This window comes from Dysgonomonas sp. GY617, from assembly GCF_015233815.1.
Lineage (GTDB): Bacteria > Bacteroidota > Bacteroidia > Bacteroidales > Dysgonomonadaceae > Dysgonomonas_A.
Window position 1 is genome coordinate 795,291 of sequence record NZ_JADCLR010000001.1, and the last position, 57,671, is coordinate 852,961.

Below are 57,671 nucleotides of genomic sequence, written 5' to 3' on the forward strand. Positions count from 1 at the left end.
AACTGATCAAATTGATATTCAGAATAATGGTTCTTTGATTACATTTAAAACAGCATGGATTAATGGTGGGATTATGAAAAGTATCTATGTGAATAATCTTAATAAGGTTAAATCTATTTTAGTCATGCGGTTCAAATCCTACGCATTCTATGATATTTTTAATCTGCCGCTTCACTTCTTTAGAAATAAATGTGTTGCTTCGCTTGCTGATATTGGTTTTGATACGTTTGTATTAAATAAAATTTATGGAGAACAACAAAATATTCAGAGAATAAGGCAAATAGAATCTTACATTGAGCAAAAAGTCCTTAGCTCTAAAAGCAATGCCTTATTTGATGCAGCCATAGGATATATAAATGAAATGAAGGGACAAACCAGCGTGTTAGATGTAGTTTGTCAAATAGGGGTAAACTATAAATGGTTGGAACGTAGTTTTCTAAATTGTCTGGGCATCTCTCCAAAGGAATACATATTGCTTCAACGGTTTATCTTTGCATATGGCAATCTCATTGAAAGTAAAAATAAAGATCTAACAGAGATTGCCCTTAAGAGTGGTTTCTATGACTACAATCATTTTCTAAAAGAATTTAAATCTTATACAGGAAAAACTCCGCTCGACTATGCATCCAATTCTTGAATTACAATAGGCTTTTCCTAACTAATAATAGTGGAACGAAGAATAAGTTGCAGAAAGAAGCCAGTTATACGAAGATATTGTATAACTAAAGATGCAGTCAGCAGATGGTAGGTTTTATAGTAGAATAACCTGATACTAAATTCGTATATTATTTATTGCAATCATAATTAAGAAATATTGGACACTATCTTTATAAAATTAATATCTTATTTCCATCAGGATCAGTTAATAGTAGTTCTTTTCCACCCCATGGAGCAGTGGTGGGAGGATTAAGTTCAACACCTTTTCGAGTCAAATCTTCATATGTTTTTATATGGTCATCACAATTAAAGACCAAACAAACGGGTCCCTCATTACTTTTCCCCCATTTATTCTCATCCCAAATCCAAAAAACGGGAGCATCTTTGATAAATCCGAATACTACGCCATCGTAGTTTTCATCATCTTCCAAAATAGGGATTTCCAGAACTTTTTTATAAAACGAAACGAGCCTTTTGGGATCTTTTGATGATATATTAATACCTCTAAAACTATTTATCATTTTCGACTTCTATTTTTTTACTCGATAAATTATGAAATAAATTCATTGTAAATATATGTAAATATTTAAGATACTCATTCTGCTTTTTTCATGTTTAAAAGTAGTGATACTTCTAATTTAATTCATCTTAGTTTATTTAGAACTTCTACCCCAATCACTTTCTCTTTTTTCTGTGTGAGTATTACTACTCCTAAAAGGAATAATTAGAAGTATCTGTAATAAAGAAAGTATTCACGTCACGTAGTTAGGTATCTGATTTTTTCATGATCTCGCCATGTTGTTTGTCCAACCATGTATAGCAACGATTGTTAGTTGCTATTTTTAAATAATAAGTTTATGTATCTGTTTATCATTTGTTTATGCTTGTTCCTTAATTGTACATGCTTTATTTATACATGTTTTTGACCTAATTTTTATAGGTAGGAAGATTTCAAAGCTAGTTCTTTGTGCTTGTAAGTAATGGTAAGTATTGAATGCTATATTATCTAATTATAGCTGTCAGTTCTAATCTTATACTTACCTAAGCAATAAATAGGTCCGAGACCTTTGTTAACAAGTACGTTTATTAATTTAATACCAAAAATGAAAAATGAGTATGAGAAACCTTTTCTTAATACTACTCCTATTTTCTTTCTGTAGTTTTATCAAAGCTCAGGATATAGATATAAAAGGAGTTGTAAAATCTGCAACAGACAATGAGCCTTTAATCGGGGTCAGTGTGAAAGTGAAGAATGCAAGTATTGGTACTACCACAGATTTGGATGGTCAATTTACATTGAAAGCCAGTCCTGATACTATTCTAGAATTTACTTATATCGGATTTAAAACACAGAACGTTTCTGTAAACGGTAAACGCGATATCAATGTCTTAATGGCTGATGACTCGAAGATTCTTGATGAAGTAGTAGCAGTTGGATATCGTACTGAACGTAAAGCCGACCTAACGGGAGCTGTATCAGTTGTAAAAGTAAATGATATGATGTCTGAGCCCGAAAACAATCCTATAAGAGCATTGCAGGGTAGGGTTGCCGGTATGGAAGTTACGGCAGATGGAAATCCAAGTGGATCGGCTACTGTACGTATTCGTGGTATAGGAACCTTGAATAATAATGATCCATTGTATATCATTGATGGAATTCCATCTCAGGCAGGTATGCACGAGTTGAATTCTAATGATATAGAAAGTATTCAGGTGCTTCGTGATGCTTCTGCAGCTAGTATTTATGGATCGAGAGCTGCAAATGGAGTAATCATTATAACTACAAAGAGAGGAAAAGCCGGAGTTCTCAAAATTGACTTCGATGCTTTTGTATCTGTAGCTAATTATAATACGAAAATTGATGTTTTGAATTCTCGTGAATATGCACAGGCAATGTGGCAGGCTTCTGTAAATTCGGGAGTTGATCCTAATAGCAATAACTTAGGAATTGTTTATAAAGACGGAATAGGTGCTCAAGGCAATAGGGTCTTGGAAAACGTTTATTTTCCTGAATATTTAGATAAAAACAGAACTTTAAGAACTTCTAATACCGATTGGTTCGATCAGATTACAAAAACGGGTGTAGCACAATCGTATAACTTAGCAGTAAGTAATGGTACCGAAAAAGGAAGTTATTATTTCTCTTTAGGACATTTTGGCAATGATGCATTGATAAAATATACAGACTTTTCTCGATTTTCAGTACGTATGAATAGTGATTACAAACTGTATGGTGATATTCTTACCATTGGAGAAAATTTTACTTTGAACAGAACTTCGGAAGTTGCTCAACCTGATAAAATAATAGAATCGGCCTTGATAGCGGTTCCTTTTATTCCGGTTCGCACAGCAGATGGGTCAGGATGGGGAGGACCTATAACAGGATTACCTGACCGTCAGAACCCTGCTCGTTTGATTCATGATAATCAAGATAACAGATACCGTTATTGGCGTATGTTTGGTAATGCTTATGTGAATCTGCAACCCATAAAGAAACTAAATATCCGTTCGAGTTTCGGTTTAGATTATGGGAACTTCTACAAGAGAAGCCTAACCTATAGTTATCAGTCGGGATACCTCGAAAGTGACAGAACTGCTTCATTGATGGAGCAAGCTCATTGGACTAAATGGACTTGGTCTAATACGGCAACCTATGACTTCGAAATTGGAAAGAATCGTTTCGAAACATTGGTTGGTATGGAAATGTTCAATCAGGAGGATATCAATTTCTCAGCCAAAAGAGAAGGTTTTGCTGTAGAAACTCCTGATTATATGTGGCCTGATTTGGGTACAGGATTAAGTGAGGGTACAGGTATATCTACCGGATATTCGCTAATGTCTTTCTTTGGTAAGGTAAACTATGCTTACGATGATAAATATTTGGCATCGGTAACAGTTCGTAGAGATGGCTCGTCTCGTTTTGGAAAGAATAACAGATGGGGAACATTCCCAGCTTTCAATCTGGGATGGAGAATAAGTCAAGAAGCTTTTATGGCTTCGACCAGCGATTATTTGTCTGACTTGAAATTGCGTTTCGGTTGGGGACAAAATGGTAATCAGGAAATTAATAATACCGCGATATACGATATTTATGTGACCGACTATGGCAAAGGAAATCCTACTTGGGATTCGGTTTGGGGAACAGCCTATGATTTGAATGGTAAAGGGGCAGGGTTGCTACCATCAGGATTTAAACGCTCTCAGTTATCAAACCCTGATTTGAAATGGGAAACCACAACTCAAACCAATATTGGTCTTGATTTTGGATTCTTCGGTCAGGCTCTTTATGGTTCGGCTGAATACTATTGGAAAAGCACCAAAGATATTTTGTATTCTCCGGGCTATGCGGCAATAAAAGGTGAAGGAGCCAACAAATGGTACAATGGTGCCAGTATGGAAAACAAAGGTTTTGAATTCACAGTTGGATATAGAGGCAAAATTGGTTCAAGTGGGGTTACCTACGATGTTTCAGGAAATATCTCAACCAATAAAAATCAAGTGACTTTTCTTCCCGAATCAGTTAAAAACTCATACGGAGGAAATGGTAAATGGGATAATATTCTAGGACGTCCCTTAGGTTCTTTCTATGGATATGTAGCTGATGGAATCTTCAAAACTCAGGACGAGCTAGATAGACACCCACAGCAAGACGGAAAAGATCTAGGGCGTATTCGTTATCGTGATTTAAATAACGATGGTGTTATAAATGATGACGACCGTACGTGGATAGGTGATCCATTCCCCGATTTTGCATATGGATTGAACTTGAATTTTGCGTATAAGAATTTCGACTTTATTATATTTCTTCAAGGGATACACAATGTGGATGTTATAAATACAGTGAAATATGCAACCGATTTTTGGAGCGTTTCAGACACACGATCTAATAAAGGTACGCGATTGCTTGATGCATGGGATCCTATAACCAATCCTAACTCTAATATTCCCCGCTTATCTTATACAGATACAAATAACGAGGCACGTATGTCTACTTATTTTGTTGAAAATGGTTCTTATCTGAAACTTAGAAATGTACAATTAGGATATACATTGCCTAAACATATTGTTCAGAAAATAAGATTAAGTCATTTGCGTACTTATGTAAGTGCCCAAAATCTATTGACCATTAAAAGTAAAAGCTTTACGGGGGTAGATCCTGAAAATCCTGCATGGGGATATCCTATTCCGATGACATTTACTTTTGGGCTTAATGTTTCATTTTAAATTAGCAGTATACAACAATGAAAAAGATAAAATATATAGCTGTACTTTTTGCAGCAACAATCATATTTTCGAGCTGTGATTTCTTGAATGATGATCCTCAAGGAATATTGAGTGATGAGCAGGTAAAAGGTCCCGATCAGGTTGAAGGCTTGGTTACGGCAGCCTACTCTTCATTAGGGAACGATCATTATGATAAGCCATTCAGTTTGTGGCCTTATGGAAATGTTCGTTCAGACGATGCCTATAAAGGAGGAAATGACGAAAATGATATCAGTGCATTTCATTTCTATGAAATAGCACAAAACATAAAAACAGACTTTGGAGAAGCCGATGGACTTTGGTTTTATTGCTACAAAGCAATTTCGAGAACCAATACAGCATTGAGTGTACTCAAAACGGTTTCAACAAACGATGTTCCATTGAGAGATACACGTATGGGTGAAATGTATTTCCTTAGAGGTCATTTTTATTTTATCCTTAAAACCGTATTCGGGCGTATTCCTTTTGTGGATGAAGATCTGCCGATTGACGAATATGATAAAGTAGACAATAAACTGCCTAATGATGAGCAATGGGCTTGGATTGTTAGTGATTTTCAGAAAGCATATAATCTGCTTCCAGACAAACAAGATCAGGTCGGACGTGCTAATAAAATAGCTGCGGCTGCTTATTTGGCGAAAGCAAATCTATACAAAGCTTACAGACAAGATGATCGAAATAACGTAACTGAAATAAATCGTACCGATCTTGAGGAAGTGCTTAAATATACTGATAAGGTTCTTAATTCGGGATATGGATTAGAGTATGACTTTGCCTATAATTTCTTACCCGGAGCATATCAAAATGGTAAAGAATCATTGTTCGCGGTGCAGTATTCAATTGATGATGGAACTATGTTTGGTAGATTAAATTGGGGTGATGTGCTATCTGTTCCAATGGGTGTAGGTTGTTGCGATTTTCATAAACCAAGCCAAAACTTAGTGAATGCTTATAAAACGGATAAAACGGGATTACCTATGTTCGATTCGTTCGATAATACCAATTATGATTCGAATTCAAATAATGCAGACCCTCGTTTGTTTCACACTGTGGCTATGCCCGGATTTCCTTACAAATACAATAAAGATTTGATTTATGAAGAGGGCTGGAACCGTAATCCTACCGTATATGGTTATTATGCTTCATTAAAAGAAAATGTTGATCCTTCATGCGATTGCTTTGTAAATGTTGCTCCATTTTATGGAAACTCTAAAAACAGAATCATTATTCGTTATGCAGATGCTATTTTAATGAGAGCTGAGGCTTTAATAGAATTGGGACGTCCGAACGAAGCCTTACCTCTTATCAATCAAATAAGAGAAAGAGCACAACGTAGTACTGATATGATTGATTATGCTCCCAAATTGAGTATGTCACTTTATCAACCCGGAGTGAATTGTGCTTGGTCAACTGATTTTGCTCGTCAAGCTTTGCGTTGGGAACGTCGTTTAGAATTTGCTATGGAAGGCAGCCGTTTCTTCGATTTGGTGCGTTGGGGTATTACCGATCAGGTAGTCAACTCATTCTTTAAAACAGAATCGTCAAGACGACCCTTCTTGAAAAGTGGAAACTTTACTAAAAACAAGAACGAATATATTCCTATTCCTCAACAGCAAATAAACTTTGTAAACGGAATATACAAACAAAACTATGGCTGGTAAAGGTAAAGGTTGCAGACCTTCTTATAGCTTTGGCTTGTAAAATAACCCAAGCTAGTTATAACTATGAAAATTAAAATAAGGATACAATGAAAAAAAGAATAAATAAAATATTGCCTTTTATCTTTTCCCTGATTCTTTGTGTGGGGTTCATTACATGCAGCGATGATGATCGGGAGAATTTGGATTTGTCGGGAGGTGTCAGAATATTATCTTTCTCAGTAAATGGGGTAGATGGAACTATAAATGATGAGAGTGGAACGGTGCAAATTTTACTACCCATGGGTACGGATTTGACAAAGTTAACACCTAAAATTACATTATCTGATCGGGCAGTTATAAATCCTGCGGGCAATGAAGCTATGGATTTATCGAAGGCTACAAAATTCAGAGTTACAAACGGTAATCTGTATAAAGATTATATGGTGGTAGCTTCACATATCAAAGGAGAGATGTTGAGTTTCAGTATCGGTAAATACAAAGGTACAATTGATAATGATAAGAGAACAGTTCATGTAAGATATCCTAAAACAGAGGATGTTACTAAATTAGTTCCAGAGTTTACGATTACAAATGGTGCCACAGTAACTCCTGCACAAGGAGCAACGGTTGATTTCACAAAGCCTGTAACTTATACAATATCTTACATGAATGAGACATTCCCTTATGTGGTTACTGTAGAAAAAGTAGACATAAAACCTATTGCATTTTTAGGAGTTGCAAACAGTGCTTCTGCAATAGAAAATATGGATGAAAAAACTGCTTATGACTGGTTTGCTGCTAATGTGGCTGACTTTGAATATGTCTCTTTTAATGATATTAAAAACGGTAAAGATTTAGACGGTTTTGCAGCTATCTGGTGGCATTCCGACGGTAATACACAAGCCTTACCAACGGTGGCTCTAGAGCCAACAATCGTTACAAGCCTTAAAACATATTATCAAAACGGAGGTTCATTCTTCTTTTCTTCATGGGCTGTTCAGTACGTATCGGCACTGGGTATAGCTAAAGACGGAAAAGCTGTAAATAATATGTGGGGCGAAACTAACGATGCGACACCAATAGGTGATGATTGGGGATTATGCTTCACAGGAAATGAATCTCATCCGATATTCGCAGGATTACAAAAACCTATTGGTATAAATAATAAAGTATACCTATTGGGTAAAGGAGTAAAAGCGAGAGGTCATAATGCAATCTGGAATTTCGAATGGGGCGATTATGCAAATAATATTCCTCTATGGACTACTAAGAATGGTGCAATTAATTTAGCTAGTTATCATTGGGATGATCAACTGAAAGGACGTTCTGTAATGTTTGAATATCCTAAAGTAGGTACTTCGGGAATAATAATCTGTATTGGAGTTGAATCCTATGATTGGTATAATGAAGATGGCTCTATCGTAAATCTTTATAAGGGAAATATCGAAACACTGACATCTAATATTTTCAACTATCTATTGAAGTGAGTATTATAAAAACTAAACCAAATAGGTCTGTGACCTTAACCTTTCAAATTTTATAAAACCATGAAACTCAAGAATAAATTTTTAAGTATGTCCTTATGCCTGATTGGCTTGACGGGATGCAATAATAATATGGATTATGTAAGTAACGACCCCAGATCAGCAGAGGCTGGGTCGCCTACTTGCTATAACGTGAATGATTTGCATAGAACCTATTCAACCTTTTTTAAACCTGCTGCAGGATGGGTAGGGGATCCTATGCCATTTTATGAAAATGGAAAATTTCATATATTCTATCTTCATGATGCAAGAGATGGCTCTCCTACTTTTCATCCTTGGTATAAGGCAACTACGGAGAACTTTTCAACATTTACTGATGATGGGGAAATGGTTCCTACGGGAACAATTGAACAACAAGATCGTGCATTGGGTACGGGTAGTGTATTTAAACATAATGGAGTGTATTATGGTTTCTATACTGGACATAACGGAGATCTTGACCCTCGTGAAAAAATAATGTTAGCCACATCTACCGATTTAAATACATGGACAAAAGACCCTTCTTTTCTCTTAGCTGCATCGGATGGCTATGATCGTAATGAATTTCGGGATCCGCTGATCATTAAAGATGAGCCTTCGGGAACTTTTAGAATGTTGATCAGTACACGTGCCGATTATAAAGGTTCATGGAGAGCAGTTATTGCTCAGTACAGTTCTACGGATTTAAGAAATTGGAAACTGATAGAACCCTTTTATGACGATCCTAGTACCTTTATGCTTGAATGTCCAGATGTATTTACAATGGGAGATTACCAATATCTGATTTACTCGAATATTGATGATCGTAAAGTACATTATCAGTTCAGAAAAGGAACAACAGGTGCATGGACTATCCCGACAAATAGTGCGCTAGATGGGATTGCTTTTTATGCGGGAAAAACTGCATCGGATGGAGCAGACCGCTATATAACAGCATGGTGTCCGACAAGAGAAAATCACAGCGATTATACTGGTTTCGATTGGGCAGGTTCATTGATTACTCACAAACTTATTCAATATGCAGATGGAACAATTTCAATGACTTTCCCTCATGGTTTGAATGATAGATTGACCAGCATTCAAAATTTGAACATGACAAGTTCTGTGAATACTCAGATTGAATCTAATTCATTTACATTGAAAGCTTCCGCTGATCAGGCTATCTCAGTTTTTGATAGACAAGAAGGTACTTACAAAATATCTTCAAAGGTGAAGGCTACAGCATCAAATAGCTTTGGTTTCGAATTCGGATCGTGTGGTAATCGCCGAGAAGTATATGCGGTTGTATTCGACTTAGAACAACAACAATTAAGATTAGAAAGAAGAGTATTTGGTGAAGATCCTTTACGTATTGATAATGTAAAACTAAATATACCAGAGAATAAAGAATTTGATGTAACTATAATGGTCGAAAATTCTATTTGTGTGGTATATGTGAATCATCAAACTGCATTTACAAATAGGATCTATAAAATGAGTTGGAATCCTTGGGGTATATTCTCAGATAATGGAGAAGTTACATTTTCGAATCTGAATTTATCAAAATAAAAAAGTAGAACATATACATAGAAATTATGAAAATATATTTTAAATCAATTTTTTGTTTGGGGCTTCTTACTTTAATAGGCTGTTCAACAAAATCAGATATTGTAGTTGAGGATTTCGAGGCTGATTCTTACAAGAACTGGACAGTTGAAGGAGAAGCCTTTGGTACAAGTCCGTCAGAAGGAAGCCTTCCCGGTCAGCAAGAGGTAAAAGGATTCGAAGGAAAACGTTTAGCTAATAGCTATTATGGAGGCGATGATTCAAGAGGAACTCTTATCTCTCCTGAATTTACTGTCGAACGCGATTATATAAATTACCTGATAGGTGGTGGTATGCATGCCGATACTTATATTGAGTTATTGGTTGAAGGAAAAAGTGTATATGTATCGCGATCTATTGTAGAGACTGAGTCTTTACTTTGGATGACATGGGATGTGAAGAACTATAAGGGAAAGAAAGCCGTTATAAAGATTGTAGACAACCAAAGAGGCGGTTGGGGACATATTCTCGTAGATCAAATAGAAATGAGTGACACTCAAAAAAGCAATATTATGGTAGATCATCGCTTATCGTTCAAGATAGACAAAAAATATCTGCTTGTACCAATCGAAGATAAAGGACCTGAATCTCAAATCTATTTAGAAACCAATGGCAAAACGGTGAGCCCTCTTTTGAGCATACGTGTTGCACAAACAAAGATCGATTATTGGGTACCTATAGATGTAGAACAATATAAAGGACAAGATTTGACTTTATTATTTGCTCATGTAAAGAGCGGGGATATAGGATACTCTCAAATAAAGCAATCGGATACTTTCGATTTCGATTACAATGAAAAATACCGTCCACTTTATCATTTTTCACCTCAATATGGATGGACTAACGATCCTAATGGTATGGTTTATCACAATGGTGAATATCATCTGTTTTTTCAACACAATCCATACGGATCAATGTGGGGAAATATGAACTGGGGACATACGGTAAGTAAAGATCTGAAGAAATGGGAATATTTGCCTGTGGCTATAGCTCCCGATTCATTGGGTACGATATTTTCGGGAAGTGCTGTAATTGATAAAAATAATACAGCAGGATTTGGCAAAAATGCAATGGTAGCTATTTATACGTCAGCAGGGCGTATTCAAACTCAAAGTATTGCTTACAGTTTGGATAATGGACGTACATTCACTAAATACGATAAAAATCCTGTATTGTCGGATCTTAACTTTGTAGATTTTCGCGATCCTAAAGTTTTTTGGCATCAAGCAACAAATCAATGGATAATGTCATTGGCAACTACGCAGACTATTACTTTTTACGGGTCGAAAAACCTGAAAGAATGGAGTAAACTCAGTGAGTTTGGCGAAGGTATAGGCGATCATGGCGGGGTGTGGGAATGCCCTGATTTATTTCCGCTTACCTATAATGGGCAAACCAAATGGGTATTATTTGTAAGTATCAATCCCGGAGGACCTAATGGAGGTAGTGCCACACAATACTTTATAGGAAGTTTTGATGGTAAGACATTTAAAGCAGATGATCTCCCTTATCCTATTTGGTTGGATTATGGACGTGATAATTATGCTGGTGTTACATGGGCTGATGCTCCTGACAATAGACGTGTATTTATCGGATGGATGAGTAACTGGGATTATACAAATCACGTACCTACCGTTAATTTCCGCAATGCGATGACAATTCCACGTGAGATAACACTTGTAAATAACGGAAAGCATCTAGTCGTAGCTAATGCTCCGGTAAAGGAGATTACCGAATTGAGAAGAACGACTGAGAAAGTTTCTGATTTTACAGTTGATAAAACATATACAATTGATCGTTTATTGAAAGACAATCAAGGTGCTTATGAGATCGAAATGACAATTAAATCAACTGCTAATTTCAATTTCAAATTGGTAAATAAGAAGGGAGAGAATCTCAAGTTTATTTTTGATTTAGCAAAAGAAAGCTTAGTTGTAGACCGATCGAATAGTGGAATATCTGATTTCAGCAACAATTTTGCATCTGCCGAAATTAAAGCTCCTTTGGTAAAAAAAGATACTTATAGAATAAGGCTACTTATCGATAAGGCCTCATCTGAATTATTTATAAATGACGGTGAACTTGTACAAACAAATACGATGTTCCCATCTGAACCTTATAATTCTTTGGTTTTTGAATCAGAAGGAAATACAGCAGTGGAGAATATTAATATCTATGAATTAAAGTAGGTCGCACACACTAATAATAAAGTAATGAAAGAAAAAAACATATATATTAAGTTACTCCCTCTTATGCTGGCATTCTTTGCCATGGGATTTGTTGATTTAGTCGGAATTGCTACCAACTATGTTAAGGCAGACTTTTCGCTATCCGAAACAGAAGCAAATATATTTCCGTCTATGGTCTTCTTTTGGTTTCTGATATTCTCAGTTCCAACTGGCATGCTTATGAATAAGATAGGGAGACGCAAAACGGTTATTATCAGTTTAGCAGTAACATCGTTGGCTCTATTATTACCTTTTGTGAGCTACTCTTATGCCACTATGCTTGTTTCGTTCTCATTGTTGGGAATTGGTAATACATTGATGCAGGTTTCGCTAAATCCATTATTGTCCAATATAGTCACTGGCGATAAACTGGCAAGTACACTTACCTTTGGTCAGTTTGTAAAGGCGATAGCATCTTTTCTTGCTCCTATTATTGCAGCATGGGCAGCAGCATCGTTAGGCGATTGGAAGTTTTTATTTCCTATCTTTATGGTAGTAGCCATCTTAGCGACTTTACTGTTGAGTATGACATCCATATCGGAAACCGATGAAGAGGGCGAAAGTTCTACTTTTGCTCAATGTTTTGCTTTGTTAGGTAACAAGGTTATACTCTTATCTTTTATTGGGATTATGTGCCATGTAGGAATAGATGTAGGTACTAACGTTACGGCTCCTAAAATATTAATGGCGCGTTTGGGAATGACTCTCGATGCAGCTGGTTATGCGACTAGTGTTTATTTCCTTTTCCGTACTATTGGTTGCTTTACAGGAGCTATTGTATTGGCTCGTTTTTCTGCGAAGAAATTCTTTATGATGAGCGTTGCTTTAATGGTTCTTGCGATTATCGGATTATTTATGTTTCATAACCTTACAATGATCTATATTTGTATAGCACTTATAGGTTTGGGAAATTCGAACATATTCCCTATAATTCTTTCTCAGGCACTTTTGTATATGCCTGATAAGAAGAATGAAGTTTCGGGACTTATGATTATGGGACTTTTCGGAGGAACAGTTTTCCCTCTATTGATGGGTTTAATGACAGATTTACTATCTTCTCAAACAGGAGCCTTATTAATATTGGCTATTGGTATACTTTATTTGGTTTTGATGTCATTCAAGCTGAAAGAAAAAGCGTTATAAATAATACTTTACGATATATAATAAATTAGACATGAAAAATATAGTAGTAGGATTGGGAGAAATCCTTTGGGATGTATTTCCCGAAAGAAAAGTTCTGGGTGGTGCACCTGCCAACTTTGCTTACCATGCTTCTCAATTTGGGTTCAATGGTTATGCTGTAAGCGCAATTGGTGACGACTTGTTAGGTAAGGAAATTCTTACGAGCCTCGAAGAGAAAGGCTTGAATTATTTGTTGGAAAAAACTGACTATCCGACAGGAACTGTTCAAGTAACTTTAAATAAAGCAGGCGTTCCTCAATATGAAATCTGTGAGAATGTAGCTTGGGATAATATCCCTTTCACTGCACGAACCGAAAATCTGGCAAAGAATACTCAAACAGTATGTTTTGGTTCTTTGGCTCAGCGAAACAGTGTATCTCGAGAGACTATCCGTAAGTTTATTACTGCTATGCCCGAAGACAGTTTGAAGATATTCGATATTAATCTGCGTCTCAATTTCTATTCAAAAGAGATTATACACGAATCTTTAGAGATGTCGAATATGATGAAAATAAATGATGAGGAAGTTCTCAAGGTAGCCAATCTGTATGGCTGGAAAGGAGATGAGCAAGAAATCTGCGGCAGACTTCTGGAAGATTACAAATTAGATATACTTGTATTGACAAAAGGTACTGATGGTAGTTTTGTATTTACTCCCCGTCAAACATCTTATCAGCCTACACCAAAAGTGCATGTGGCTGATACCGTAGGCGCAGGCGATTCTTTTACAGCTGCATTTGTTGCCGCTTATCTGCATGGTGAGCGTATTGAAGATGCTCATCAATTGGCAGTTGAAGTTTCAGCTTATGTTTGTTTGCAACATGGTGCCATGCCTAAACTAGCCGATTCTTATTTGGAGTTATTCCGAAAATAACCTTCCTATATATTTAAAAGCACTATAACCGCTGTTGGGTTATAGTGCTTTTTCTTACTTTTGTTCTTCTACCAGAGATACTCCGACCATGAAAAATATAGTAAGTAGTATTAAATATTTATTGTTACATCTTAAAACTATAACTACCTCAGGCTATTTTTTTACCAAAGTAATAAAAAGGTCTGAGACCTTATTAGTTATTTGTATTTTGCTTTCGATTATCCAAACTGCATGCCGATTAGATAAGAAGTCGCAATATGTGGTTGGTGTTTCGCAATGTAGTGACGACTTATGGAGGGAAACTGTTAATGGAGAGATTTTGAGGGAAGCTTCTTTCTTTCAGAACATGCAAGTTCAAATAAAAACGGTAAAAGATGATACCCAGCAACAAATAAAAGATATTGAATCTTTTATTGATGCAGGTGTAGATCTTCTCGTTGTTTCTCCTAATGAGTCCACAGCAATTACTCCCATTATACAGAAAGCTTATAGGTCGGGTATTCCCGTTATTCTTTTAGACCGAAAAATAGATACTGATGATTATACCGCTTATGTAGGTGCTGATAATTATCAGCTTGCCTATGAGCTTGGTTTATATGTTTCCGATGTCTTGAAAGAAAAAGGAAATGTAGTAGTAATGAGAGGATGGAAAGGATCAACAGCAGATGCTGAACGATACAAAGGCTTTATGGATGCTATCGGAAAATATCCTAGTATAAAGATTATAGCTGAAAAACGGGGTGACTTCTTGAAAAATGTAGCAGAACAGCAAATGGAAGAAGTCTTTAAAAACCATGAGTCGATTGACCTGGTTTTTGCGATGAATGATCCTATGGCATTAGGTGTACACAATGCAGCTATGAAATATAGTGGGAAGTCTCCATTTATTGTTGGTATAGACGCACTCTCTGGTGAGGGTGGAGGTATTGAAAGTATTCAAAAGGGGTTGATAGATGCTTCCTTTATTTATCCCACAGGAGGAGATAAGGTCATTGATATTGCCAACCGTATTTTAAACAAAGAATCTTTTGATAAAGAGAATATTCTTTATACAGCAGTTGTAGACAAGAGTAATGTACGTGTGCTACAATTGCAGACTAATCAGATATTCGAGCATCAATTCAAGTTCGATAAAATGAATAGGCTTTTAGATAAGAGTCTGCTCCAATACTCTAATCAACGTACTCTTTTTTATATTTCACTGATTGCTTTATGTCTGATTACGTTACTATTATTTCTAGCCTATAAGGCTTACAAAGCTAAAAGCAGAGCTAATACTCAATTGGAAAAACAAAATGAGGAAATAAAACGTCAGGCAGAAATTCTTACAGAACAAAAAGAACAACTAATATCTCTATCCAAGCAATTGGAAGAGGCTACCCATGCTAAATTGGTTTTCTTTACCAATATTTCTCATGAATTTAAGACACCCTTGTCTCTTATTTTAGGTCCTGTGGAAGCATTACTTGCTACTGATAAATTGACTACAGATCAAAGGGAACTACTCACATTGGTGAAACGTAATAGTAATCGTTTGTTACATCTTATTTCTGAGATAATAGAATTCAGAAGTTACGAGAATGGAAAAATGAAGACTAATTTTAGCCATAATGATTTGAGTATTTTCCTAAATGACTTAACACCACTTTTTTATGATTCTATAAAGAGAAAGCAAATTCAACTGTTAGTTGAGGCAGATGATTCTGACTTTTTGATGTGGTTTGATAAAGAAAAAGTTGAGAAGATATATTTCAATTTGTTATCAAATGCTCTCAAACATTCCAATGCAGGAGGTAGAATAGTTATAACCTTAAGAAAAGAGATTATATCAGATGTTGAATATGCAAAGCTTTCGGTATTTAATAGTGGCTCCTTTATTGCTCAGGAAGAATTGCATAATATATTCGATCGTTTCTATAAACTAGATTCTCGTGATGGTAGTACTGGAATAGGACTAGCTTTGACAAGTACTTTAGTTGATATTCATAGAGGTAAAATATACGTTGAGAGTAAAGATGGTGAGGGCACTACTTTTTATGTGTTACTACCTTTTTCTCAGGAGCATGATTATTCGGACAATAATCAAATCTCGTATGAAAAGGGCTATACCGAAGCTCGATTAGAGTTAGACTCGATGGTTGTAGATGAGGAAGTTTTACCCGAAAACAATTCAAAAGAAGATAAACCACTAGTACTTATTATCGAAGATAATGCAGATATGCGTAGTTTTATGTATCATATTCTCAATCAGGAGTACACCGTAATAGAAGCTGAAGATGGAGCTGAAGGGCTTAAAAAAGCAAAGAAGTATATTCCCGACCTCATTATAAGCGATGTAATGATGCCCGAAAAAGATGGCTTTGAGGTCTGTCATTATTTAAAAGAAAATATTTCTACTAGCCATATACCTGTAATTCTGCTAACCGCTTGCTCGTTGGATGAGCAGAAAGTCATAGGTTTTGAAAGTGGTGCAGATGCTTATATACCCAAACCCTTTAATGCTAATTTGCTAAATATACGGGTCAGGAAGTTGATTGAAAACAGGCAGAAAATGAAAGAAGCTTTTGGAAACAGTCTAATAAATGACTCAAAGAAAACGTCCTTGGCTGAAAGCGAGCAAAACTTCATTGATAGTTTTAGAGATTATGTAGAATCTCATATTTCTGATTCGGAACTGAATTTGGATGATGTAGCTAAAAGTATCGGGTTATCTAAATCTCAATTATATAGAAAAATAAAGTCTTTGACGAATTATTCGCCCAATGAGTTAATTCGTATTATTCGTTTAAAATATGCCAAACATTTGTTGAACTCAAAAGATAAAACGATCTCAGAAGTGGCTTACGAAGCAGGATTTTCATCCCCTTCTTATTTTACTAAATGTTTTAAAGAGTTTTATAACGAAAGCCCCACTAGCTATATTGAGAGAATCAGCAAATAGTGCAATATTTGACTGATGCAGTATTTCTGTATATTTATATCGATTATATGGTAGGGCCGAAAAATAATTAAAACTTCAGAAAAGCACAAAAAGTAGATTGTTATTCAATCTACTTTTCAATAGGTCATTCATCCTTTTTGGATTTTTTTTATGTGAATATATGAAAATAAACTTACTTGCTTTATGTTGGATTCATTACAAAATACCAGCTCTCACTCTACTTAAGGTTTCGGGGCTCATCAAAAGATAGGATGCAATATGGGCTATTGATGCACGTCTAGCTATGGTTGGGTTTTCTTGGCAAAAGCGTTCGTAACGTTCTCGTGAGCTTTCAAATCTCCAAGAATCGGCTTTCCTTTGGGAAACAACTAACTTATATTCTATAATACGTCTATATAGTTTATTAATATCGGAGTATTCATCACATAGAGTTTCCCATTTTGCATAATCTAGAAGATAAACTACCGATGGCTCTATCGCTTCAACCAATAAGCTAGTAGGTTCTTTCAGAATTAAGCTTTCTATACAAGTAGCAACATAGCCTTCAGGTGAGAAATGTTCTGTAATATCTCGTCCATCCTTATAATAAAATTGGCGGATCATCCCTTTTTCAACAATATATAGAAAATGGCAAGTTTGGTCTCTATCTAAGATTATTTCTTCTTTCTGATATTCTTTTCTTTCCATTATTGATGCGAGTTTCTCAACTGATTCATCAGAAAAAACTACATCGTATTTATCTAATATTTTTTTTATTATTTCCATTATTACAAGTCGTATAATCAGTCTCAAAAGTAATAATTTTTCACTGTGCTGATCGAAATTGACGCAGGTCATTTTTGGGTCACTTGTTTACATTTATTTTTGCATCAGATGAAAACTAAATATACTAAAAAAAATAAATGGATATGAATATGAAAATTGAACATTTAGCAATTTGGGTAGATGATATTGAACTTCTTCGTCAATTCTATCTAAAATATTTCGAAGTTACTTGTGGAGAAAAATATATTAACACAATGAGAAACTACACTGCTTACTTCTTGTCGTTTGGCGAAAGTAAGACTCGAATTGAGTTAATGCATATTCCTGATATGCCAGACAGTCCTGAACGTAGAGGTTTTATGAAAGGCTTAGCTCATTTTGCTATTTCGGTTGGTGGTAAAGATGTGGTAAACGCTCTTACCGAACGCTTGAGAGGTGATGGATATGTGATTGCAAGCGAACCGAGAACAACAGGAGACGGCTATTATGAAAGTGTGGTATTAGACCCGGAAGGAAATTACGTAGAAATAGCAGAATAAATTATGAAAGAAATAAAGAATATAGTTTTTGATTTTGGCGGTGTTCTCTTGGATTGGAATCCAAGATATTTTTATAAGAACATTTTTAAAGAAGAGTCTGAATTAAATTTCTTTTTAAATGAGGTTTGCAATCATGAATGGAACGAAAAACAAGATGCAGGAAGATCTTTTAAAGATGGTATTTCAGAATTAATTATCAAGCATCCGCAATATAAAAGGGAAATAGAATTGTTCTATACACATTGGATTGATATGGTTGGCGGAGAAATAGAAGAAAACACTGCTTTAATCAGTGAATTGAAATCAGAATATTTGCTATTTGGATTAACAAATTGGTCTGCAGAAACATTTCCACTTGTCTATGAAAGATACTCTTTCTTTAAAGAATTGGATGCTATCATTGTTTCAGGTGAAGAAAACGTAATTAAACCTAATCCCGAAATATACAGGCGATTACTTTCTAGATGTGAAATAGATTCACAACACTCTCTTTTTATAGATGATAATAAAATAAATATTGAGGCAGCACAAAATCTAGGTTTTCACACTATTCATTTTCAACAAGGCGTGAGTCTAAGGGACGAAATGAAGAAAAAAGGAATAGATTTAATGTAGCTTAAAGTGACATTAATTTGAAAGATGAATTAAAAAATTATAGTTTTACAATATGTATGATTTTTATCATACATATTGTAAAACTTCTAGGCATTTTGTGAAAGGGGATAGAACCCACTTCGCTCGATAATAGAGCCTTGTAGTTAATTGTATTCTTCATCAAGAATCTATAAAATCATAAATAATAATCACAAAATGGAAAATAAAACATCTACACTTCGTCTTATATACCCTCAATGGCAAGGAGGTATAGTTGCTCATTGGATGCCTGATCTGGCTCCCGATGATTCGTCTCGTGGTTATTATTTAGGTGCACAATTATTAAATTTTTTAGCTCCTGTAGGTGATCAACATACTGAAGAAGTTCCAGTTTCATTAGATATAAATGACAGGGAAACAGAAAACGGAATCAGTTCTTACAGAGTTATTTTGAAGCAAACACAAGCGGCTCTGAAAATTGTTGAGAAGAATAATCCGGATAGGATCGTAACACTCGGTGGGGATTGTGCAGTGAGCGTTGTGCCATTTTCTTATCTGGCAGCGAAATATGCTGATGATATTGCTATTATTTGGATAGATGCACATCCTGATGTAACCTTGCCGTATGACGATTATAAGGGCTATCATGCTATGGCATTAACTGCTTGTCTAGGGATGGGAGATGAGAATATTTTGAATGCTCTACCAGGAAAAGTGGACGCTTCCAAAGCATTAATTGTTGGGCTCCGTTCTTGGGATGAAGGTATGCAGGAAAGGCAAAACAAATTAGGTATAAAAGGTTTATCTCCATCGGATGTGGCAGAAAATAGTACTCTGATAATGGACTGGCTAAAAGATAGAAACGTCTCGAAAGTTGTTATTCATTTTGATATGGATGTACTGGATCCTGCGGAGATAATAGCGGCAGTAGGTACTGATCCCAATGGGATGAGAATTGACGAAGTTGTGCGGGTAATTAATGATATAGCTTCTGAATATGATGTTGTAGGTCTTACCATAGCTGAACCGATGCCACGAGTAGCGATTAAAATTAAGAATATGCTGAATCGGTTGCCATTGCTTAGTTAGTAAACAAGATGCATATTATAATCTTAAAGAAATAAACGAAACTATTTATACAGCAAAGAACATAAAAGCTTATCACAATCCGTGATAAGCTTTTATGTTTTAAAGATGCTAACTTTTTTCAACTAGGCTTTTATGTATTTCTCAAAAGCTTTGATAATGTGGTTTATCAGATCTTTCTTTTGATATTAAAAAAGGCAGAAAAGAACCTCTACAAATATTTGTTAATGAATATATATTAGTCTGATCTCTAATTATAGAAGGTCTATAGGTCAATTCTGATCATTTCCATTTTTTATTTAATGAATTATATGCTATAAAACATTTTTTATTTATTTATTGGATTGTGTCTATTAACTATCTGTTTTGCAGTGTATTGTTCGGCTGTTTTCTAAGTGAAATGTTTTTTTGTTTTGCTAAGTTTAAATTTTCCAAAATATTCTTCTATCGCTCAGTCTGAGTATTAATCAAGGATGAAGATTTAGAGTATTTCAGATTTGACTTAATGTCATCATATTTTATATTTTAATATTTATTTTGCTTATTGAACAATAAATAATGTTTACATGTTATCAATAACACGAATATCAAAAAGGTAACATTATGAAATCTGTAATTCTTATATTCTTATATTTTATAATTACTGTAACAGCATTAGGGCAAACTGCTAAAGGTAAGATAACGAACTCTATTGGCAAGCCTATCGAAGGAGTTCAGATTTTTAATGCACGAACGAATGAGCACACTCATAGCAATGAATTCGGAGTGTTTACCTTAGATAAAACAAATCAAAATGATATTCTATCAATTGGAGGATTAGGATACAAAACCCTCGAAATAAAAGCAAACTTATCGGAGACAGAAACTGTGGTTCTGGATGAAGATGTTCTTCGTTTAGAAGAAGTGGTTATACATCCCAAACTTGCAGGATTAAATTTCATAACAGCTATCGATCTCAAAGTAATTCAGGTAAACTCTTCGCAAGAATTATTACGAAAAGTTCCCGGATTATTTATTGGACAACATGCTGGAGGAGGTAAAGCAGAACAGCTATTCTTACGTGGTTTCGATCTCGATCATGGAACGGATATAGCTATATCTGTAGATGGGATGCCCGTTAATATGGTATCTCATGCGCATGGACAAGGTTATGCAGACCTACATTTTTTAATACCTGAAACTGTAGATAAAATAGATTTCGGAAAAGGGCCTTATTATGCAGATAAAGGAGATTTTGCAACAGCCGGTTATGTTGCTTTTAAAACGAAAGAAAAACTCGACAAAAGTAGTGTAGGTGTAGAACTCGGTATGTTTAATACCAAACGGATTATTGGTATGTTTAATATCCTAGACCAGGATAAAGCTAATCAAGATGCTTATATTGCAACTGAATATCTGCTAACTGATGGTCCTTTTGATGCCCCTCAAAACTTCAAAAGAATAAATCTTTTCGGAAAATATACTTCGCGATTCAACGATAATAGCAAGTTTTCTTTAACCGTATCTCACTTCACCAGTAAATGGGATGCTTCGGGTCAAATACCCCTACGTCTTGTTAATGACGGTACTATTTCGTGGTTTGGAGCGGTAGACGATACTGAAGGAGGAAACACTTCGCGTACAAATGTAAATGCGGCTTATTTTAGAGCAATTGATGACAATACTTACTTCAAAGCGAATACATTTTATAGCAAATATAAATTTGAATTATACTCTAATTTTACTTTCTTTCTGGAAGATCCTATAAATGGAGATCAGATCAGACAAAAAGAAAACCGAGACATTTTTGGACTTAATACAGAATGGGGTAAGACTCTCGATCTGGGAGACGTAAAAACATCTATACAAGGGGGCGTTGGTTTTCGAGCTGATGCCACTAAGGGCTCAGAACTATCAAGAACCAAAGAGCGCTACATTACTCTTTCTAATGTAATGCTTGGCGACATAGATCAATCGAATATATTTGCCTATGCAAATGCTCAGTTTGAATTAGGAAAATTGACGATAGCACCTGCCCTTCGGATAGATCAATTCCAATTCAATTATCAAGACAGATTGGATACTGTTTATAAAAACAAAGGCGTTCAGAAAACATTAGTATCTCCTAAGTTAAATTTCATATACAGTGAAAGCGATAACCTACAATTTTATCTTAAATCGGGACTAGGATTTCATTCTAACGATACCCGTGTAGTTGTGGCTGATAAGGATAAAAAAACGGTTCCCCGAGTTTTCGGATCCGATTTGGGAAGTATCTGGAAACCTCTTCCACGTCTAATAGTCAATAGTGCATTCTGGTATTTGTATTCAGAACAGGAGTTTGTGTATGTTGGTGATGCCGGAATTATAGAACCTAGTGGAAAAAGCCGAAGAATGGGTGCTGATCTCGGAATACGGTATCAATTGAACAACTGGTTATTTTTTGACGTGGATGCCAATTATGCCTTTGCTCGTAGTATTGACGAACCCAAGGGAGAAAATTATATACCACTAGCTCCCGATTTTACAAGTACAGCAGGATTGGGTTTAAACAATTGGAATGGTTTTTCGGGAAGTTTAAGGTTCCGTTTCATGAATAATCGTCCTGCAAACGAAGATAAATCAATAATGGCAGATGGTTTTGCCATCTTTGATGTCAATCTCAATTATCAGTATAAAGGGTTACTTGTTGGAATGAGTATAGAAAATCTGTTTGATACAAAATGGAAAGAAACTCAATTTGCAACAGAATCGAGATTACAGAATGAAACCACAAGTGTAGAGGAAATACATTTTACACCCGGTACTCCTTTCTTTTTGAGAACACGTATTGCATATAGTTTTTAATACAACTGATACACAAATCAAAGCTAATATCTAGATAAAGAATAGCAATTTAGCATACTGTATATAAAATATTGCCGTATTCCATTTTTCAACAATGAAAAGAATACGGCAATATTTATATTCTATCAAAAGAATAACCTTCAGTAATAGTTAAGCCTTTATCTAATTTTCCGGAAGTGATATCGTAGATATAGACTGCAGGGGATTGACTCTTTGGATTTACTCCAATATAAGCTTTTTTACCCAGTACAATTGATCTTTAAGAGAAAGTCCCCTCATTATAAGTTAAGTCCAATATTGTCAGTTTATCCGTATTTAAATCCAGAACAGCGTAAAAATACAAAAGAAATACACTCAGATAAAAAATGCCTTCCTTCGAAAATGGGGAGATTTTTTACTTGTAATGTTCTTTAGCTCTATTCCAAGAAAGCTTTAAACTATATTTTTTGGCAAGTCTTCTGACTTACTTCCTCTTTAAACGTCCTTCCCATTCTTTATAGAACAGTGGCTTGAGTATTGTTTAAAGATTTTGTCGAAGCTTACAGCAACGGGTCTGTTCAAGATTTACACCTGATTTCCTTTTAATTATTAATCCGAAGATGTGGATGTATAACACCAAAACTGACGCAAGGGTATAAGATATATTTATACTAGATAATAATTATTTATATTGTGATTTATGAGTAATATTATTCTATAGTATAGGTAAACTTTAGATTTTCTAGTTTACGCATGGTTTATATAAGATATTGCGTAAAATAATAGATAGGGTAGAGGTTAGAATAAAAAATAGACAGGGCATGCCTATAGAAACTTAGGCTAAAAGAGGGTAAAATGGTCTTATGTTTTGGCATAAACCCTCAACCAATATATAGGGAATTAGTTATTTCGTAATATTCTTTCTACTAATAACATCCGATAGAGAATACTTGTATTTAGTTCCCAACAGATTGAGGTATTCTTTGCAGAAATTATCATAAATACCTTTAGCAATACCTTTTTTTCCCGAATTAAAGAAAATTGAACACTTTAAATAAAGAGCCTCTTCATTTATATAATCATGTAAAAAAAGAATATCAGCAATTTTCAATTTAAGTTCGTCACTTAATTTCTCATATCCATCGCTAGAAAGGCTTGTTAATGTATCAATCGTTAGATTCGAAAAGTCGCTCTTAAAATTATCAATCCAATCAGCTTCAGTATTAGGAAGAAATACCCCTTTGAGCAAAAGTTCTACTAATTTATTTATTTCTGAGGGAGCCAAAGATTTATTCTCTTTGATTAAAGAGAATAATTTCATGGTTTCTATGTAATCACACCTAATATTCTCTCCAAGCGAGATAGACCAAAAACCATTCTGATTTGTTATTGTACACTCGCCAACATTCTCCAATACTGTTCTAAGCTTACTTAAATAAACATTTCTGTTATTTTTGGCAGATTCATCGTTCTTGTCGAACCACAGTAGTTGAATAAGCTTGTTGCCCGATATTCCTTTACTCTCTTTTACTGTATGTAAAATGAGAAGAATGAGCAAATACTTTAGCATTGGTGTAAATTGTCCGGTTATATTATGTCCATCTTTATCGGTAACAGAAAAACCACCGAGAAAGCAGATTGATTGCTTCGAGAAGTCATAATAGCTTGTTTCAATCTCTCTTTTTATATTATCGGTTTTATTAACTTCGAGTGTATTCGGTAATTTAGTGTTGTTTATTTTGCTGGAAGGTCTTTTTCTATATTGAAAATATATTAATAGTATTAATCCCACTAATCCTAATACGATTAGAGTAATAAGTTTAAAAGAAAAAGAAAATGTATGATCAGAAGACTGTTCATTTACTACCGAGTCAGTTATAGCTGCTGGGGGATAACTTAGAGAGTATATACTCACTTCTGCCGATCCATCTGTCTTTATTTTATTTACTAACGCATAAAATTTCTTCAGCTTTGGAGAGAAATATAAGTTAGTGTATAAATAATGAGCGTTAAGGTCTTCTTGTATAGGATGAGAAACAGAGGTATATCCTATTTTGTCTTTCTCTATTCTTAATAAAGTACCTCCGTCTTTAGTGGCAAAAATATAGAAACAGTTCTCTTTTTCATCGAAAATCATATTTTCGCTAGGTAAAAAATCTATATTTTCAGACTTATTTTCCCATAGCTTATTTGTTTGCTCTGTTAATAGGTTTACAGAATAGAAGTCGTAATAATTCTTAGGAGATAATTCTTGTCTACCCGATTTATTTCCTCTTCCTCCAAATATATACAATGTATTACCTATAATAGCAGTAGATGCCGAATGCCGTGGTGGAATGTCTAATAAGTTACTTTTTGTGATTGAACCATGATTTAAATGTAGACGAATTAATTCGTTGTTATACTTGTAAAAACCGTATCCGCCAAAAGATACAATAGTAGAGTCTGCCTCTGAATAGGATGTTGAATTATTCCAATATCCATGGTCTAATTTGGATTCTATATGGCTGTCCCATGATGAATTTGCAAATGAAAAGCGAGAGATCGTATTTTCATCTAAATTATAAGAAAACAATAAATCTTGTTCAGGATTATAAAACACTTGGTTGGGAGCATTAGCGGCAATCACTCCGCTTTTTACAGCAGTTGTGGTTTCGTTTCTTCGTTCAGGATCAAAAGTTATAATATCCTTAGAATCGGGATCTATAATATATATCAAGTTTTCATTGGGGTTAAAGCAAAACAATGAGTTTGCTTTTATCTGTTTCGAATATATTTTTTCCCATGAGGCATACATATCGGTAATCCAGCGAGGATTGGTTGTTATGGCTGGTACATTAGCCACCGAATCGAAGCTTTTTAAGCCATCATGTTCGCGAAGCTTCCAGTTACGAATTAATTCTTTTTTATCAAAAATATTTATGTCTCGTATGTTCACGGATGCAATATCATAAAGAGAATATCCTGTAAGAGGACAGAGACCAAATGAGATTAAAGCATTTTTGGTTTCCGTCAGAGAATGTGGTACAGATAATTTTGTATTATTATATACTATTGAAATCTCATTTTTTTCGGATGATAATGTTATACTACAAGGAATCCATTGATCACAGACTATTTCTTCCGAAATCATAAAGACCGATTCATTGATAACGAGCATAGGATATCGTTTGTCTTTATCCCCCACAGTAAACATAAGGTCTATATTCTCCTTTTTGTCAGTAATAATTCTGAATACAACACCAAAGGCATTGTCTTTACGAATATTGATAAAGAAAGACATTGTTGTTTCTTTACCTAATTTCAATGGTTGATTATTCTCTAAAACTAGAGATGTCTTATCCTGGTCATTATAGGGGAAAGCCTTAATGAATAAGCCATAATCAATATTGTCAGAAGAGATTATATTACATAATCCTGAAATGAAAATAAGAGATACAATAAAAAACAGTTTTTTCATCAGATTATATGTGGTCTTACAGAGATTTTTGAACGAGTGTAATTAAGGTGTAACAAAAGCTAACAAATGTAAAGATAGAGTATTTCTTTTCTTCAGCACAATAAAAGAATATTCGAATTGGTTATTCTGAGGCAATTTTAAGGAAAATAGATGGGATTTTTCCCTATTAATGGAATTTTAATATGTTTATTAATTGCAGATCTTATGAGTTTTTAATGTGTTGATCTTTATTTTGTGTTAATATTTTATTTAAATCTATTTACATGAAAATTACGAAATTCACGTTATTAATTGTTGCTCTATTTATTGTCCACTTTGTTAAAGGGCAAGATTATTCTTTTCGAGATACTACGTTGCCGATGGAGGATAGAGTAACCGACCTTATTTCACGTCTTACCTTGGAAGAGAAAGTATATCAGATGCTAAATGATGCTCCTGCAATTGAGAGATTGGGTATACCATCTTATAATTGGTGGAACGAATGTTTACATGGAATAGGACGTACAGAATACAAAGTTACAGTTTTTCCTCAGGCTATAGGTTTAGCTGCGACTTGGGATCCAGTATTGTTACAACTAGTATCGTCCGCAATATCTGATGAGGGACGTGCTATTTACAACGATGCTTCATCAAAGGGTAATTATACTATCTATCATGGTTTAACCTATTGGACACCTAATATTAATATTTTTCGTGATCCTCGCTGGGGTAGAGGACAAGAAACATACGGAGAAGACCCTTATCTGACTGGGGTTATGGGTAAGTCTTTTGTGAGAGGCTTGCAAGGAGATGATAATAAATATCTAAAGGCAGCCGCTTGTGCTAAGCATTATGCTGTACATAGTGGACCCGAAAATAATCGGCATACTTTTAATACTTTTGTCACCCCATACGATTTGTGGGATACTTATTTACCTGCTTTTAGAGATTTGATTGTAGATGCAAAAGTTGCAGGAGTTATGTGTGCATATAATGCTTTTGGTGGACAACCTTGTTGTGGAAACGATTTACTTATGCAGCAAATATTAAGAAATACATGGGGATTTGATGGATATGTAACTTCGGACTGTGGTGCTATTGATGATTTTTATCGTCATCATAAAACACATCCCGATTCGAAGTTTGCGGCAGCTGATGCCGTGTTTCACGGAACTGATATAGACTGTGGAGAGCAGGCGTACAGGGGTTTGATAGAAGCTGTGAAGATGGGACTAATTAGCGAAGATCAGATTGATATATCATTGAAACGTTTATTTACAATAAGATTCAGATTAGGTTTGTTTGATTCTGTTGAGGATGTGAAGTATTCACAAATACCCCTATCTGTTCTGGAATCTCAGGAGCACAAAAAAATAGCTTTGGATATAACCCGAAAATCTATTGTCTTATTAAAAAACGAGAAAAACTTCCTGCCTTTAGATAAAGGACTCAAGAAAGTAGCTGTTATAGGACCTAATGCCGATAATGAAGAATCTGTTTTAGGAAACTATAATGGATTTCCCTCTGAAATAAGTACCCCATTTAAAGCAATCAAGAAAAAACTGAAAAATGCAGAGGTGATTTATCAAAAAGGGATTGATTTTGTTATGCCATCCGTAGACAGTAAAAAAGAGATTAGTGATTTAGTGCAGCTCTTAAAAAAAATGGATGTTGTAATCTTTGTAGGGGGTATATCTCCACAATTGGAAGGAGAGGAAATGCCAGTAGATGTTCCTGGGTTTACAGGAGGAGATAGAACCAGTATAAAGCTTCCTCAAATACAGACCGATTTGATGCAAGCCTTACATGAGGCAGATATTCCTACCGTATTTGTAATGATGACAGGAAGTGCTATTGCTACTGAATGGGAATCAGAACATGTGCCTGCTATACTAAACGCTTGGTATGGAGGACAGGATTCGGGAACAGCAATTGCAGATGTTCTTTTTGGAGATTATAATCCTTCGGGAAAACTACCCGTTACTTTCTATGCTAAGGATAGTGATCTTCCTCCTTTTGGATCATACGAAATGAAAAATCGTACTTATAGATATTTTGATGGACAAGTTTTATATCCTTTTGGTTACGGTCTTAGCTATACCTCCTTTGAATACTCTCCAATACAAATGCCTCAGAGAATTAAAGCAGGCGAAGAAGTAGAGGTAACTGTTAGTGTGAAAAATACGGGTAAAAGAGATGGCGATGAGGTTGTACAACTTTATATGTCTTATCCTGAAGCAAAAGAGGTAAAGCCGTTATATGCACTGAAGGGATTTGTGAGAATTTCGCTGAAAGCTGGAGAGAGTCAAAATGTAGTATTTAAATTAAACCCTCGGGAGATAGCGCTGACTAATGCTGAAGGTATATTAAAGATTGAAACAGGTAAAAGAAAGCTATATATTGGAGCTTCGTCCCCTGCGAAAACAACAGCAGAGCAACTGCCTTTGGTTCAAAAAGAATTCGAAATTATAGGCAATGAATACATTGTTCAATAATTAATATTGCCGAATAAATTAATACAATCAGAAATTCCCATAATCTTCAAATTATGGGAATTTTAATGCTCTGGTTAATGGCTTTTTTATATTTCTGTTAATACCTCTGATCTACATTTGCCATCGTTAACTAAAAATAAAATCATGCAAAACAACAAAGAACACCCCCTTGCCAATTATGATTAATTGGAACATTCTTTCAACAGGAATTAATTAAAAACAATACTCATGAAAATTTAATGAAGTTTTAACCATGAAAATCACAGAAAAAGATTTCAATTTAAGAAAAGAAAAATGTTACCTGCATACTATTAAGCGGTACAGCATTCTTCTACTTATGTCTTTACTTATACCTGCCTTGGCATTTTCGCAAACGAAGATGTTTCAAGGTGTAGTGAAAGATTCGCAAGATGAACCTATAATAGGGGCATCAGTAATTGTTGTTGGTTCTAAAACAGGTACGGTTACTGATCTTGATGGGAAATTTAGTATTCAGGTTTCACCTCAAAGTCGGATTTCTATATCCTATATTGGCTATTTGAGGCAAGAAATTAGTGTCGGGAATAATTTCAATCAGACTATTGTTCTGAAAGAAGATAATACCCAATTGGATGATGTTGTCGTTGTAGGTTATGGAACACAAAAGAAAGCCACCCTAACAGGAGCAGTTTCGTCCATTGATAGTAGGGAGCTAACCTTAACCCGAAATGAGAATGTGGTTAATATGCTTGCCGGAAAGATACCCGGTGTACGTATTTCACAACTTAGTGCTCAGCCCGGAGAGTTTGATACAAAAATAGATATTCGGGGTATGGGAGAGCCACTTATTGTAGTGGATGGAATCCCTCGAGACAAGGACTATTTCTCACGTATGGATCCTTCCGAAATAGCAAGTGTGTCGGTATTAAAAGATGCTTCCGCTTCTATTTATGGGGTACGTTCTTCTAACGGAGTTTTACTTATCACAACCAAAATGGGAACATCTAATCCTGACGGTAAGTTTGACATTTCTTATTCGATAAACCGAGGATGGCAACAATTTTTATATGTTCCTAATACGGTAAATGCTATTGACTATATGAGGTTGAAGAACGAACAAATTCGTCGCAATTTTGATTCGAACTATATGAATCAACAACCTCTTCAGTTTTCAGATGCAGATATTCAACCCTATCTGGATGGTACAAAAAAGACATCAAATTATGTAGATGCAGCATTCAACAAAACGTCACCACAAGTTCAACATAATTTGAATGTCAACGGGGGAAATGGAAAAATCAATTATTTCCTGAATCTAGGATATATGGATATAGAAGGAGCTTACAAAAGTGGCGATTTGAACTACAACCGTTGGAACTTTAGATCTAATGTAGATGCAAAAATCTCAGACCGATTGAAAGTTCAAGTAAACCTGAGCGGTTTTATGGACGAAAAAAATCAACCTCGTACTGATATCTGGGCTATTTATAAACAAGCATGGAGACAAAAACCTACCGTGCCGATCTATGTAAATGACAATCCTCTCTATCCGAATTTCGATATGATTGATAATGAGAATCCAGTGGCAGTAATAGACGCTAATCTTACGGGATATAGAAAAGATGTAGGGAGAACATTTAATGGTATAATGGCTTTAACTTACGATGTGCCCGGAGTTAAAGGACTTACTGCAAAAGGTCTTTATAGTTATGACTTTAAGCACACCGATAAAACTGATTACAAAAAAGCTTATTATTTGTATAGCTATACTCCTGCTGAATATGGACAGAATGGTGAGATTATAAAGGCAGAATCATATAATCCTCATTTGAGAAATTCACCCACTACAGTTCGTAGAGAGTCATTTCCTGATTATAAAACTTTGATGCAATTATCGTTAAATTATAGTCGCAGTTTTAATGATGCCCATAATGTTAGCGGCTTATTTTTATACGAAGAAGAATACGCTAGTTGGGATAGTTTCTATGCCCAAAGAGAAATTTTAGTTGCATCTCAATACCTGTCTGCCGGAGAAGACCTTAGACAATTAGCAGGTATGTATGGAATTGGAGAACGTGCGTCTCGTGCATGGGTTGGTAAATTTAATTACGATTATAAAGGAAAATATTTAGCTGAATTCAGTTTCCGTAACGATGCTTCTTCAAAGTTCCCGAAAGATTCCCGTTGGGGATTCTTCCCTGCTGGATCTCTTGGATGGAGACTTAGCGAGGAGAATTTTATCAAAGAGAATAGTTCGCTATCCTTTATAAATAACATTAAACTGAGAGCTTCTTATGGTAAATTGGGAGACGACCGCTCGGCGGGAGATTATCCACCTATTTATGTAGGATATAACTTAGAACCCAACGATCGAGGATGGATATATAATGGTGTATTGGTAGGAGGTGTTATACCAACTGCAATACCTAATATAAATTTGACATGGTATACATCTAAGACTCGTAATTTTGGTTTAGACTTCGATTTATGGAATGGCTTGCTAGGTGGTACTGCCGAATACTTTCAGCGTGATCGTGAGGGATTGTTGGATAATGCAGGTACCGTAATTCCGGGAACAGTAGGAGCTGTTTTACCTCAGGAAAATTTAAAAACAGACCGTACATTTGGAGTAGAGCTTGCACTTACGCACCGAAACAAAATAAGAGACTTTTCTTACTTTGTAAACGGACAAATATCTACTACACGCAATCAATACAGATTTAATAATGAATCTAAAGCCGGCAACTCTTATGATAACTGGAGAAATAGAAACACCAATCGTTATGCAGACATATGGTGGGGTAAAGGTTACGGAGGACAATTTACTAATTACAATCAGATCTATAATCACTCAACATTAACAAGTAGCGGTACTGTTCCCGGAGACTATTATTATGAAGATTGGAATGGTGACGGTGTAATAAATGGAAATGACGATTATCCTATAGCAACTTACAATTTGCCATTGATTAACTATGGTATAATATTGGGAGGAGAATGGAAAGGCATAGAATTAAGTTTTATTTTTCAGGGAACTGCTAACGTATATACCCAATATACAGAAGTACTTGCATCTCCCCTTCAATTTGATGGAGGAGCGCTAACTCAATTCCTTGACAGATGGCATCCCGAAGACCGCAATGCCGATATATTTGATCCATCGACCAAATGGGTTTCAGGATATTATCCAACAACAGGCTCTTCAACAGGCGAAGGTAAAGTTACTATCCGCGATGCTTCTTATTTAAGACTTAAGACTGTTGAAGTTGGATATAGTTTTCCTCAAAAAACAATAGGAAGATTTGGCATCAAAGGACTTCGTGTTTATTTCAACGGCTATAACCTCCTTACATTCACAGGTCTTAAATATACTGATCCTGAGCATCCAGGCTCGGCAGGAGGAGCCTCTTCTAGCGAAATTGATGTTTATAAATATCCGGTTAATAAAACCTATAATATAGGAGCATCTATTAAATTCTAAAATACTAGGAAAATGAAAAAAATTAAATATATATTCTTATCTGCTCTAACGCTATTTGTTGCCATATCGTGCAACGACATGGATTTGGAACCTAAAGGATTATTAGATAAAAATGCCTTATTTGGAACTGAAGCTGGGCTTCAAAAATATTTAACAGGTATTTATAGTTATCTGCCTATTGAGGATTTTGTATATCATCCTGAAAAAGGATTCCGATGGGATAACTATTGGGAAAATTCGATGACGTTAGCTACGATGAGTGGTGAAATGACAGGTCAATTTTGGGGTATCGCAGGAGCACAAGGTTTTGGTTACTGGCCTTATGATCGTATACGCGAAATTAATGAGTTGATCAGAGACTTTCCGGCTTTTGAATCTCAATATACAGCCGAAACATACAATGCTATACTTGGTGAAGCTCGTTGTTTAAGAGCATTTTATTATTTTGCATTGGTGAAACGTTATGGTGGTATACCCATTATAAAAGAAGTTCAAGACCCTCTTGCAAATGTCGAAACATTACAAGTACCTCGTGATAAAGAGGAGGATGTCTATAAATTTATTCAAGAAGATTTAGATTTTGCAATAAAAAATCTACCCGCTAAAAGCGATAGAGGAAGAGTTAATAAGTACGTAGCCGCCGCCCTTATGTCAAGATCTATGTTATATGCGGGTTCAATAGCTAAATATGGATCAGATGTCGGATTTACAGGTGAAGCAGTTGACAAAGGATTAGTAGGCATACCGAAAACTGATGCCGAATGGTTTTTCCAACAATCGTATGATGCATCTAAAATTGTTGAAGAGGGAGGATACGATTTATATAAAATGAATTCCGACAAAGTTCAGAACTATGTTGACTTGTTTCTTGACTTGAATAGCAAAGAGGACATTTTTGTTAAGGAATATAGTACCACAGCTCCTCACAATAACAGATTGAAACATAGTTATGATGCAACTCATCTTCCAAATCCAGACTTTTCGAGTGATAACGAAGCTGCAGCTTATCCTATTCTTGATATTGTTGAATTATTTGAAAAACTGCCTATTGTAAATGAAGATAATACTCCGCGACGTTTCAAAAGTTTTCAGGAACTATATGAAAACCTAGAGCCAAGAATGCAAGCAACATTCTATTTTCCTGGAATGGAACTTAGAGGAAAGAAGTTTGATATTCAACGTGGATTATACTTAAACTATGATGGAACAGTATCTGATGCACAAGAAGGTTCGACAGGAGCTCCCATCAACAGTGAATCAAACAGAATACTAGGAGGTCCTAAAAATTCGCAGTATGACTATGCCGGAACTAAATTTAACATTACAGGTCAACATGGTATGTGGAAAGATGGACACGCTAATAATACCCGTACAGGCTTCTTTATTCGCAAGTATATTAATTATAAAATGCAAACCTCGGAAGTGAAACTATATAACAGCTCACAACCCTGGAAGGTATTCCGCTATGCTGAAATATTACTCAATCGTGCCGAGGCAGCCTATGAACTGGGTTTAATAAAAGGTAATAATGCATTAAAACAAGAAGCATTCACATATATAGCAGCAATACGAGATCGTGCAGGGGCTAAACCATATCCTTACAATCCTGCTCCGACAGATTTAAGTTCTAAATATGGGTATTCACTTGATTCAAATTTGCAATTTATTCGTGAAGAACGCGAGCGTGAGCTTTGCTACGAAAATCACCACTGGTGGGATATCCGCCGTTGGAGAGTTGCCGATGTTGAACTACGTCAATTTGTGCCTAAATCTTTAATGCCCTATTTGGTATTAGATGAAATTAAATATGAAGGTGGAAAAAGGATCAATTCTTACATATTCCTACGTGAAAGAGAACCTTGGAATAAGACATTCAACTTCGAGAAAAAATGGTATTACGAACCAATACCGGGAGGTGAGTTCAATAAGAATCCAAATCTTTATCCACAAAATCCTATTTACTAACAGACTAAAATTTTCACAATGAAAAAGATATTATATGGCTTAACCGGATGTCTATTATTATTTGGTGCTGCATGTACCGATATTGATAATTACGACGGGCCTAATGCTAGCTTAAGTGGCAAAATTATAGACTCAACTACAGGCGAACCTTTTATTACGGGTCAGGGAGAAATATCTATAAGACTTTGGGAAACAAGTTGGGGTGAGAAGCCATCACCTCAGGATCTCGTTGTTAAACAAGATGGCACATATGTAAACACAAAACTGTTTAAGGCAACATATAGTGTTCTGCCCTACAGTGGACCCTTTTGGCCGGTAGCTGATACAATTAAGAGTTTCAAATTGAATGGATCTAATACTTTAGACTTTGAACTTACTCCTTACCTTAAGATTATTGATGTGAAATGGAATCTGGATAAGGATAACAAGTTGCAAATGTCTTGTAAATTACAAGCTCCTATAACAGAGAGCTTACCAACCGTTCTGGAAGTGAGACCTTTTCTTAGCTTAACACAATACTGTGGAGCAGGCAACCGGATTCAAGAATATTTTAAAGACGAGTACCGCGTAAATATTAATAAGAATTGGTGGGACGGTGTTGGGGATATGAAAACCGGAATCAGTAACGAGACCTATACAGTATCGGGACTACAACTAAAACCAGGTAGAACATATTATGTTAGAATGGGTGCTAAAGTAAAAGACAACTTCGAACAGTTTAATTATTCTGAAGTAATTAAGGTAGAAGTGCCTTAACCAGTTCAGATACGGATGTTCAAAAAATAGAGATAATTATCATCCTGAATACAACCAAAGGATATTTTATTCAAACAACATTTTGTTTGTTATTCAGGATGATGATTTTACACCCAGAATGATTTATTTCTAATGATGCTTAATTTGAGCATTACAGAACTCTCTACGTAATTTTTAATCTATCTAAACCAATCAGTATGAAAATTAATAGAGTCTATTTTCTATTACTTATTTTGATTTTTTCAGCTTGTTCAGCTAATAATAAAGGAATCGTAGGACAATTACAACCTGTTGATTATGTTAACCCCTATATAGGCAACATTAGTCACTTGTTAGTACCTACTTATCCAACAATACATCTGCCTAACAGTATGCTCAGAGTTTATCCTGAGCGTGCCGACTATACAGGAGATGTTCTTAATGGGCTACCCCTTATTATAACCAGTCACAGAGGTAGTTCAGCTTTTAATCTGAGTCCTTATCAAGGCGATAAGAAAAACATATCACCAGTTATCTCGTACAGTTACGATAACGAGAAGTTGACTCCCTATTTTTATGAAGTAGATTTAGACGATCAACAAACGCATATCCAATATGCACCCTCACATCAATCGGCAATATATAAAATTGATTATAAGCAAGATAATTCTCCTGTTTATCTGATCTTGAACTCAAAAAATGGAGCTATAAAAGCAGAAGGAAATATTGTACAAGGATATCAGAATCTAGAAAATAATACAAAAGTATATCTATATCTTGAAATAGAGCAAACTCCGCTTCAATCCGGATTATGGGTAAATAATGCTATTAATGAAAGTCAGAAGCAAGCAAAAGGTAACAATGCCAATGTTATACTCTATTTTGGAGACAAGGCTCAAACGTTAAACCTGCGTTATGGAATCTCTTTTATTAGCGAAGAGCAAGCTAGAAAGAATCTGGAGAGAGAACAAAAGGACTATGATGTAAAACAATTGGCAGACAAAGGTCGTGCTATTTGGAATGACATGTTAGGCAAGATTGAGGTTGAAGGAGATAAGAAAACAGATAAGGAAGTATTCTATACTTCGCTCTATCGGTGTTACGAACGTCCCGTTTGCATTAGCGAAGATGGCAGGTATTATAGTGCATTTGATAATAGTGTGCATGAAGATGGAGGTAATCCCTTTTATACAGATGACTGGATATGGGATACTTACCGTGCAACACACCCCTTGCGTGTACTAATCAATGCAAAAGAAGAAGTAGACATTATCAACTCATATCTGGCTATGGCCAAACAAATGGGTACTAACTGGATGCCTACTTTCCCTGAAATAACAGGAGACTCAAGACGAATGAATTCAAACCATGCTGTAGCTACCGTTATTGACGCATATGCAAAAGGACTCCGAGGTTTCGATCTGGAACAAGCATACGGAGCATGCAAAAAAGGAATAGAAGAAAAAACACTGATTCCCTGGTCGGGAGCACCCTCTGGATGGATTGACGATTTCTACAAAAAGAACGGCTACATACCTGCTTTAGCAGTAGGCGAAAAGGAAACCGTTGCCAATGTAAACCCATTCGAAAAACGACAACCAATAGCCGTAACCTTAGGCACATCTTATGATCAGTGGTGTCTGTCGCAAATAGCGAGGGAACTGGGTAAAACAGAGGAGGCTGATTATTATTTAAAATGTTCGTATAACTATCGAAACGTATACAATGCCGAAACGGGTTTCTTTCACCCGAAAGACAAAAACGGAAAATTTATAGAACCGTTCGATTATCGTTATTCGGGAGGAATGGGAGCACGCGAATATTATGGTGAAAATAATGGTTGGGTATATCGTTGGGATGTACCTCACAACATAGCAGATTTAATAAGTTTGATGGGAGGTAACGAGCAATTTATAAATAATTTGAATCAAACATTTGTAGAGCCACTTGGCAAAAGCAAATTTGAATTTTATGCTCAATTGCCAGATCATACAGGTAATGTTGGACAATTTTCGATGGCAAATGAGCCCAGTCTTCATATACCATACCTATACAACTATGCAGGACAACCATGGAAAACTCAAAAACGTATCCGTACTTTACTTAAACAATGGTTTCGTAGCGATTTGATGGGAGTTCCCGGAGATGAGGATGGCGGCGGTATGTCGGCATTTGTATGTTTTTCGATGTTGGGCTTCTATCCGGTTACACCCGGTATACCTGTGTATAACATTGGTAGTCCACTATTTAAATCGGCTAAAATGACCATGAGTAATGGAAAGGTATTCGAAGTCGAAGCTATAAACTGTTCTGACAACAATAAATATATTCAGTCGGCAACATTAAATGGTAAAGAGTGGAACAAACCTTGGTTTAGCCATTCGGATATAGAAAATGGAGCTAAACTAGTTCTGGTAATGGGCAATACTGCAAATAGAGCATGGGGAGCAAACGATGTTCCACCATCGGCAAAGTAATAGTATGGATTGAATAATTTATTAATAATGAAGAAGATAATTGCATTTTTGCTTTGTGCTCTAAATATAGTAGCAATAGCTGCCTTTCCTGCTGGCAAGACAGACAAGATATTGAATAATGAGCTGCCGAAAGATGTTCTCAGCCAGTTGAATAAATACAATCTGATATGGAATACAACAAGTATTAATGGTTCTATGAAATCTATGCCATTAGGTAATGGAGATATAACAGCTAATGTATGGGTCGAAAAAGATGGAGATTTAATGCTATATATTGGGAAATCTGATACATGGAGTGAGGCAACTCGTCTATTGAAAGTAGGTAGAGTCAGAATAAATTTTTCTCCTAATCCATTTATCGGCAATACCAGTTTTCAGCAAACTCTTAATTTACATAAAGGTGAGATTAATATTAAAGTTGGAGAAAAAGGAAATACTACAGATATTAATCTCTGGATAGATGCCAATCAATCTGTAGTACGAATTGAGACAAAATCGGATAAAAATATCTTGATTAACTGCACTACCGAATTGATGCGTCCTCAACCTTTTACCCTCACTTCGGGAGATCATCCTTTAGCATCCAGTTTCAGAGGTGTTATAGATGGAGATATAAGACCATCTGAATCGGCTGATGTATTAGTCAAAAAATCAGATAGGATACAATGGTATCATCGTAATGAGAGTTCTTTTTTTGAAACAATCCTGACAAAACAAAATGTAGCCGAACTTATAGGTAAATATCCCGACCCATATCTGCATAGAACCTTTGGGGCTGTAATTATGGGGACTGATATGACTGCAATGAATGATAGTACTTTGGCTTCTATTAAAGAAGGAAGAAAGTTCGATATTTCGATCTATCCTTATACAGCACAAACCTCCACAGTAGAGCAGTGGGATCAGCAATTAGGGCAACTAATTATCGAAGCCAATAAAGAACCCTTAAATGTAAGCCATAACAAGCATTACGCATGGTGGGATCAGTTTTGGAATCGGAGCTGGATATTTTTGTCAGGAGATGAGGATGCTGAGAAAGTTACAAGAGCTTATCTCTTACAACGCTTTATGATGGCTTGCCAAAGTCGTGGAGCATATCCTGCTAAGTTTAATGGGGGGAATTTTACTTTCGATTATAAAGGAAATAATGGAGACTATCGTAATTGGGGACCTGGTTATTGGTATCAAAACTGTCGATTATACTATTGGCCATTAACCGCTTCGGGTGATTTTGATTTGAAGAAACCATGGTTCGATATGTATATGAATATGCTTAATCTCCAAACCGATATCACTCGTATATATTATGGGCATGGAGGTGCTTTTTATCCCGAAACGCTCAATTTTTTTGGAATGTATATTCAAGATGACTGGGGTTGGAACAATCAAGGTAAAGCATCTCAAACCAGATGGATACGTCATCACTACTCGGGTACACTCGAAATGTTATCCGAAATGCTGGACTATTATGATTATACGAAAGACGAAGCATTTGCCCGAAACTATATTGTTCCATTTGCTACACAAATTATTCGATTCTTCGATCAGCATTGGTCACGTGTTAATCAGGAAATTCGATTTATTCCCGCAGGAGCATTGGAGCAATTCTGGGATTGTCTTAATCCGGTAGATTATATTTCGGGTTTAAGATATACAATTGGTAAATTAAATACTTTGCCTCCAAGCATTGTAGATAAACTTTTGCTTGATGAATGGAATAATTGTGCTAATTCTTTGCCGCCTCTTCCAATGACAGCAGATAAACAAAAGATATTACCGGCAGAAGAATATGGTGTAGGTCGTAATTTCGAAAACCCCGAATGTTATCCAATATTTCCATTTAAACTTTATGGATTGGAGCGTCCGGATCTGAATATTGCACTGAATACTTTTAACGATCGGATTTTCAAACAGACTACATGTTGGTCGCAAGATGTGATACAAGCACCTTTATTGGGTTTAGCCGATCAGACAAAAGAGTACTTGATGAAAAATGTAAATGCACTTGATCCGGATATCGCGTTTCCTGCTTTTTGGAAACCGGGAAGCGATTATGTTCCCGATTTAGATAATGGAGGAGCTATGGCTATGGGATTACAAAATATGATGCTACAAAATGTAGATAATAAAATATTGGTATTACCTGCATTACCCGCATCATGGAATGTTGATTTTAAGCTACATGCTTTTGGAAACACAACTGTACGAGTGATAAGCAAAGGAACTGATATTTCAACGATGGAAGTTTTTCCTTCGAAGCGTAAGCAAGATATTATATATAAGAAATAATAATTATAAACTAATTACATCATGAAAAAAACATTCTTAGTATCTCTTCTACTAGCAGCAATAAGTTTGTCTGCTCAACAAAAGAATACAGATATAGAACCCTGCCCCGAGTCGGTGGATGTGGTATCTGTTTACAGTTTTGGCGCAAAAGGCGATGGAAAAACAGATGATAGCCAAGCCTTTCAAAAAGCAATGGACTCTTTCGGTAGCAGAGGGGGAACGGTGTATGCACCTAATGGAACCTATCTGTTGGCAGGATCACTAAATGTTCCTCAAGCCGTAACCTTAAAAGGTTCAATCGAATCGGTAACCTCTCATAATGGAATAAGACAACCTGAGTTACCTAAACCGGGTGATGATGGAACTACATTTCTCATTACCGGAAATAAGGGTAACGAAAAAGCTAGTCCTGCTATAACTCTCAATACCAACAGTACACTGAGAGGTGTAGTAATGTTCTGGCCTGCACAAGAGCCCGATAAGGTGCCGGATGCTTATCCATGGGGAATTGCCATGCGAGGCAAAAATCCGGCTGTGTTAGATGTAGAAATGCTCAATCCTTACAATGGAATTGATGCTTCTCATAACGAACGGGCTTTGATTCGTAACATTAGTGGACAACCCTTACGTAGAGGTATTTATGTAGATGCAATCTATGATATAGGACGAATTGAGAATGTACATTTCAATCCTTGGTGGAGTATGAAACCTGCACTCTATAACTGGCAAAGAGAACATGGGGAAGCATTTATATTCGAACGTACCGATTGGCATTATGTTATCAATACATTTTGTTTCGGATACAATGTGGGATATAAGTTCGGTGCGAGTTCGGGCAGCGAAGGTGCTTGTAATGGAAACTTTTTGGGAATAGGAGCCGATGCTTGTCATACTTCTGTAAAAGTAGATCAAAGTGCAGCTTACGGAATACTTATTACCAATGGCGAATTTGTAGCTATGCAAGGAAATGATCCTACAATGGTTGAAATAACATCTGCTAATAAAGGAAATGTACGCTTTGTTAATAGTGCTTTCTGGGGACCTTGTAATCAAATAGCTAAGATTGACGGGCAAGGAACTATTGGTTTTTCGGATTGTATTTTTGTAGAGTGGGATCGAAAGGGCGAAGGACGTAGTGCCATCCAAGCACATAGCGGATCGGTTTTAGTAAGAGGCTGCGACTTTGGGCATGATAGTCCTCAAATATCAATTGACAAAGGTGTTACACGTGCCATTATATCCGAAAATACGATGAAAGGAAAAGTACGTATCAACAATAAATCTACAAATAGTTATGTAAATGGAAATTTAGGAACCGAATAATCGATTTTCCTATTTACGATAATTAACTCAGAAATAAGATATGAAAAAAATAAGCATAGTATTTCTTGTTGCGATTTTTGCAGGAATGTTGAATGCCCAAAATTATCAACGAATAACTAATGGTATAAAGGCAGAAGTAGAGTCAGTAGGCATTGAAGTACACTTCTACAGTCCTACGATAGTTCGTATTCTGAAATATCCTAGAAATGAGGTTCCTGAAGCGAATAGCTTTTCGGTGATAAAAAAAGAGGGAAATACACCCTTTCAAATTAAGCAATATAACAATGTCGTAAATCTTTCATCCTCAGATGTAGTTGTTTCTCTAAATTTAACAACAGGCGATGTCTCGTTCAGTAACATTGATGCAAGTCCATTAATTTCGGAGAAGAGTGCAACAACTATATTCACTCCACAGAAATACGGTAAAGAGAGGACTTACGAAATACGTCAAACTTTCTTGTTAGATAAGCAAGAGGCTATATATGGGCTTGGTCAGCATCAGCAAGGACATCTGAACCAGCGAGGGCAAGAAGTTCTTCTTCAACAAGCAAATACAGAGATAGCTATTCCTATTATTCATTCGGTAAAAGGATATGCTGTACTTTGGGACAATAACTCTTCTACTACCTACAAAGATTCGTATGAGGGTCTGTCGTTTACTTCCGTCTCAGGAAAGTGTGTTGATTACTATTTTATGTATGGTAAAAATGCAGATGGTACAATTGCTCAAATACGTGATCTTACAGGACAAGCTCCTATGTTTCCTTTATGGACATACGGTTTTTGGCAAAGTCGCGAACGTTATGTTTCACAAGACGAGCTTGTGGGTACGGTGAAGAAATACCGAAGCTTATCTATTCCTCTTGATGGAATTATACAAGATTGGCAATATTGGAGCACTGATAATAAACTTTGGAACTCTGTTGAATTTGGTAATCCTGAATTTCCAAATCCACGAAAAATGGTTGATGATGTACACAAATTAAATACTCATATTGCAATATCAGTATGGCCGTCTTTCGGCCCAAATACCAATATACATAAGGAGCTAAAAAGTAAAAACTTACTATTTAATTTCGATGTATATCCACATAACATCGGGGTAAGAGCGTATGATGCTTTCAATCCCGAGGCTCGCCAAATATATTGGAAATATATGAATGACAATCTTCTGTCAATAGGTATAGACGGATGGTGGCTCGATTCTACTGAACCGGAGGATAATATTAATGAAGAGGGTTTGAGTGAGCCTACAAACATGGGAACATTTAGAGATGTACGTAATGCTTTTCCGCTTGTATCAGTAAAGGGAGTTTATGAACATCAACGTGAGACAACATCCGATAAACGTGTGTATATTTTTACTCGTTCGGCTTTTGCAGGACAACAACGCTACGGAGCTAATTCGTGGTCGGGCGATATTGATTCTCGTTGGAGCACACTCCATAAACAGATTTCAGCAGGATTAAATTTCTCTTTAACAGGAATTCCTTTTTGGAATACCGATATAGGTGGGTTTTGGGCTGGACGTGTATATCCGGAAGGTATAAAAGACAAGGCTTTTCATGAATTGTATGTACGATGGATGCAGTTTGCAACATTTACTCCAATGATGCGTTCGCACGGAACTAATACACCTCGCGAAATATATCAATTTGGAGAAAAAGGTGATTGGGCATTTGATGTACAAGAGAAATATATTAATCTACGTTATAGCCTTCTTCCTTATATGTACTCAATCGGTCACGAAATTACAGTCAACTCGGGTACAATGATGCGCGCATTAAGTATGGATTTCGCAGAAGATATCAAAGTTCATAATATAGATAATCAGTTTATGTTTGGAAAATCTATCCTTGTTGTACCCGTTACCGATTCTATGTATGTAGATCGTATTGAAGGAAAAGCAATAGAGAATTTCAATACAGTAAAATCGCAGAAAGTTTATCTTCCGAAAGGAGCAGATTGGTATGACTTCTGGACAGGTGAGAAGTTTAAAGGTGGACAAGGGATAGACAAAGCTACGCCAATAGACATTATTCCTCTGTATATAAAAGCAGGTAGCATCCTTCCTTGGGGACCAAAGGTAGAATATGCTACCGAGAAGAAATGGGATAATTTAGAGGTGTTCATTTATCCGGGAGCTGATGCAGAATTCCTGTTGTATGAAGATGAAAACGATAATTACAACTACGAAAAGGGAGTTTTCTCTACAGTAAAAATGAAGTGGAATAACAAATCTCAAACATTGGTAATCGAAGCACGTCAAGGTGAATTTCCGGGTATGTTGAAAAAACGAAACTTCAATATAACTATCATCCATGAAAGATATAGTATTGATAAGCTGTCAGGAAAAATAGATAAAAGCATTGTTTATCAAGGAAAACAAGTCGCTGTTAAATTTTAACTGATTCAAATTTAAAGCATGAAAAAGGTAGGTTATAGGTACACAATATTACTATTATTGATACTAATACAAACTTATATGTTTCGAACATAAAATCAAATAACAAGGAGGAGATATTACAGTTATTACCAAACGTGGTTTAAAGCATCATCCTCATAGTTTACCTAACCCTACTTTAATTGTCTATTTCATTCTTAATTCGATATATAATTATTAATATAAATAATAAAATGACAAAAAAACGCAAGAACAAAAAGTCTGTAATTCTGACTACATGTCTTTCCCTATTCACTTTATTTTCAGTAAATGTATGCAGTCAACAAAATCCATTCATTCAGCATATGTATACTGCTGACCCATCAGCTCGGGTATGGAATGATGGACGATTGTATGTATATGCTTCACATGATATTGCACCGCCTAAAGGGTGTGATTTGATGGACCAATATCATGTCTTTTCTACAGATGATATGGTGACTTGGGTCGATCATGGCGAAATACTTCGTTCGAGTCAAGTACCTTGGGGCAGACCCGAAGGCGGATTTATGTGGGCTCCCGATTGTGTCTATAAAGATGGAATATATTATTTCTATTTTCCTCATCCCAGCGAGTCTAATTGGAATAATAGCTGGAAAATAGGTGTAGCTACCAGTAAATATCCAGCCAAGGATTTTGTTGTGCAAGGTTATGTGCAAGGTTTAGAATCGCATATTGATCCTCATGTATTTATTGATGATGATGGACAAACCTATATTTATCAAGGAGGTGGAGGAGTCTGCAAAGCAGGCAAATTAAAGGATAACATGATGGAAGTTGATGGTGCGTTGTTAACCATGGAAGGTCTTACTGATTTTCATGAAGCAGCATGGGTACACAAGCGTAATGGAATTTACTACCTTTCATACTCAGATAATCACGATGATAATCTGAATGATGGAGTAGAAGGTGATAATAGAATGCGCTATGCAACAAGTAATAGCCCTTTAGGTCCTTGGAAATATGAAGGTATTTATATGAATCCAACAAACAGTTATACAAATCATGGCTCGATAGTAGAATACAAAGGTCAGTGGTATGCATTTTATCACAATAGTGAACTATCTGCTAAAAATGGAGTATTTAATGATTGGCTACGTTCTATTTGTGTAGACAAGTTATATTATAACGAAGATGGTACTATCAAGATGGTAAAGCAAACTACAAATTTAGAATAGCTAGACCATTCTTCTAAAAAAACTCTCTGAAAAAATCAGAGAGTTTTTTTTCGCCCCTCAGAAATCGTAATAATTTAGACTCTGTATATCTTCCTTTACTTAACTATAATATTTAACTCATTTCCCCACAAATTGAGTCCAAATAAGATACAATCATATGGGTGATATATGTAGTCCCATCAATACAAATATAGTCTCATTTGATGAATTTAATTTTTTTACTTTAGTTTATTGATGTTGCTATTTTTTGAAAACTTTGAATGTTTAAAATTGTGCTGATCTTTGCTATAACCAAACAAGTTATAAACCGATCCAGACTCTTCCTCGCTGCATATATAAATAATATCATTTTCAGAATCATACATTCCTTTGATATGATGATCTTCTAATACTCGTAAAATTACTTCAACGTATTTATCCATAGTTATTTATTGTTATTTAATTTCTTAAATAAACCTTATGAATTATCATAATGTACACATCTGTTTTTGAGTTCACTGACAAACAACAGTTATTTTTGCTCTGTCCATCCACTCTTCATAGTGAAGAGATAGATTATAAGAGTAATCAATAACAGATTCGTCAACAGCTTTCAATAATTTCATTATGCGGTAAGTACGCAAAATGTTTCGATTCAATCCCCACAGAGCACGCTTGAAAGCCCAATAGCGTCCTTTACCTGCAAGCAGAACCAAAGGTAACTCCAACTGCTTGTCGCCATCAGAAAGTACAGGAGCAAATAGATGACTCCGATTAGTATCTATCTTGCGGCATATAAAATGCATATTTAGGCTAATATAGAACTGTTCGTCTTGTCGCTTCATCTCAACAAGGCTGTATTGAATTTTACACATACTCATATTCGAACATATTAAATTTGATACTATTTTTGCAGCAGAATTCGATAAGTTCTGTTTCCGACTTAAAGTTGTACTTATCTAAAATTTCATCTAACGGTAAGGTGTCATATACCAAAGTATAATTTAGGCTTTTTACTTTCTGCATCATCAACCATTTGAGAGGAGTAGTATTGAATTCAGTTTTAAAATGCCGAGTAAATGTCTTAGTAGTCATACAGCATTCCTCAGACAGTTCTTTAACTGTAATTTTATCTGTGTATTTTGCAAACACAGTCATTCTAAACTTGCTTTCATTTAATACAGTAGGAGAGAAGAATCGAGCTAATAAGTCTTTAGCATAAAACTTACGCATAATAAATAACCATTCCATTTTCTTCAAATGAAAGAAACCTTTAGAGGAAAATTCGCCATTCTTATAGTATATAATTTCAGATAAAAAGTAACGAAGAGGTTTCTTTATTTCTAATTCATCAAGTCTCAATTCATCAGGAGTATATTTTGCAATAATATTAAATAACAGAGCCTGTTCGATATACGGTAATAGATTATCAGACTTTAATTCAACACAGGTTGTCGTTTTATTAACAATCCCTTTGTAAGGGGTGTAATTCTTAGACAGAAAGTACATAGAACCTGCTTCAAATACTTTTTTTGTTCCCTGAAAATCATTTATTAGAATTTCTCCACTCATTATGAAAAAAATGCTATTTTCATCAAAACTTCCTATATCAATTATTTCATTCTTTTGATAATGATAATATTGAAAAACATTATCATCTTCTTCTTTTACTATTAGCTTTGCGATAGTTTTGAACTGAACCCCCATTTGTATATTGATTTAGTATTTTATTCTTATCTATATTATAGCAATAACTATATAGCCAATTTTGCGAGATATAACGAGGATATTTAGAAAGATTCCAACTCGTATTTATTCTGGATTCAAAAGTATTAATGATCATAGATTCTTTTTTGAAGAGTTGGGGACAAAATAATGTGAAGAAAGGGACAATCGAAAGACGAATAATAAATGATTAAATAGGAAAGTTAAGCTATAAGTTTGTGCAGCTTTAAATCTAAGATATTGTAAACTGAAGGTATACAACAATTAAGAATACCCTAGCATTAGGTCGTTATTGAGAAATACAAAGTAAAATTGAAACTCTTTTTTTATATGTCTATCTGCCTGATATAGTGTTGTTAAATAAGATTCTCTTTCTGTCAGTTATTGTGAATATAAAAGCTATTTAAAATTTATCTTGATTCGTATTACTTAGAGTTAGAAGATGTTTCGATAGAGAATATAAAATCAGTTATAATATGCTATTGAGATAAATGAAATATTTATAGTTACATAAAAAGGAAATAGACATTGGAATAAAATAAGTCTGCTAGCCTAAGTTTGATACGATTGTCCCTTTTTGTTGATATTTTGTCCCTTTTTTGTTTCGGTGTGTTAATTAACTTTCTTATAATTAGTTTATTGTGTAAAATACACCTTCTGTTTTTGATAATTTGATTCGTCCTAGTTCTTCTTTTAAGAATAGTGTGGCTACGATTCTTATTTTTATATTAAAACCTTCTTTTAGTCTATACTAAGCTGATAGTATAAATACTTCTCAGAAAGAATGTATTCTAATCTTTTGATAACTTAATTTTCTACTGTAAGTATTCTATTTTTGGAAATTTAGAATATCTATAATCGCATATAGTTTTCTTTTTTGTGAATATTAATGATGACTTATTGGTAATTAAATTTTCATTTTAGAACATTATTCTCAAATAATTGTTTAATCTTTGTATAAGATTTTGGTGTCATAAACTTGCATCTTCAAGTATGTGATGAAAAGGGAATCAGGTGTAAATCCTGAACAGACCCGCTGCTGTAAGCTCTAAAAGATGTTTTCACAATACCTATTGCCACTTTTAAAAACTAAAGGGAAGGCCGTGAAAAAAGGAGTAAGTCAGAAGACCTGCCAAAATAAAAAGAAAACTTTTTCTTTCGGGTGTAAAGATGAGTTTGCTAAAAAAAGATATCTCATAAAATAAAAATGTGTGGAGTGTAGTATTTTACTAAACTCTTATTTTCTATATATTAATCAAATAAAGACATGAAGAAGATAATAAAATTCGAAAAGGAAGATTGTAATCCATGTAAAATGGTTTCAGAATATTTTAAGACTTATGATGTCTCAATAGAGGCAGTAAATCCATTCAATAATCCAGAGACTGCCATGAAATACAAAATCCGTTCTGTTCCTACCACTCTTCTAGTAGACAATGACGAAATAGTGATGCGCGTAATCGGATACCAGCCGAATGAACTTAAGTCAATGATAGATTCTTTATAAAGAAGAAGATGATTATTTATTATGATAGTAAGACGGGAAATGTAGAACGTTTCGTTCATAAGATTCGTTTATTGACAGACTGGCGTTGTATCAAAATGTCTGATTCGATGTTGGCTGATAGGAAAGGGCATTTGATTACCTATACTACTCAAATGGGGGCTGTTGCGGAAACAACACTCAGGTTTATGGAACAAAACAGTGATTTCATTCTGTCTGTCTCCTCCAGTGGAAATATGAACTGGGGAGCCAATTTTGGATTGGCTGCTGATAAAATAGCCGAAAAATATGGCATCCCTATATTAATTAAATTTGAATTATCCGGATTAGAGCGTGATGTAAACAGCTTTATCCTAAAAGTAAAAGAATATGCAAATTAAAAAGTGGATACTCCTCAATAATGAGGTAATGATAAAAAAGGACGAGGATTTCCAATTGGAAAAAGATAAGGAAGCAGTCCGCTCTTATTTTCTGGATTATGTAAATAAAAATACAGTCTTTTTCTATACCCTAAAAGAAAAGATAGATTACCTGATAGAGAATAATTACTACGAAAACCTCTATGAACAATACTCATTCGAAGAAATAATGCGGGTCTATGCGCTTATTTATGAGCGGAAGTTTCGCTTTCCTTCATTTATGAGTGCTTTCAAGTTTTTTCAGAATTACGCTTTAAGAGATGATAGTGGAGAGAAATTTTTGGAAAGATACGAAGACCGTGTTGCCTGTATAGCCTTATACTTAGCTCAAGGAGATGTTAACCAAGCAATAAAATATGCAGAATTGCTAGTTAATCAGGAATATCAACCAGCTACACCTACTTTTTTGAATGGAGGAAAAAGAAGATCAGGCGAATTGGTTTCTTGCTTTCTTGACGAGATAGGCGATAGCCTCAATTCTATAGGTTACGCTATAAACTCTTCGATGAAATTATCTTCTATTGGAGGTGGTGTGTCTTTGAATCTTTCTAAATTACGGGGACGCTCAGAAGCAATAAAAGGAGTGGAGGGACGCGCAAGCGGCGTATTGCCTATTATGAAATTATTAGAAGATGTTTTCTCCTATGCCAATCAATTGGGACAACGTCCCGGAGCCGGAGCTGCATATTTAAATGTTTTCCATTCAGATATAGAAGAGTTTCTGGATTGTAAGAAAATCAATGTGGATGAGAAGGTTCGTATAAAATCTCTTTCCATAGGTGTTATTATACCTGATAAGTTTATGGAGTTGGCGGAGAAAGATGAGCCATTCTATGTCTTTTATGCACATTCGGTGTTCAGAGCTTATGGGAAATATCTCGATGATATGGATATGAACTTGATGTATCAACAGCTTGTGGATAATCCCAAAGTCAGAAAAAAACGTTTGAGTGCCCGTGTGTTATTGGTTAAAATTGCACAAACTCAGAAAGAGAGTGGGTATCCTTATTTGTTTTTCAAGGACAATGCGAACAGAGAGCATGCACTCAAAGATATAGGCGAGGTAAAGTTTAGTAACCTTTGTACCGAGATTATGCAATTGTCGGAAGTTTCTGAAATAAACGATTATTTCCAGGAAGATATTATTCGCAGAGGTATATCCTGTAATTTGGGTTCTTTGAATATTGTTACAGTTATGGAGAATAGCCGGATAAAAGAAGCGGTATCTACAGCTATAGATGCTTTAACTGTAGTTTCCGATATTTCGAATATAGACGTAGTTCCTTCTATCAAAAAAGCGAATGATGAGTTGCATAGTGTGGGATTGGGGGCGATGAATTTACATGGCTTTTTTGCGAAAAACTTCATTGCATATGAAAGTATTGAGGCTCTTGACTTTTGTAATGTTTTCTTTATGATGATGAATTTCTATTCATTAGAGCGTTCCATGGAAATAGCACGAGATAGAGGTATTACATTTAAAGACTTCGGCAAATCTGAATACGCTAAGGGTACTTATTTTGACAAATATGTAAATAAGGAATATTTACCACAGACAGATAAAATAAAAAGTCTATTTGAGGGACTACATATCCCAAATAGTCAAGACTGGCAAATTTTGAAAGAGCAAGTGATGCAACATGGACTATATCATGCCTATCGTTTGGCAATAGCGCCTAATCAGTCTACGTCGTATATTATGACTTCGACAGCATCTGTAATGCCAATTGTAGATACGATTGAAGTTCGCGAATATGGCGACAGTACAACTTTTTACCCTATGCCGTATTTGACAAATGATAATTTCTTCTTTTACAAATCGGCATATGAGATGGATCAAAAGAAAGTGATGAAGCTAATTGCTGTAATCCAGCGTCATGTGGATCAAGGTATATCTACTATTCTTCATACTAAGAGTAGTGATACTACCCGCGATATTGCTAAATATTATATTTATGCGCATAAGATAGGTTTAAAATCATTGTATTATACACGTACACGGAAAGCTACAATTGACGAGTGTGTGTCATGTTCTGTATAATTAAAAAAGAAATAAGAGATGAGCGAAATAAAGAAATTTAGGGCCGTAAACTGGAATACACCCGATAATGATTATGTGGAGATGTTCTGGGAGCAAAATCTTAAACAATTCTGGATTGACACCGAATATATTCCATCGAAAGATATCGATTCATGGAAGTCTCTATCTGCCGAAATGCAGGAAGCATATAAAAAAGCACTGGGTGGTCTGACATTGTTAGATACGTTACAAAGTCATACAGGGATGCCGAAAGTGATAGATCATATTGAGGGATTACAGAATAAATCGGTACTGTCATATATGTGTATGATGGAGGCAATACATGCCAAATCGTATTCAACTATTTTTTCGACAGTAGCTACCGCTGCCGAGATTGATGCTATCTTCGAATGGGCTTCTAGTAACGAGCAATTACAGCTGAAAGCAAAAACGATAGATTCAAATTACCGTAAACTGGATAAGGCGAATGTCTCAACCGAAGATATTTATATGGCTCTGGCTTCGTCTGTAATGCTTGAAACTTTTCTTTTTTACAGTGGCTTCTTTTTACCTCTTTGGCTTGCCGGACAGGGACAGATGGTTGCAAGCTGCGATATTATAAAAAAGATTGTGGCAGATGAGTCTATACACGGTGTTTTTGTAGGTCTTTTAGCTCAGGAGTTTTTTGCTGCCTTTAGCGAGAAACAAAAAGCTAAAGTGAAAGAAAATTTGTTTGAATTGATGGATAAGTTATATGAAAACGAATTGAAATATACAGACCATGTATATGGTGATGTTGGGCTTACAGGAGATGTAAAGGAGTATATCCGTTATAATGGGAATAAGGCTTTGATGAATCTGGGCTTCGAACCACGTTTCGAAGTAGGAGAGGTCAATCCGATTGTTCTTAATGGATTGAATGTTGAAACGACTCAGCATGATTTTTTCTCAAAGAAATCGACTAACTACGAAAAAACACTGGAGGTTGTCCATTTACATGACGACGACTTTGCAATGGATGAAGAGTTAAGTATAATAGTGTAAAAGGAAAAGGTTTTTTCGAATTTATATGAATAAAAATGTTTGCTTTAGATTAAAAAAAGAGGGAATACAATTGTATTCCCTCTTTTTTAGGGCTTGCTTTATTATTAGTTATATTGATGACCTTGGTCTAAATTAAGATAAATATCATTACTCCAATTTAGATAGCTTCATCTGTAAAAAAGATCTCTTGATTACTTTTACAATCCTAAATGCTCATTCCAAGATTCAGCGTTTTTAACTGCTTCTTTCATGTGATTCACCCAGATAGTACGTATATCTTTATGATCTGCTAAACCTATAACATTAAAATTATTAGACCCAGTAAGAGTTCCGTTTGTACTAATAATAAAGCCCATCTTTTCGAGTTTCAGTTTCCAACTATATTGAGCCTCATGATCATTTTCATTGGGGTCTACTTTATCAACCGTTTGTCCATCTTCCAAATCTCCAAGCAGATCGTTTTGGGCATGATCACCAGCAATTGACATAAGTGGAGAAAGGCTAATTGTAATATCTTTAGGTTGCTTGCCTTTTCTTTGAGCAAAGCTTGTTACTTCTTCTCTTATGTGAGAAAACATTTTGTCACCCCAATCTACTGTTCCAACAAATATGTTTTTTTCGCCACTTAATTTTTGCAATGCCACTTCAAGTTTATCATACATTGCATTTGCCTGATTATATTCTTTATCGGGGTTGCCATGTCCCATAAGCGCAACTAGTTCTCCTTTATCTAAACGAGGCTTGTAATAGTTATAAAGAACTTTTGATACAGCTTCTACGTCTTCATCGGCTTCAAGCAGACACGAACTTTTAGCAACTCTAATATCAGGAAATGGAACCATAAAGTTCTTCTTCACGTCAGTATTCATCAAACTTAGATACTCTTCTCCTGGTATAATGTGTAACGATTGTACATAAACTGTTTTATAGCCTGCAGCACCAATAGCTGTTAACCAAAGATCGGGTTGTGCAAAAGCTTTACCCAACTGTGCATAAACACGCGATACGATTGTACGTGATGTAAACGAGAGATAAATATCCGTGTTAGGATAAGCAGCTTTATAATCGGCTATAATTTTTTCGTAAGTAGCTTGTGGTTGTTCATATGTACTACCGAATGAACAGAGTAATAAAGCTGTGTCGTGATTTTTAGCGATTTGAACTGGGTTTCTGTCATCTTTCTTGTTGTCATCATCATCAGAACATGAAGTGAATATGCCTATTGACAGAAATAAAGTCAAGGCAAACAAGTTTTTTAGAATTGTTTTCATAATAGAATAATTTAATAAGTATTATTTATTTTGATTTTGGAATTTTATAGTAACTGAAGTATAATAGTTTCTACCCGGAGAGGTTGTTGCTCTGTTATGACCAAAAGGAGTACGGTCTACATAGTTAAAGATATTATCTACTCCCAGATTAATGTCGAGATTCCATTTTTTCTTGTTTAGTACAGAATGAGAAGTATTTATACGCCACAATTGAAAACCTTTCGTATTTCCATCGGAAGTGTAATACCGTTTAGATTGATATCGCCCATTTAAACTTACTCCCAATTTGTATTTCTGCCACGAGTGAGACCAAGATGAGCGGAATGCGATATTATGACGAGATGTGGCATTCATATATACATATTTCATATAATCGTCAGATGTTTCATCATCAGTTCGTTGAGCTTTTGCATCTAAATAACTGTATCCGCCACCAATTTTTATGTTCATTGGTAAATCGGCATCAAAAGTAACATCAACCCCATAGGTACGTGCTTTCGCTAAATTAACATACTGCATGGTTTCTTCTACCAACTGCATTTTATCTTCAACTGAAGTTGGAATTGTTTGAAGGGAGATCATGTCTCGAATACTATTGTGAAAGCCTGTTATGCTTGCTTTAAATTTAGGTAAGTGGTATTCAATGCTTGTAGCATAGTAATTCGATTTTTGAGGTTTTAGATCCCTATTACCATAATAAGCCTTATACTTACTCATAATTGTAGCATAATATTGGTAGTATAACTCTTTTATAGTCGGAGCTTTAAAGCCATTGGAATAGGTGGCACGCAGATTGAAGTCTCCTAATTTATACATTGCCGAAATTTTGGGCGTTAGGGTCTGTCCAAAATCTTTATTATAATCTAGTCTTAAACCTGCTGTTATGTTGAACTGATCTGTTATATTCCATTCATCTTGCACGTAAGGAGATAAAGCGTAAGTAGAAGACCTATCTCCCTGCAATCTACGAGGCGACACTAGCTCGTCCCACATATACTCTAAACCTGCACTTAGCGTATTCTTTTTACCTAAATAAAAGACACCTTTTGAGTTGCTTAACCATCGGCGTTGAGATGTTTGAAGAATACGGTCATCGGGATAGTAAACGATCCTATTTCCGTTTTCATCAAAATAGTCGGTATATTCACGGTTTGTATAATCATAGTAATAGTCATAACGATCATAAGATAAATCGAATGAAAGAAAATTCTTTCCTGTAAGATTGTATTTTGCTCCTGTTGCGTAGGTCTGATTACGATAATAAAAATCATTTAATCTCCATAATGGAATCCCTGTCGGGCGATAAGTCCATTTTTCATGAAATGAGGCATCTGCTGTTAAGATTAAGTTTTTATTTACTTGATAAGATAAATTCTGTGACAGCGTATAGTTAGTCGATCTGTTTACTGTCTTGGTAACACTGTTATTGTATAATGTATTTCGATGCCATTCTTGGGTAGTATTTCTCCATCCGTCTGTATGATTAAAGATGAATGAGCTTGTTGAATTCCATTTACCATGGTTGAAACTAAAGCTGTTTCCTTGGTCTATATCCCCGTATTCTCCAATTCGGGTTGTATTGGATGCACTGAATTTATCTTTGTTTTTCTTTGATATGAAATTGATAACACCTCCAATTGCATCCGAACCATATAGAGAAGATACTGCACCTTTTACAATTTCAATTCGATCAATATTATGCATATTGATTCGGCTTAAATCGTTCTGACCACCAACGTCGCCATTTATCCGTTTACCGTCGATAAGAATTAGGATGTAATCGTTTTTCAATCCGTTTAATTGAAGGTTACTTCCCATGTCGTTCCGATTGAAAGTGAGAGAAGAAGATAATCCACCTAATACATCTTCTATGTCCCGACCCGCATACTCTTTTAATGCAGCACCCTTAATCACTTCAGTCTGCACAGGGGCATCCTTAAGATAGTGCTCAGTTCCTGTTCCTGTAACTACTATCTCATTCATTGAGGTGGGTTTGCTCTTCAAGGTCAAATTGACAAGAACTGAAGTATCTTTGATTGTTATAGTGCTTTCTGCAGGATTATAGCCAATGTAAGATGCAATTAGAGTGTAAGTATTGGGCGATAGATGGTTGATTGCATAATTACCGTCTTTATCAGTAGATACACTGATGTTGGTATTATGGAGATGGATGGTTGCACCAATGAGTGCTTCCTTATTCGAAAAGTCAGTGATAGACCCTTTGATCGAGAATTTTTGTGCATACAGCAAGTGACAACTTATTAAGAGCGTCACTAGGGTTAATAATGTACGATGGCTCATATTTTGTTTTATTTTAGTCAAATAAAATAAAACATCGAGTTTCCTTTACGCAGCTTATTACTGCTAAATAAAATAGTGATAAATACCTTTTTGCGAGTATCATACACAGCTTTCTATTCCTGGAAGCTTGGTGTTTATTATGATCTAGCAGGTCTTCTGGCTATCCTCTGGTCAAAAACCTTCCCATATCTATCCGATACAGTGGTTATAGAAATTTTGACCAACATAATGAGGAATTACAGCTGCAGGTACAGCCCCGGATTTTCACCGGGTTCCCTTTCATTAAAGTATAAGAAATACTTCAATTACTAAATCAGCGTCAAAGGTATAAAATATATTTATATAAGATAATAATTATTTATTTGATAATTTGTAGGTCGTATTATTTCTAATTGTTACTAATTATAGTAATCTTATTTAAGGGGATAGTAGATTCTCTGAAAATGACATTAGGCTTAAAATAATATCAAGGTATGCGATTTATCTCTTTTTCTTATCTGTTTTAGTACTTATATCTGTATTCGGAGGGTGTCATATTTGTATGTTTTTTGAAGAACCGACAAAAGAGTGATGGCTCAGTAAAGTGCAATGCATCGGTGATCTCCGTGATTGACAAATTTGAAGTCTTTAATATTGATTTTGCTTGTGCTATGATAGCTTCATTTATCCAGCTAAGAATAGATCTTCCTGTATGTTTACGTATCATGGTTGTGAGATATTTGGTCGTTAAATGCATTTCGCTTGCATAGAAAGAAACGCTTCTTTGTTCTTTGTGATATTTATATAATAAATCAAAAAATTGAAGGGTTAGTTCTTTACCTCTTGTATGTTTATTGTTTTGCTCTGGATTGTCATTGTATAGATCTTTTATATCAGTAAGAAGAGCAAGTAATAGATATTTAAGTATATCTAATTTGCTTTTACTATGTTCTCTGTAATAATGCATCGAAATATTATTATGGTGTTTTCTAAATATATCAAAGTGACTATCACTTAATTTTATACATGGCATTTGACGTATTTCCTGAAAAAGAACAAAGTCATTGGATAAAGAATCTCTGGAGACTAAGTCTAAAGAGAAGAAGATAGTATCTATATGCAAGTCATCTGAAACGGTTATAGGTTCCATCATGGAGTGGGGTAATACCACCATCAAAGTACCGGGTTTTAGTTCTCTTTTTTGGAAATTTATCTTCAATTCTGCACTACCTTCCACACAAATTGCACAAATGAATCCACTAACAGAATGTGGATAATTTGTCAATCCCTTCCTTACTGAATCATCTGTCTTATTTACAACTATCCCCTCTATATCAAGTAGACCTATTTCTTTTGATACATAAGATATGTCATAGTTTTCTATCTCAGTTATACCTTCCATTTGACTATGTAAATTTACTGTAAAGAAGATGTTTATATTTCAATAAAACAAACCTATTGAACATTTATTGTTCTTTTCGGATAATATTCACCGAGACAATAACCCATTACTTTGCAGTAGTTCTTTTTCAAATAAGAGTATAAACTAAAAATATTGAAGTATGAAAACAAAAATGACAATTCCAGCACCTTTATCATTCAGAGAACGCGATCGTCGTTGGGAGATAGCACGCACAATAATGAGAAATAATGAGCTAGATACACTTATTATTTACGGAGATAGAGAATCTGCTGCACCCGCACCATTTTGTATCGATCATTATTTTACAAATGATAGACTAGGTTCTGTAGTGATTTTTCACAAAGAGGCAAAGCCGGTTGTTATAACTTTTGCTCCTATGATGGTTGCCGACCATATGCAGGCATCTATGCGTGGAGATCAACAATGGATTGAGCCCGAACAAATATATGTTGGAAAGACAGGTGCAAACATTGGAAATATGCTCAAGGAAATAGGTTTACCTGATAGACCAAAGATTGGAATCATTGGACTAGAGCCATATCCTCCATTTTATTTCGATGGAGCATTGCCTCACCGTACATGGAAGGGTATAATGGAGGCATTTCCTAATGCTGAAATTAAGCCAGTTTATATGGATTTTTTCAAACTAGCTGCCCCGAAAAGTGAGGAAGAATTGGCTTTGGTTAGATATGCTGCACATATTGGTGAAGCAATGAGTGAAGCTATGCGCATAACAGTGAGACCTGGGGTAAGTGAAGCTGAAGTAGCGGCAGCTATAACCTCTACTTGTATTTCGATGGGAGGATTTACAGCCGAAATTTTAATGGGGTCGGGTCCTGAATATATTGCTTGGGGACCTCCTGCTTGGCAATATCGCTCTCAAGCTCCACGAATAATACAAGAAGGAGATATTGTTTTGTCAGAGATATTTGCATTGTACGGTATGTATGAGACTCAACATCAAGCAGCAGTGGCAGTCGGAAATATACATCCAGACTTGGAACGTGCGGCTCTGGTAGCTCGCGAGTGTTATGAAAGAGGAGTTGACGTTCTGAAAGCTGGAGTAACTTTTGGCGAAGTTGTTGATGCAATGGAAAAACCCCTTTTGGATGCAAAAGGATGGCATGTACACCCCTTGATACACAGTATAAATCCTTATGGTCCAATTGGATTCGGAACCGCACCAGGTATAGAGATACTACCTCAAGCTAGTAGATATGGTAATGTGGGTAGGTTGCCAAACCCCGGTAGAGATTTGGTATTACAGGCAGGAATGTGCTTTGCTTTTGAACCAAACTGTGCTTTTGGAAACCATTTAGCCAATATTGGTGGAACTGTAATAGTGGGCGAAAATGGAGGAATTGAACTAAATAGCAATTCAACACACTTGATGAGAGCCGAATATTAATCGTCAGAAATAACAAAAGCTATTGATGTGAATCAGTAGCTTTTGTTGTCTATAATTATTTTTGTAGCAATGATTTAATTACTTCTACATTGTTTCGTAACAACATAAGTATT

The 57,671-nt window shown here is 35.4% G+C and carries 36 protein-coding genes and 3 riboswitches (1 of these 39 only partly in view); of the genes, 27 read left to right on the plus strand and 9 right to left on the minus strand.

The features are described 5' to 3' along the window. Window positions 1-637, plus strand: the 3' portion of a protein-coding gene (locus IR022_RS03395) for a helix-turn-helix domain-containing protein (protein WP_194202587.1). The gene continues 188 nt to the left of window position 1, outside the view; 637 of the gene's 825 nt are visible here — the last part of the coding sequence; its start codon lies off the left edge, out of view; it ends in the stop codon at window positions 635-637. Window positions 638-827: 190 nt separating this feature from the next. Here the strand turns inward: IR022_RS03395 and IR022_RS03400 are convergent, their stop codons facing one another. Next, on the minus strand, window positions 828-1,178 hold the full coding sequence (locus tag IR022_RS03400; RefSeq protein WP_194202588.1) for a VOC family protein: 351 nt from the start codon (window positions 1,176-1,178) through the stop codon (window positions 828-830). Between the two features lie 595 nt (window positions 1,179-1,773). Between IR022_RS03400 and IR022_RS03405 the strand changes: the two genes are divergently transcribed. The 8 genes from IR022_RS03405 to IR022_RS03440 all read left to right on the plus strand — a co-directional run bounded on the left by IR022_RS03405 (window position 1,774) and on the right by IR022_RS03440 (window position 16,892). Then, the gene (locus IR022_RS03405) at window positions 1,774-4,881 is read left to right on the plus strand and encodes a SusC/RagA family TonB-linked outer membrane protein (protein WP_199330249.1); all 3,108 of its coding nucleotides are present in this window, start codon (window positions 1,774-1,776) and stop codon (window positions 4,879-4,881) included. Window positions 4,882-4,898: 17 nt separating this feature from the next. Further along, window positions 4,899-6,581 carry a RagB/SusD family nutrient uptake outer membrane protein gene (locus tag IR022_RS03410; RefSeq protein ID WP_194202590.1) on the plus strand — a complete coding sequence of 561 codons (1,683 nt, stop codon included), beginning with the start codon at window positions 4,899-4,901 and terminating at the stop codon, window positions 6,579-6,581. Window positions 6,582-6,667: 86 nt separating this feature from the next. Continuing rightward, entirely contained in the window at window positions 6,668-8,047 is a 1,380-nt protein-coding gene (locus IR022_RS03415; protein ID WP_194202591.1) for a DUF4960 domain-containing protein, read from the plus strand. 60 nt (window positions 8,048-8,107) lie between these two features. After that, window positions 8,108-9,631 carry a glycoside hydrolase family 32 protein gene (locus tag IR022_RS03420; RefSeq protein ID WP_199330250.1) on the plus strand — a complete coding sequence of 508 codons (1,524 nt, stop codon included), beginning with the start codon at window positions 8,108-8,110 and terminating at the stop codon, window positions 9,629-9,631. Window positions 9,632-9,657: 26 nt separating this feature from the next. Continuing rightward, window positions 9,658-11,856 (plus strand): GH32 C-terminal domain-containing protein, encoded by a 2,199-nt coding sequence (locus IR022_RS03425; RefSeq protein ID WP_194202592.1) that lies wholly within the window; start codon window positions 9,658-9,660, stop codon window positions 11,854-11,856. 24 nt (window positions 11,857-11,880) lie between these two features. Then, window positions 11,881-13,038, plus strand: a complete 1,158-nt coding sequence (locus tag IR022_RS03430; protein ID WP_194202593.1) for an MFS transporter — start codon at window positions 11,881-11,883, stop codon at window positions 13,036-13,038. 31 nt (window positions 13,039-13,069) lie between these two features. Further along, on the plus strand, window positions 13,070-13,951 hold the full coding sequence (locus IR022_RS03435) for a carbohydrate kinase family protein (protein ID WP_050711578.1): 882 nt from the start codon (window positions 13,070-13,072) through the stop codon (window positions 13,949-13,951). 88 nt (window positions 13,952-14,039) lie between these two features. Then, the gene (locus IR022_RS03440; protein ID WP_194202594.1) at window positions 14,040-16,892 is read left to right on the plus strand and encodes a substrate-binding domain-containing protein; all 2,853 of its coding nucleotides are present in this window, start codon (window positions 14,040-14,042) and stop codon (window positions 16,890-16,892) included. Between the two features lie 195 nt (window positions 16,893-17,087). On the opposite strand, the gene IR022_RS03445 is transcribed toward IR022_RS03440, so the two are convergent. Then, on the minus strand, window positions 17,088-17,657 hold the full coding sequence (locus IR022_RS03445) for a Crp/Fnr family transcriptional regulator (RefSeq protein ID WP_194202595.1): 570 nt from the start codon (window positions 17,655-17,657) through the stop codon (window positions 17,088-17,090). Between the two features lie 149 nt (window positions 17,658-17,806). Between IR022_RS03445 and IR022_RS03450 the strand changes: the two genes are divergently transcribed. From IR022_RS03450 to IR022_RS03465, 4 genes are all read left to right on the plus strand, one after another. Continuing rightward, window positions 17,807-18,196, plus strand: coding sequence for a VOC family protein (locus IR022_RS03450; RefSeq protein WP_050711585.1), 390 nt, complete (start codon window positions 17,807-17,809; stop codon window positions 18,194-18,196). A 3-nt stretch (window positions 18,197-18,199) separates the two neighbouring features. Then, the gene (locus IR022_RS03455; protein ID WP_050711579.1) at window positions 18,200-18,811 is read left to right on the plus strand and encodes an HAD family hydrolase; all 612 of its coding nucleotides are present in this window, start codon (window positions 18,200-18,202) and stop codon (window positions 18,809-18,811) included. A gap of 195 nt (window positions 18,812-19,006) precedes the next feature. Further along, the gene (locus tag IR022_RS03460) at window positions 19,007-19,879 is read left to right on the plus strand and encodes an arginase family protein (RefSeq protein ID WP_194202596.1); all 873 of its coding nucleotides are present in this window, start codon (window positions 19,007-19,009) and stop codon (window positions 19,877-19,879) included. Between the two features lie 600 nt (window positions 19,880-20,479). Beyond that, window positions 20,480-22,702: a TonB-dependent receptor gene (locus IR022_RS03465; RefSeq protein ID WP_194202597.1), complete on the plus strand. Its 2,223-nt coding sequence runs from the start codon at window positions 20,480-20,482 to the stop codon at window positions 22,700-22,702. A 430-nt stretch (window positions 22,703-23,132) separates the two neighbouring features. Continuing rightward, window positions 23,133-23,337: riboswitch (cobalamin riboswitch) on the minus strand. A 248-nt stretch (window positions 23,338-23,585) separates the two neighbouring features. Here IR022_RS03465 and IR022_RS03470 read toward each other — a convergent pair. Next, window positions 23,586-26,141: a hypothetical protein gene (locus IR022_RS03470; protein WP_194202598.1), complete on the minus strand. Its 2,556-nt coding sequence runs from the start codon at window positions 26,139-26,141 to the stop codon at window positions 23,586-23,588. Window positions 26,142-26,404: 263 nt separating this feature from the next. Between IR022_RS03470 and IR022_RS03475 the strand changes: the two genes are divergently transcribed. From IR022_RS03475 to IR022_RS03515, 9 genes are all read left to right on the plus strand, one after another. Continuing rightward, window positions 26,405-28,615 carry a glycoside hydrolase family 3 C-terminal domain-containing protein gene (locus IR022_RS03475; RefSeq protein WP_194202599.1) on the plus strand — a complete coding sequence of 737 codons (2,211 nt, stop codon included), beginning with the start codon at window positions 26,405-26,407 and terminating at the stop codon, window positions 28,613-28,615. A 253-nt stretch (window positions 28,616-28,868) separates the two neighbouring features. Continuing rightward, window positions 28,869-32,075 carry a SusC/RagA family TonB-linked outer membrane protein gene (locus IR022_RS03480; RefSeq protein WP_194202600.1) on the plus strand — a complete coding sequence of 1,069 codons (3,207 nt, stop codon included), beginning with the start codon at window positions 28,869-28,871 and terminating at the stop codon, window positions 32,073-32,075. A gap of 12 nt (window positions 32,076-32,087) precedes the next feature. Further along, on the plus strand, window positions 32,088-34,040 hold the full coding sequence (locus IR022_RS03485) for a RagB/SusD family nutrient uptake outer membrane protein (protein WP_194202601.1): 1,953 nt from the start codon (window positions 32,088-32,090) through the stop codon (window positions 34,038-34,040). Window positions 34,041-34,058: 18 nt separating this feature from the next. Next, window positions 34,059-34,796 (plus strand): DUF3823 domain-containing protein, encoded by a 738-nt coding sequence (locus IR022_RS03490; protein WP_194202602.1) that lies wholly within the window; start codon window positions 34,059-34,061, stop codon window positions 34,794-34,796. Between the two features lie 197 nt (window positions 34,797-34,993). Further along, window positions 34,994-37,252: a GH92 family glycosyl hydrolase gene (locus IR022_RS03495; RefSeq protein WP_194202603.1), complete on the plus strand. Its 2,259-nt coding sequence runs from the start codon at window positions 34,994-34,996 to the stop codon at window positions 37,250-37,252. Window positions 37,253-37,279: 27 nt separating this feature from the next. Next, window positions 37,280-39,541: a DUF5703 domain-containing protein gene (locus tag IR022_RS03500; RefSeq protein WP_194202604.1), complete on the plus strand. Its 2,262-nt coding sequence runs from the start codon at window positions 37,280-37,282 to the stop codon at window positions 39,539-39,541. 21 nt (window positions 39,542-39,562) lie between these two features. Further along, window positions 39,563-40,864, plus strand: coding sequence for a glycosyl hydrolase family 28-related protein (locus tag IR022_RS03505; protein WP_194202605.1), 1,302 nt, complete (start codon window positions 39,563-39,565; stop codon window positions 40,862-40,864). Window positions 40,865-40,904: 40 nt separating this feature from the next. Continuing rightward, the gene (locus IR022_RS03510) at window positions 40,905-43,271 is read left to right on the plus strand and encodes a TIM-barrel domain-containing protein (RefSeq protein WP_194202606.1); all 2,367 of its coding nucleotides are present in this window, start codon (window positions 40,905-40,907) and stop codon (window positions 43,269-43,271) included. 230 nt (window positions 43,272-43,501) lie between these two features. Beyond that, entirely contained in the window at window positions 43,502-44,485 is a 984-nt protein-coding gene (locus tag IR022_RS03515; protein ID WP_194202607.1) for a family 43 glycosylhydrolase, read from the plus strand. A gap of 218 nt (window positions 44,486-44,703) precedes the next feature. Here IR022_RS03515 and IR022_RS03520 read toward each other — a convergent pair whose 3' ends face one another. The 3 genes from IR022_RS03520 to IR022_RS03530 form a co-directional block, all read right to left on the minus strand. Next, window positions 44,704-44,907: a hypothetical protein gene (locus IR022_RS03520; RefSeq protein ID WP_191976328.1), complete on the minus strand. Its 204-nt coding sequence runs from the start codon at window positions 44,905-44,907 to the stop codon at window positions 44,704-44,706. A gap of 72 nt (window positions 44,908-44,979) precedes the next feature. Then, window positions 44,980-45,345 (minus strand): DUF3868 domain-containing protein, encoded by a 366-nt coding sequence (locus IR022_RS03525; RefSeq protein WP_194202608.1) that lies wholly within the window; start codon window positions 45,343-45,345, stop codon window positions 44,980-44,982. Beyond that, window positions 45,332-46,171: an AraC family transcriptional regulator gene (locus IR022_RS03530; RefSeq protein WP_194202609.1), complete on the minus strand. Its 840-nt coding sequence runs from the start codon at window positions 46,169-46,171 to the stop codon at window positions 45,332-45,334. The genes IR022_RS03525 and IR022_RS03530 overlap by 14 nt, the downstream gene beginning before the upstream one ends. A gap of 967 nt (window positions 46,172-47,138) precedes the next feature. After that, a riboswitch (cobalamin riboswitch) is annotated at window positions 47,139-47,341 on the plus strand. Between the two features lie 115 nt (window positions 47,342-47,456). Between IR022_RS03530 and IR022_RS03535 the strand changes: the two genes are divergently transcribed. Genes IR022_RS03535 through nrdF form a run of 4 tightly spaced genes read left to right on the plus strand, consistent with a single transcriptional unit; the run spans window position 47,457 to window position 51,176 of the window. Then, window positions 47,457-47,696 carry a thioredoxin family protein gene (locus IR022_RS03535; protein WP_050711263.1) on the plus strand — a complete coding sequence of 80 codons (240 nt, stop codon included), beginning with the start codon at window positions 47,457-47,459 and terminating at the stop codon, window positions 47,694-47,696. An 8-nt stretch (window positions 47,697-47,704) separates the two neighbouring features. Next, entirely contained in the window at window positions 47,705-48,073 is a 369-nt protein-coding gene (gene nrdI, locus IR022_RS03540) for a class Ib ribonucleoside-diphosphate reductase assembly flavoprotein NrdI (RefSeq protein WP_194202610.1), read from the plus strand. Beyond that, the gene (gene nrdE, locus IR022_RS03545) at window positions 48,063-50,153 is read left to right on the plus strand and encodes a class 1b ribonucleoside-diphosphate reductase subunit alpha (protein WP_194202611.1); all 2,091 of its coding nucleotides are present in this window, start codon (window positions 48,063-48,065) and stop codon (window positions 50,151-50,153) included. Before nrdI ends, nrdE begins: the two co-directional genes overlap by 11 nt. Window positions 50,154-50,171: 18 nt before the next feature. Next, complete coding sequence (gene nrdF / locus IR022_RS03550) at window positions 50,172-51,176, plus strand: class 1b ribonucleoside-diphosphate reductase subunit beta (RefSeq protein ID WP_194202612.1); 1,005 nt, start codon at window positions 50,172-50,174, stop codon at window positions 51,174-51,176. A gap of 197 nt (window positions 51,177-51,373) precedes the next feature. Here the strand turns inward: nrdF and IR022_RS03555 are convergent, their stop codons facing one another. From IR022_RS03555 to IR022_RS03565, 3 genes are all read right to left on the minus strand, one after another. Continuing rightward, window positions 51,374-52,447 carry a sirohydrochlorin cobaltochelatase gene (locus IR022_RS03555; protein WP_050708838.1) on the minus strand — a complete coding sequence of 358 codons (1,074 nt, stop codon included), beginning with the start codon at window positions 52,445-52,447 and terminating at the stop codon, window positions 51,374-51,376. Between the two features lie 21 nt (window positions 52,448-52,468). Further along, window positions 52,469-54,748 (minus strand): TonB-dependent receptor, encoded by a 2,280-nt coding sequence (locus tag IR022_RS03560; protein ID WP_194202613.1) that lies wholly within the window; start codon window positions 54,746-54,748, stop codon window positions 52,469-52,471. A 128-nt stretch (window positions 54,749-54,876) separates the two neighbouring features. After that, window positions 54,877-55,076, minus strand: a riboswitch (cobalamin riboswitch). Window positions 55,077-55,250: 174 nt separating this feature from the next. After that, on the minus strand, window positions 55,251-56,129 hold the full coding sequence (locus tag IR022_RS03565; protein WP_194202614.1) for a helix-turn-helix domain-containing protein: 879 nt from the start codon (window positions 56,127-56,129) through the stop codon (window positions 55,251-55,253). Window positions 56,130-56,289: 160 nt separating this feature from the next. Here IR022_RS03565 and IR022_RS03570 point away from each other — a divergent pair, with 160 nt between their 5' ends. After that, window positions 56,290-57,558 carry a M24 family metallopeptidase gene (locus IR022_RS03570; RefSeq protein ID WP_050709611.1) on the plus strand — a complete coding sequence of 423 codons (1,269 nt, stop codon included), beginning with the start codon at window positions 56,290-56,292 and terminating at the stop codon, window positions 57,556-57,558. Window positions 57,559-57,671 lie beyond the last annotated feature (113 nt).

Coding starts and splice junctions, on each gene's coding strand:
- IR022_RS03525 (WP_194202608.1), bottom strand. CDS start 45,345: ATGAGTATGTGTAAAATTCAATACAGCCTTGTTGAGATGAAGCGACAA.
- IR022_RS03460 (WP_194202596.1), top strand. CDS start 19,007: ATGGAAAATAAAACATCTACACTTCGTCTTATATACCCTCAATGGCAA.
- IR022_RS03530 (WP_194202609.1), bottom strand. CDS start 46,171: ATGGGGGTTCAGTTCAAAACTATCGCAAAGCTAATAGTAAAAGAAGAA.
- IR022_RS03515 (WP_194202607.1), top strand. CDS start 43,502: ATGACAAAAAAACGCAAGAACAAAAAGTCTGTAATTCTGACTACATGT.
- IR022_RS03420 (WP_199330250.1), top strand. CDS start 8,108: ATGAAACTCAAGAATAAATTTTTAAGTATGTCCTTATGCCTGATTGGC.
- IR022_RS03495 (WP_194202603.1), top strand. CDS start 34,994: ATGAAAATTAATAGAGTCTATTTTCTATTACTTATTTTGATTTTTTCA.
- IR022_RS03570 (WP_050709611.1), top strand. CDS start 56,290: ATGAAAACAAAAATGACAATTCCAGCACCTTTATCATTCAGAGAACGC.
- IR022_RS03490 (WP_194202602.1), top strand. CDS start 34,059: ATGAAAAAGATATTATATGGCTTAACCGGATGTCTATTATTATTTGGT.
- IR022_RS03520 (WP_191976328.1), bottom strand. CDS start 44,907: ATGGATAAATACGTTGAAGTAATTTTACGAGTATTAGAAGATCATCAT.
- IR022_RS03485 (WP_194202601.1), top strand. CDS start 32,088: ATGAAAAAAATTAAATATATATTCTTATCTGCTCTAACGCTATTTGTT.
- IR022_RS03565 (WP_194202614.1), bottom strand. CDS start 56,129: ATGGAAGGTATAACTGAGATAGAAAACTATGACATATCTTATGTATCA.
- IR022_RS03465 (WP_194202597.1), top strand. CDS start 20,480: ATGAAATCTGTAATTCTTATATTCTTATATTTTATAATTACTGTAACA.
- IR022_RS03480 (WP_194202600.1), top strand. CDS start 28,869: ATGAAAATCACAGAAAAAGATTTCAATTTAAGAAAAGAAAAATGTTAC.
- nrdE (WP_194202611.1), top strand. CDS start 48,063: ATGCAAATTAAAAAGTGGATACTCCTCAATAATGAGGTAATGATAAAA.
- IR022_RS03555 (WP_050708838.1), bottom strand. CDS start 52,447: ATGAAAACAATTCTAAAAAACTTGTTTGCCTTGACTTTATTTCTGTCA.
- IR022_RS03500 (WP_194202604.1), top strand. CDS start 37,280: ATGAAGAAGATAATTGCATTTTTGCTTTGTGCTCTAAATATAGTAGCA.
- IR022_RS03475 (WP_194202599.1), top strand. CDS start 26,405: ATGAAAATTACGAAATTCACGTTATTAATTGTTGCTCTATTTATTGTC.
- IR022_RS03470 (WP_194202598.1), bottom strand. CDS start 26,141: ATGAAAAAACTGTTTTTTATTGTATCTCTTATTTTCATTTCAGGATTA.
- IR022_RS03445 (WP_194202595.1), bottom strand. CDS start 17,657: ATGGAAATAATAAAAAAAATATTAGATAAATACGATGTAGTTTTTTCT.
- IR022_RS03505 (WP_194202605.1), top strand. CDS start 39,563: ATGAAAAAAACATTCTTAGTATCTCTTCTACTAGCAGCAATAAGTTTG.
- IR022_RS03410 (WP_194202590.1), top strand. CDS start 4,899: ATGAAAAAGATAAAATATATAGCTGTACTTTTTGCAGCAACAATCATA.
- IR022_RS03450 (WP_050711585.1), top strand. CDS start 17,807: ATGAAAATTGAACATTTAGCAATTTGGGTAGATGATATTGAACTTCTT.
- IR022_RS03560 (WP_194202613.1), bottom strand. CDS start 54,748: ATGAGCCATCGTACATTATTAACCCTAGTGACGCTCTTAATAAGTTGT.
- IR022_RS03535 (WP_050711263.1), top strand. CDS start 47,457: ATGAAGAAGATAATAAAATTCGAAAAGGAAGATTGTAATCCATGTAAA.
- IR022_RS03440 (WP_194202594.1), top strand. CDS start 14,040: ATGAAAAATATAGTAAGTAGTATTAAATATTTATTGTTACATCTTAAA.
- IR022_RS03415 (WP_194202591.1), top strand. CDS start 6,668: ATGAAAAAAAGAATAAATAAAATATTGCCTTTTATCTTTTCCCTGATT.
- nrdF (WP_194202612.1), top strand. CDS start 50,172: ATGAGCGAAATAAAGAAATTTAGGGCCGTAAACTGGAATACACCCGAT.
- IR022_RS03400 (WP_194202588.1), bottom strand. CDS start 1,178: ATGATAAATAGTTTTAGAGGTATTAATATATCATCAAAAGATCCCAAA.
- IR022_RS03435 (WP_050711578.1), top strand. CDS start 13,070: ATGAAAAATATAGTAGTAGGATTGGGAGAAATCCTTTGGGATGTATTT.
- IR022_RS03510 (WP_194202606.1), top strand. CDS start 40,905: ATGAAAAAAATAAGCATAGTATTTCTTGTTGCGATTTTTGCAGGAATG.
- IR022_RS03455 (WP_050711579.1), top strand. CDS start 18,200: ATGAAAGAAATAAAGAATATAGTTTTTGATTTTGGCGGTGTTCTCTTG.
- IR022_RS03430 (WP_194202593.1), top strand. CDS start 11,881: ATGAAAGAAAAAAACATATATATTAAGTTACTCCCTCTTATGCTGGCA.
- nrdI (WP_194202610.1), top strand. CDS start 47,705: ATGATTATTTATTATGATAGTAAGACGGGAAATGTAGAACGTTTCGTT.
- IR022_RS03405 (WP_199330249.1), top strand. CDS start 1,774: ATGAGAAACCTTTTCTTAATACTACTCCTATTTTCTTTCTGTAGTTTT.
- IR022_RS03425 (WP_194202592.1), top strand. CDS start 9,658: ATGAAAATATATTTTAAATCAATTTTTTGTTTGGGGCTTCTTACTTTA.